Source organism: Novosphingobium bradum, assembly GCF_042646485.1.
Classification (GTDB): domain Bacteria; phylum Pseudomonadota; class Alphaproteobacteria; order Sphingomonadales; family Sphingomonadaceae; genus Novosphingobium; species Novosphingobium bradum.
This window is the reverse complement of record NZ_JBHRTQ010000011.1, coordinates 45,153-98,009: the sequence shown is the minus strand read 5'-3', so window position 1 is coordinate 98,009 and position 52,857 is coordinate 45,153. Positions and strand designations below refer to the sequence as shown.

At 69.6% G+C, this 52,857-nt stretch carries 65 protein-coding genes (1 of these 65 cut by a window edge); 36 read left to right on the top strand and 29 right to left on the bottom strand.

Features of this window, described 5'->3' with window-relative positions:
• From ACFOD9_RS13590 to ACFOD9_RS13580, 3 genes are all read left to right on the top strand, one after another.
• Positions 1–988: the final stretch of a [protein-PII] uridylyltransferase gene (locus ACFOD9_RS13590; protein WP_379510665.1), read on the top strand. The gene continues 1,763 nt to the left of window position 1, outside the view; 988 of the gene's 2,751 nt are visible here — the last part of the coding sequence; the start codon falls outside the window, past its left edge; the stop codon is at positions 986–988.
• Positions 989–1,172: 184 nt separating this feature from the next.
• Positions 1,173–1,691, top strand: coding sequence for a translation initiation factor IF-3 (gene infC, locus ACFOD9_RS13585; RefSeq protein ID WP_379510664.1), 519 nt, complete (start codon positions 1,173–1,175; stop codon positions 1,689–1,691).
• 115 nt (positions 1,692–1,806) lie between these two features.
• Complete coding sequence (locus tag ACFOD9_RS13580) at positions 1,807–2,097, top strand: GIY-YIG nuclease family protein (RefSeq protein WP_379510663.1); 291 nt, start codon at positions 1,807–1,809, stop codon at positions 2,095–2,097.
• 174 nt (positions 2,098–2,271) lie between these two features.
• Here the strand turns inward: ACFOD9_RS13580 and ACFOD9_RS13575 are convergent, their stop codons facing one another.
• The 13 genes from ACFOD9_RS13575 to hisB form a co-directional block, all read right to left on the bottom strand.
• Positions 2,272–2,805 carry a J domain-containing protein gene (locus tag ACFOD9_RS13575; RefSeq protein ID WP_379510662.1) on the bottom strand — a complete coding sequence of 178 codons (534 nt, stop codon included), beginning with the start codon at positions 2,803–2,805 and terminating at the stop codon, positions 2,272–2,274.
• A 79-nt stretch (positions 2,806–2,884) separates the two neighbouring features.
• Positions 2,885–3,433 carry a peptidoglycan-associated lipoprotein Pal gene (gene pal, locus ACFOD9_RS13570; RefSeq protein WP_379510661.1) on the bottom strand — a complete coding sequence of 183 codons (549 nt, stop codon included), beginning with the start codon at positions 3,431–3,433 and terminating at the stop codon, positions 2,885–2,887.
• 57 nt (positions 3,434–3,490) lie between these two features.
• On the bottom strand, positions 3,491–4,861 hold the full coding sequence (tolB, locus tag ACFOD9_RS13565) for a Tol-Pal system beta propeller repeat protein TolB (protein WP_379510660.1): 1,371 nt from the start codon (positions 4,859–4,861) through the stop codon (positions 3,491–3,493).
• A complete protein-coding gene (locus ACFOD9_RS13560; RefSeq protein ID WP_379510659.1) occupies positions 4,858–5,670 on the bottom strand; it encodes a hypothetical protein in 813 nt (270 codons plus the stop codon). The genes tolB and ACFOD9_RS13560 overlap by 4 nt, the downstream gene beginning before the upstream one ends.
• 134 nt (positions 5,671–5,804) lie before the next feature.
• Positions 5,805–6,254: an ExbD/TolR family protein gene (locus ACFOD9_RS13555; protein ID WP_379510658.1), complete on the bottom strand. Its 450-nt coding sequence runs from the start codon at positions 6,252–6,254 to the stop codon at positions 5,805–5,807.
• 178 nt (positions 6,255–6,432) lie between these two features.
• The gene (gene tolQ / locus ACFOD9_RS13550; RefSeq protein WP_379510676.1) at positions 6,433–7,134 is read right to left on the bottom strand and encodes a protein TolQ; all 702 of its coding nucleotides are present in this window, start codon (positions 7,132–7,134) and stop codon (positions 6,433–6,435) included.
• Between the two features lie 2 nt (positions 7,135–7,136).
• Positions 7,137–7,589 (bottom strand): YbgC/FadM family acyl-CoA thioesterase, encoded by a 453-nt coding sequence (locus ACFOD9_RS13545; protein WP_379510657.1) that lies wholly within the window; start codon positions 7,587–7,589, stop codon positions 7,137–7,139.
• A gap of 160 nt (positions 7,590–7,749) precedes the next feature.
• Positions 7,750–8,127 (bottom strand): histidine triad nucleotide-binding protein, encoded by a 378-nt coding sequence (locus tag ACFOD9_RS13540; RefSeq protein WP_379510656.1) that lies wholly within the window; start codon positions 8,125–8,127, stop codon positions 7,750–7,752.
• Positions 8,127–8,447, bottom strand: coding sequence for a phosphoribosyl-ATP diphosphatase (locus ACFOD9_RS13535; protein ID WP_379510655.1), 321 nt, complete (start codon positions 8,445–8,447; stop codon positions 8,127–8,129). Before ACFOD9_RS13535 ends, ACFOD9_RS13540 begins: the two co-directional genes overlap by 1 nt.
• A gap of 36 nt (positions 8,448–8,483) precedes the next feature.
• Entirely contained in the window at positions 8,484–9,245 is a 762-nt protein-coding gene (hisF, locus tag ACFOD9_RS13530) for an imidazole glycerol phosphate synthase subunit HisF (protein ID WP_379510654.1), read from the bottom strand.
• 1 nt (position 9,246) lies between these two features.
• Positions 9,247–9,975: a 1-(5-phosphoribosyl)-5-[(5-phosphoribosylamino)methylideneamino]imidazole-4-carboxamide isomerase gene (hisA, locus tag ACFOD9_RS13525; protein ID WP_379510653.1), complete on the bottom strand. Its 729-nt coding sequence runs from the start codon at positions 9,973–9,975 to the stop codon at positions 9,247–9,249.
• The gene (hisH, locus tag ACFOD9_RS13520) at positions 9,975–10,604 is read right to left on the bottom strand and encodes an imidazole glycerol phosphate synthase subunit HisH (protein WP_379510652.1); all 630 of its coding nucleotides are present in this window, start codon (positions 10,602–10,604) and stop codon (positions 9,975–9,977) included. Before hisH ends, hisA begins: the two co-directional genes overlap by 1 nt.
• A gap of 2 nt (positions 10,605–10,606) precedes the next feature.
• Positions 10,607–11,212 (bottom strand): imidazoleglycerol-phosphate dehydratase HisB, encoded by a 606-nt coding sequence (gene hisB / locus ACFOD9_RS13515; protein WP_379510651.1) that lies wholly within the window; start codon positions 11,210–11,212, stop codon positions 10,607–10,609.
• Positions 11,213–11,342: 130 nt separating this feature from the next.
• Here hisB and ACFOD9_RS13510 point away from each other — a divergent pair, with 130 nt between their 5' ends.
• The 5 genes from ACFOD9_RS13510 (at position 11,343) to ACFOD9_RS13490 (ending at position 14,349) form a co-directional block, all read left to right on the top strand.
• Positions 11,343–11,846: an SspB family protein gene (locus tag ACFOD9_RS13510; RefSeq protein ID WP_379510650.1), complete on the top strand. Its 504-nt coding sequence runs from the start codon at positions 11,343–11,345 to the stop codon at positions 11,844–11,846.
• Between the two features lie 32 nt (positions 11,847–11,878).
• Complete coding sequence (locus ACFOD9_RS13505; protein WP_379510649.1) at positions 11,879–12,310, top strand: hypothetical protein; 432 nt, start codon at positions 11,879–11,881, stop codon at positions 12,308–12,310.
• Positions 12,311–12,380: 70 nt separating this feature from the next.
• Complete coding sequence (gene gmk / locus ACFOD9_RS13500) at positions 12,381–13,016, top strand: guanylate kinase (protein ID WP_379510648.1); 636 nt, start codon at positions 12,381–12,383, stop codon at positions 13,014–13,016.
• Positions 13,017–13,242: 226 nt separating this feature from the next.
• On the top strand, positions 13,243–14,079 hold the full coding sequence (dapD, locus tag ACFOD9_RS13495) for a 2,3,4,5-tetrahydropyridine-2,6-dicarboxylate N-succinyltransferase (RefSeq protein WP_379510647.1): 837 nt from the start codon (positions 13,243–13,245) through the stop codon (positions 14,077–14,079).
• Between the two features lie 66 nt (positions 14,080–14,145).
• Positions 14,146–14,349 carry a hypothetical protein gene (locus tag ACFOD9_RS13490; protein WP_379510646.1) on the top strand — a complete coding sequence of 68 codons (204 nt, stop codon included), beginning with the start codon at positions 14,146–14,148 and terminating at the stop codon, positions 14,347–14,349.
• A 7-nt stretch (positions 14,350–14,356) separates the two neighbouring features.
• Here the strand turns inward: ACFOD9_RS13490 and ACFOD9_RS13485 are convergent, their stop codons facing one another.
• A complete protein-coding gene (locus tag ACFOD9_RS13485) occupies positions 14,357–15,637 on the bottom strand; it encodes a dipeptidase (protein ID WP_379510645.1) in 1,281 nt (426 codons plus the stop codon).
• Between the two features lie 136 nt (positions 15,638–15,773).
• On the opposite strand from ACFOD9_RS13485, the gene ACFOD9_RS13480 reads away from it, so the two are divergent.
• The 9 genes from ACFOD9_RS13480 to ACFOD9_RS13440 all read left to right on the top strand — a co-directional run bounded on the left by ACFOD9_RS13480 (position 15,774) and on the right by ACFOD9_RS13440 (position 28,172).
• Entirely contained in the window at positions 15,774–17,501 is a 1,728-nt protein-coding gene (locus ACFOD9_RS13480) for a histidine kinase (RefSeq protein WP_379510644.1), read from the top strand.
• Positions 17,498–18,130: a response regulator gene (locus ACFOD9_RS13475; RefSeq protein ID WP_379510643.1), complete on the top strand. Its 633-nt coding sequence runs from the start codon at positions 17,498–17,500 to the stop codon at positions 18,128–18,130. The genes ACFOD9_RS13480 and ACFOD9_RS13475 overlap by 4 nt, the downstream gene beginning before the upstream one ends.
• A 220-nt stretch (positions 18,131–18,350) precedes the next feature.
• Positions 18,351–19,790 carry a glucose-6-phosphate dehydrogenase gene (gene zwf, locus ACFOD9_RS13470; protein ID WP_379510642.1) on the top strand — a complete coding sequence of 480 codons (1,440 nt, stop codon included), beginning with the start codon at positions 18,351–18,353 and terminating at the stop codon, positions 19,788–19,790.
• A gap of 20 nt (positions 19,791–19,810) precedes the next feature.
• A complete protein-coding gene (edd, locus tag ACFOD9_RS13465; protein ID WP_379510641.1) occupies positions 19,811–21,640 on the top strand; it encodes a phosphogluconate dehydratase in 1,830 nt (609 codons plus the stop codon).
• A 4-nt stretch (positions 21,641–21,644) separates the two neighbouring features.
• On the top strand, positions 21,645–22,619 hold the full coding sequence (gene glk / locus ACFOD9_RS13460; RefSeq protein ID WP_379510640.1) for a glucokinase: 975 nt from the start codon (positions 21,645–21,647) through the stop codon (positions 22,617–22,619).
• On the top strand, positions 22,616–23,230 hold the full coding sequence (gene eda, locus ACFOD9_RS13455; RefSeq protein WP_379510639.1) for a bifunctional 4-hydroxy-2-oxoglutarate aldolase/2-dehydro-3-deoxy-phosphogluconate aldolase: 615 nt from the start codon (positions 22,616–22,618) through the stop codon (positions 23,228–23,230). The genes glk and eda overlap by 4 nt, the downstream gene beginning before the upstream one ends.
• Positions 23,231–23,241: 11 nt before the next feature.
• Entirely contained in the window at positions 23,242–26,028 is a 2,787-nt protein-coding gene (locus ACFOD9_RS13450; protein ID WP_379510638.1) for a phosphoenolpyruvate carboxylase, read from the top strand.
• 65 nt (positions 26,029–26,093) lie between these two features.
• Positions 26,094–27,365 (top strand): glycosyltransferase, encoded by a 1,272-nt coding sequence (locus ACFOD9_RS13445; RefSeq protein WP_379510637.1) that lies wholly within the window; start codon positions 26,094–26,096, stop codon positions 27,363–27,365.
• Positions 27,366–27,452: 87 nt separating this feature from the next.
• The gene (locus ACFOD9_RS13440) at positions 27,453–28,172 is read left to right on the top strand and encodes a L,D-transpeptidase family protein (RefSeq protein WP_379510636.1); all 720 of its coding nucleotides are present in this window, start codon (positions 27,453–27,455) and stop codon (positions 28,170–28,172) included.
• Here the strand turns inward: ACFOD9_RS13440 and tilS are convergent.
• The 5 genes from tilS to ACFOD9_RS13415 form a co-directional block, all read right to left on the bottom strand.
• Positions 28,164–29,183: a tRNA lysidine(34) synthetase TilS gene (gene tilS / locus ACFOD9_RS13435; protein ID WP_379510635.1), complete on the bottom strand. Its 1,020-nt coding sequence runs from the start codon at positions 29,181–29,183 to the stop codon at positions 28,164–28,166. The two genes, ACFOD9_RS13440 and tilS, sit on opposite strands and share 9 nt — an antisense overlap.
• The gene (locus ACFOD9_RS13430; RefSeq protein ID WP_379510634.1) at positions 29,149–30,207 is read right to left on the bottom strand and encodes a tetratricopeptide repeat protein; all 1,059 of its coding nucleotides are present in this window, start codon (positions 30,205–30,207) and stop codon (positions 29,149–29,151) included. Before ACFOD9_RS13430 ends, tilS begins: the two co-directional genes overlap by 35 nt.
• Before the next feature lie 133 nt (positions 30,208–30,340).
• Complete coding sequence (locus ACFOD9_RS13425) at positions 30,341–31,069, bottom strand: helix-turn-helix domain-containing protein (protein ID WP_379510633.1); 729 nt, start codon at positions 31,067–31,069, stop codon at positions 30,341–30,343.
• A gap of 199 nt (positions 31,070–31,268) precedes the next feature.
• On the bottom strand, positions 31,269–33,542 hold the full coding sequence (ptsP, locus tag ACFOD9_RS13420; RefSeq protein ID WP_379510632.1) for a phosphoenolpyruvate--protein phosphotransferase: 2,274 nt from the start codon (positions 33,540–33,542) through the stop codon (positions 31,269–31,271).
• Between the two features lie 130 nt (positions 33,543–33,672).
• A complete protein-coding gene (locus tag ACFOD9_RS13415; protein WP_379510631.1) occupies positions 33,673–33,828 on the bottom strand; it encodes a YdcH family protein in 156 nt (51 codons plus the stop codon).
• 316 nt (positions 33,829–34,144) lie between these two features.
• Here ACFOD9_RS13415 and ACFOD9_RS13410 point away from each other — a divergent pair, with 316 nt between their 5' ends.
• A complete protein-coding gene (locus ACFOD9_RS13410) occupies positions 34,145–34,309 on the top strand; it encodes a YdcH family protein (protein ID WP_379510675.1) in 165 nt (54 codons plus the stop codon).
• 111 nt (positions 34,310–34,420) lie between these two features.
• Here ACFOD9_RS13410 and ctrA read toward each other — a convergent pair whose 3' ends face one another.
• The 4 genes from ctrA to dksA form a co-directional block, all read right to left on the bottom strand.
• Positions 34,421–35,116 carry a response regulator transcription factor CtrA gene (gene ctrA / locus ACFOD9_RS13405; RefSeq protein ID WP_379510630.1) on the bottom strand — a complete coding sequence of 232 codons (696 nt, stop codon included), beginning with the start codon at positions 35,114–35,116 and terminating at the stop codon, positions 34,421–34,423.
• 144 nt (positions 35,117–35,260) lie between these two features.
• Complete coding sequence (locus ACFOD9_RS13400; protein WP_379510629.1) at positions 35,261–36,733, bottom strand: ABC transporter substrate-binding protein; 1,473 nt, start codon at positions 36,731–36,733, stop codon at positions 35,261–35,263.
• A 74-nt stretch (positions 36,734–36,807) separates the two neighbouring features.
• The gene (locus tag ACFOD9_RS13395) at positions 36,808–37,176 is read right to left on the bottom strand and encodes a PilZ domain-containing protein (RefSeq protein ID WP_379510628.1); all 369 of its coding nucleotides are present in this window, start codon (positions 37,174–37,176) and stop codon (positions 36,808–36,810) included.
• Positions 37,177–37,301: 125 nt separating this feature from the next.
• Positions 37,302–37,760: an RNA polymerase-binding protein DksA gene (gene dksA, locus ACFOD9_RS13390; RefSeq protein ID WP_379510627.1), complete on the bottom strand. Its 459-nt coding sequence runs from the start codon at positions 37,758–37,760 to the stop codon at positions 37,302–37,304.
• Positions 37,761–38,047: 287 nt separating this feature from the next.
• Between dksA and ACFOD9_RS13385 the strand changes: the two genes are divergently transcribed.
• Entirely contained in the window at positions 38,048–38,377 is a 330-nt protein-coding gene (locus ACFOD9_RS13385) for a hypothetical protein (RefSeq protein ID WP_379510626.1), read from the top strand.
• A gap of 16 nt (positions 38,378–38,393) precedes the next feature.
• Here ACFOD9_RS13385 and ACFOD9_RS13380 read toward each other — a convergent pair whose 3' ends face one another.
• The 5 genes from ACFOD9_RS13380 to ACFOD9_RS13360 are packed head-to-tail and all read right to left on the bottom strand — an operon-like array spanning position 38,394 to position 41,706.
• The gene (locus ACFOD9_RS13380) at positions 38,394–39,530 is read right to left on the bottom strand and encodes a GNAT family N-acetyltransferase (protein WP_379510674.1); all 1,137 of its coding nucleotides are present in this window, start codon (positions 39,528–39,530) and stop codon (positions 38,394–38,396) included.
• Positions 39,531–39,532: 2 nt separating this feature from the next.
• Entirely contained in the window at positions 39,533–40,306 is a 774-nt protein-coding gene (locus ACFOD9_RS13375; protein ID WP_379510625.1) for a glycerophosphodiester phosphodiesterase family protein, read from the bottom strand.
• Positions 40,278–40,748 carry a RidA family protein gene (locus tag ACFOD9_RS13370; RefSeq protein WP_379510624.1) on the bottom strand — a complete coding sequence of 157 codons (471 nt, stop codon included), beginning with the start codon at positions 40,746–40,748 and terminating at the stop codon, positions 40,278–40,280. The genes ACFOD9_RS13375 and ACFOD9_RS13370 overlap by 29 nt, the downstream gene beginning before the upstream one ends.
• Positions 40,745–41,374 (bottom strand): HAD family hydrolase, encoded by a 630-nt coding sequence (locus ACFOD9_RS13365; protein WP_379510623.1) that lies wholly within the window; start codon positions 41,372–41,374, stop codon positions 40,745–40,747. Before ACFOD9_RS13365 ends, ACFOD9_RS13370 begins: the two co-directional genes overlap by 4 nt.
• A complete protein-coding gene (locus ACFOD9_RS13360; protein WP_379510622.1) occupies positions 41,371–41,706 on the bottom strand; it encodes a DUF3572 family protein in 336 nt (111 codons plus the stop codon). Before ACFOD9_RS13360 ends, ACFOD9_RS13365 begins: the two co-directional genes overlap by 4 nt.
• On the opposite strand from ACFOD9_RS13360, the gene ACFOD9_RS13355 reads away from it, so the two are divergent.
• From ACFOD9_RS13355 to spt, 3 genes are all read left to right on the top strand, one after another.
• Positions 41,707–42,084, top strand: a complete 378-nt coding sequence (locus tag ACFOD9_RS13355) for a response regulator (protein WP_379510621.1) — start codon at positions 41,707–41,709, stop codon at positions 42,082–42,084.
• A gap of 72 nt (positions 42,085–42,156) precedes the next feature.
• Positions 42,157–42,396, top strand: a complete 240-nt coding sequence (locus ACFOD9_RS13350; RefSeq protein WP_379510620.1) for an acyl carrier protein — start codon at positions 42,157–42,159, stop codon at positions 42,394–42,396.
• Between the two features lie 7 nt (positions 42,397–42,403).
• Positions 42,404–43,603: a serine palmitoyltransferase gene (gene spt / locus ACFOD9_RS13345; RefSeq protein WP_379510619.1), complete on the top strand. Its 1,200-nt coding sequence runs from the start codon at positions 42,404–42,406 to the stop codon at positions 43,601–43,603.
• 22 nt (positions 43,604–43,625) lie between these two features.
• Here the strand turns inward: spt and ACFOD9_RS13340 are convergent, their stop codons facing one another.
• A complete protein-coding gene (locus tag ACFOD9_RS13340; protein ID WP_379510618.1) occupies positions 43,626–44,255 on the bottom strand; it encodes a YqaA family protein in 630 nt (209 codons plus the stop codon).
• Between the two features lie 201 nt (positions 44,256–44,456).
• Here ACFOD9_RS13340 and ACFOD9_RS13335 point away from each other — a divergent pair, with 201 nt between their 5' ends.
• The 14 genes from ACFOD9_RS13335 to ACFOD9_RS13270 all read left to right on the top strand — a co-directional run.
• Positions 44,457–44,924: a hypothetical protein gene (locus ACFOD9_RS13335; protein ID WP_379510617.1), complete on the top strand. Its 468-nt coding sequence runs from the start codon at positions 44,457–44,459 to the stop codon at positions 44,922–44,924.
• Positions 44,917–46,320: a DNA-packaging protein gene (locus ACFOD9_RS13330; RefSeq protein WP_379510616.1), complete on the top strand. Its 1,404-nt coding sequence runs from the start codon at positions 44,917–44,919 to the stop codon at positions 46,318–46,320. Before ACFOD9_RS13335 ends, ACFOD9_RS13330 begins: the two co-directional genes overlap by 8 nt.
• A 12-nt stretch (positions 46,321–46,332) precedes the next feature.
• Positions 46,333–47,514 (top strand): phage portal protein, encoded by a 1,182-nt coding sequence (locus tag ACFOD9_RS13325; RefSeq protein WP_379510615.1) that lies wholly within the window; start codon positions 46,333–46,335, stop codon positions 47,512–47,514.
• The gene (locus tag ACFOD9_RS13320) at positions 47,514–47,822 is read left to right on the top strand and encodes a DUF6127 family protein (protein ID WP_379510614.1); all 309 of its coding nucleotides are present in this window, start codon (positions 47,514–47,516) and stop codon (positions 47,820–47,822) included. Before ACFOD9_RS13325 ends, ACFOD9_RS13320 begins: the two co-directional genes overlap by 1 nt.
• Positions 47,819–48,244: an HK97 family phage prohead protease gene (locus ACFOD9_RS13315; RefSeq protein WP_379510613.1), complete on the top strand. Its 426-nt coding sequence runs from the start codon at positions 47,819–47,821 to the stop codon at positions 48,242–48,244. The genes ACFOD9_RS13320 and ACFOD9_RS13315 overlap by 4 nt, the downstream gene beginning before the upstream one ends.
• A gap of 95 nt (positions 48,245–48,339) precedes the next feature.
• Positions 48,340–49,473 (top strand): phage major capsid protein, encoded by a 1,134-nt coding sequence (locus ACFOD9_RS13310; protein WP_379510612.1) that lies wholly within the window; start codon positions 48,340–48,342, stop codon positions 49,471–49,473.
• Positions 49,474–49,594: 121 nt separating this feature from the next.
• Complete coding sequence (locus ACFOD9_RS13305; RefSeq protein WP_379510611.1) at positions 49,595–50,143, top strand: head-tail connector protein; 549 nt, start codon at positions 49,595–49,597, stop codon at positions 50,141–50,143.
• A complete protein-coding gene (locus tag ACFOD9_RS13300; RefSeq protein WP_379510610.1) occupies positions 50,140–50,316 on the top strand; it encodes a hypothetical protein in 177 nt (58 codons plus the stop codon). The genes ACFOD9_RS13305 and ACFOD9_RS13300 overlap by 4 nt, the downstream gene beginning before the upstream one ends.
• Complete coding sequence (locus tag ACFOD9_RS13295; RefSeq protein ID WP_379510609.1) at positions 50,316–50,705, top strand: DUF3168 domain-containing protein; 390 nt, start codon at positions 50,316–50,318, stop codon at positions 50,703–50,705. Before ACFOD9_RS13300 ends, ACFOD9_RS13295 begins: the two co-directional genes overlap by 1 nt.
• 47 nt (positions 50,706–50,752) lie before the next feature.
• Positions 50,753–51,160, top strand: coding sequence for a phage major tail protein, TP901-1 family (locus ACFOD9_RS13290; protein ID WP_379510608.1), 408 nt, complete (start codon positions 50,753–50,755; stop codon positions 51,158–51,160).
• Positions 51,157–51,471, top strand: a complete 315-nt coding sequence (locus ACFOD9_RS13285; protein WP_379510607.1) for a gene transfer agent family protein — start codon at positions 51,157–51,159, stop codon at positions 51,469–51,471. Before ACFOD9_RS13290 ends, ACFOD9_RS13285 begins: the two co-directional genes overlap by 4 nt.
• Positions 51,468–51,662: a phage tail assembly chaperone gene (locus tag ACFOD9_RS13280; protein WP_379510606.1), complete on the top strand. Its 195-nt coding sequence runs from the start codon at positions 51,468–51,470 to the stop codon at positions 51,660–51,662. Before ACFOD9_RS13285 ends, ACFOD9_RS13280 begins: the two co-directional genes overlap by 4 nt.
• Entirely contained in the window at positions 51,655–52,227 is a 573-nt protein-coding gene (locus tag ACFOD9_RS13275) for a tail tape measure protein (protein WP_379510605.1), read from the top strand. Before ACFOD9_RS13280 ends, ACFOD9_RS13275 begins: the two co-directional genes overlap by 8 nt.
• 13 nt (positions 52,228–52,240) lie before the next feature.
• Positions 52,241–52,857, top strand: a 617-nt coding sequence (locus tag ACFOD9_RS13270) for a non-contractile tail sheath protein (RefSeq protein WP_449290025.1), incomplete at its 3' end; no start/stop codon positions are given.

Here is a 52,857-nt window from a genome sequence, read left to right as displayed (position 1 = left end):
CCTCGCCGACTGGAAGACCATCACCGATTTCGTCGCGGTCGTGCAATCGCTCGATCGGCTGCGCTCGCTCACCCTGCTGACCATCGTCGATATCCGCGCGGTCGGCCCGGGGGTGTGGAATTCGTGGAAGCGCCAGCTCATCGCCGAACTGTTCGACCAGACCGAGGAACGCCTGCGGCTTGGCCATGCCCAGCACGGGCGCGAACAGCGCGTGGCGGCCAAGAAGGCGGCTGTCGCCGCGCGGATGAAGAAGCAGGGCAAGCTGGTGGAAACGGTCGGCAGCCAGCTGGCCGATGCCTACTGGATCGCCGAGCCGGAAGACATCATCGCGCTCAACCTCGTCCAGCTGGATACGGCCAAGGGCGCGCCGCTCGATGTCGCCACCCATTTCTATGCCGCGCGAGGCGCCACGCTGGTCACGGTCATCGCGGCGGACCATCCCGGCCTGTTCTACCGCATCGCCGGGGGCATCCACCTGGCCGGCGGCAACATCATCGATGCCCGCATCCACACCGCGAAAAACGGCACCGCGGTCGACAATTTCCTCGTCCAGGACCCGCTCGGGCGCCCCTTTGGCGAGGAAGTCCAGCTGGCCCGGCTGAAAACCGCGATCGCCGATGCCCTGGCCAACCGGGTCAAGCTGGTTCCCCAGCTTGCCGCGCGCCCGCTTGCCCGCCCGCGCGCCGAGGCCTTCACCGTGCGCCCGCGGGTGGAATTCGACAATGCCGCCTCGAACCGCTTCACCGTGATCGAGGTCAACGCCCGCGATCGCCCGGCCCTGCTCAACCGCCTCGCCCGCGCCCTGTTCGAAAGCCGCCTGATCGTCCACTCGGCCCACATCGCCACCTATGGCGAACGCGCGGCCGATACCTTCTACGTCACCGACCTCCTGGGCGAGAAGGTCGATGGACCGGCCCGGCTCAAGGACGTGGAGCAGCACCTGCTCGAAGCCGCCGGCGAACAGACCGTGGAAGTGGAAGCGGTATAAGGCCCATCGCGGGGGCTCCCCGCCCCCCACTGCGCCATTTGCGCCACGCCGGAACGCCGCGTCTCGCCACCCCGATATTCCCCGCTTCCCGTCGGGCGCGATTCGCTTTAAGGGCGGGGCGCGCAAGCGCAGCTTTTCAACGGTCACAGGAGAACCCACAATAGCCCCCCCACCCCGGCGCTCGATGCAGCCCCCCGTCAAGAGCGGGCCTCGCTTCAACAATCTCATCCAGTCGGACAAGGTCCGCGTCATCGATGAGAACGGAGAGAACCTCGGCGTGATGTACACGCGCGAGGCAATCGAGCAGGCTGCAGAAGTCGGCCTCGATCTGGTCGAAGTCTCGCCCAACGCCGATCCGCCGGTCTGCAAGTTCCTCGACGTGGGCAAGTTCCGCTACGAGGCGCAGAAGAAGGCCAACCTCGCCCGCAAGACCCAGAAGACGCAGGAGATCAAGGAGATCAAGATGCGTCCGAACATCGACGATCATGATTATGATACGAAGATGAAGGCCATGCACAAGTTCATCGGCGAGGGTGACAAGGTGAAGGTGACCCTGCGCTTCCGCGGCCGTGAACTGTCGCACCAGCAGCTCGGCATGAACCTCCTGCGCCGCGTACAGGAAGACATCGCCGAGGTGGCCAAGGTCGAAGCCTATCCGCGCATGGAAGGCCGCCAGATGCTGATGGTCGTCTCGCCCAAGTAAGGCGCGGGCAATCAGCCTGGGCTAACGTGAGAGGCGCTCCCGTGGGGGCGCCTTTTGCGTTTCACCAACATCGTCCCGGGCTTGACCCGGGGCCGCAGCCAGCCAAACTGCCCCCATGCGCCAGGGCGGTTACACCTACATCATGACCAACCGCGCCCACGGCGTACTCTATATTGGCGTAACGGCCGATCTCCACCAGCGCATCGCGCTCCACCGGTCGGGCAAGGGATCGACATTCTGCCGCCGATACGGCCTCGACCGGCTGGTGCTCGTCGAACCCCACGAATCGATCGACCAGGCAATCGCTCGGGAAAAGCAGCTCAAGAACTGGCAGCGCGCCTGGAAGATCGAATTGATCGAGGCGGCCAATCCGGAATGGACAGACCTGGCTGAATTCATCGCCTGATTGCGTCGTCCCGGGCTCGACCCGGGACCGGTGCCTGTCTTCAGGTGGTGGCTAACGTCGGAGCCGGGCTCGTAGCTTCGCAACCGGCAGCGGTCCCGGATCAAGTCCGGGACGACGAATGCCGCGAACATCGCCCCCGGCCTGCCCCGGGGCCGCTGCCCGCGACGCAGGCCGTCAGCCCTTCCACTCCCGCCGTTCCTCGGCCATCCGCAACACCTCGTAGCTGACCTGGAGCTTGCGAAACTCTTCCGCCGCCGCCGCGTCGCCGGGCTTGAGGTCGGGGTGGACTTCCTTGGCCCGCGCCCGCCAGGCCTTCTTCACCGCCTCGAAATCGGCGTCCGGGTCCAGCCCCAGCGTGTCGAGAGCCTTCAGCTCGTCGCGGCTGCGGCTGCCATCGCCCGAGCCGCCCCAGCCATAGTGGGCCGCTTCCTTGTAGCCGGAATTGTCCGACCGCTCGCGCTCCTCGCGCTGGGCCGCTTCCTCGGCGGACAGGCCTTCGAAGTAGTTCCAGCCAGAATTGTATTCGGCCGCATGGGCCTGGCAGAAATACCAGCGCTCCGGACTGTTGGGGCTTTTCGGCGCCGGGCAATCGCCCTTTTCGTGGCAGCCGGCGCGGTCGCACATCCGCACCGGCTCGGCCGCGCTGCCGCTGCCATATCCGCGCCAGCGCGGGAAACCCCAGTCATTGTTGCGGCGGGCCTTGGTCATCGCTGCCAGATATGGACTTCAACCGATTCCGGCAAGCGCGCCGGCCGCCCCCTCCCCGAGGGGGGAGGGGAACGCCCGATCAATCAACCGTGACGGTCACCGCGCGGCGATTCCTGGCCCAGCTCGCCTCGTCCGAACCCAGCGCCACCGGGCGCTCCTTGCCATAGGAAATGGTGGTCAGCCGGCTGGCGTCCACCCCCAGGCTGGCGAGATAGTTCTTGGCGGCATTGGCCCGGCGCTCACCCAGGGCGAGGTTGTATTCGCGGGTGCCGCGCTCGTCGCAGTGGCCCTCGATCGTCGCGCGCTTGCCGGGATAGCGGGCCAGCCACTGGGCCTGGGCGCGCAGGGCGGCGGCATCGGCCTGGTCGATGTCGAACTTGTCGGTATCGAACAGAATCGTGTCCTGGCCCATCAGCTGGGCGGCGAAATCGGCCTGGCTGCCGGGCGCGGGGGTCGACACGGTCGAGGCGGCGGGCGCCTCGCTCACCGTGGTCGGCTGGGGGGCGGGCGGCAGGGCCGGTGGAGCCTTCTGGGTGCAGCCAGCCAAGGCCAGCGACCCGGCGAGGCTGGCGGCAAGCACAAGCGTTCCGGCCTTCAGCCCGGCCTTGAATTCGGTGACTTGCGGCATCTGTCGTCTCCTTCGCGTCGGTTCGTCATCGTGCGGCCGCCCTGTGGGCCGAAATCCTTACTGCTGCACCGGCCCCCAGGCGGGGTCCGAGGCATCGACCGGGGTCGGCAGCTTGCGCTCGTTGCGCCCGGTAAGGTCCACCTGCCAGATCCCGGTCCGCCCGCTGCCCTTCTCGGTGCGGAAGAACTGGATGATCCGGCCATTGGGCGACCAGGTCGGCGCCTCGTCCTGCCAGCTATCGGTCAGGCTTCGCATATTACCACCAGTGGGTGACATTACGGCAATACGAAAATTGCCGGCGATATGGGTGAAGGCGATCTGGTCGCCGCGCGGGCTCCATTCCGGAGTAGCGGCGCGGCCACCGAAAAAGCTGATGCGCTTCTGGTCAGACCCGTCGGCGTTCATCACATAGACCTGCTGCGCGCCCGAACGATCGCTTTCGAACACGATCCGGCTGCCATCGGGCGAGAACGATCCGCCGATGTTGATCCCGGGCGTATTGGTCAGCCGCTGCGGGGTGCCGCCACCGGCCGAGGAGATCCTGTAGATGTCGGTATTGCCGCCCTGGGCCATCGAATAGAGGATCCACTTGCCATCGGGCGACCAGCGCGGGGCGAAGGTGGGGTTCCGGCTCTGGGTGATCAGGCGCTGCTTGTTGGTGGCCAGATCATAGACGTAGATCCGGGGGAAGCCGTTGAAATAGCTCAGATACAGGATCGACTTGTAGTCCGGCGCATAGCGCGGGGTCAGCGCGATCGCCTGGCCGGTGGTGATGTAGCGGTGGTTGGCGCCATCGGAATCCATGATCGCCAGCCGCTTCATCCGGTGATCCTTCGGACCCGTCTCGGCGATATAGGCGATCTTGCTGTCGAAGAACGGGCTTTCCCCCGAAAGCCGCGAATAGACAAGGTCCGCGCACTTGTGCGCCGCCCGCCGCCACTCGCCCGGGCCAACCTGCCAGCCGCCCTTCACCAGTTGCTGGCGCAGCTGCACGTCATAGAGATAGCAGCCCACGGTCAGCGTGCCGTCGGCATTGCCGCGCACATAGCCGTGCACCAGCATTTCCGCGCCCCGGCCCGACCACACCCCGAAATCGGGCGCCATCACCTGGCCGAAGCCGGGCTGGGGCAGCGAATCGGGGCCGGTCGGCTTGAACAGGCCGTTGTTGCGAAGGTCCGCCGTGATCACGCCCGCCACCGCGCGGCCCAGCGCGGCGGTGGAGCCGGCGCTGGCCTCGGTCGGCACGTCGCGGTCGGTCGGGAAGGTCGGGATGGCGATGCCCAGGTCCTGCCAGGGGGTCTCGTCGGAGACCGATCCGGTCAGCCCTTCGGCGGGCGGCGCGGCGGCAGCGGGAACGGGAGGCGCCGGCTGGGCGGCCAGCGCGGCAGCCAGCGGCAGGGCGAGAAGGGCAAGGTAGGGCAGTTTCATTGCGACAACTTCCTGTCGAACCGGAACGAGGCGACGTGCCTCCACGCGGGATAGAGATCGGCGGGCAACTGGAACGGCGCGGCCAGCCGCACCGCCCGGATCGCCTGTTCGGCATGGCGCTGGGCCTGGGCACGGTTGGCGTCGGTGATGCCGGATTGGCCGACCACACGCGGACTGCCGGCCAGGGTGCCATCGGGGTTCATGTCCCAGGCCAGCACGGTCACCAGCTGGTCGATATCAACCCCCTGCGGCGCCACCCAGTTGGGCTTCAATTGCCGGGTGATCGCGCCCGACAGCGCTGCCTTCACGCCTGCCCCCAAGGCTTGCGCCGGCGGCGCCTTGGCGGCGGCACCCGGCGTGGTTCCGCCGGCCACGCCCTTGAGGAAATCGGCGCCGAGCCGGCTGCCGCCGCCGGCGGGCGCGGCCTTGGGCGGCGCGGGCCGGGGCGCGGGCTGAGTGATGGCCCTGGGCGCCGGTTTGGGAAGCGGCTGCGGCGCCACCTTGGCCACCGGCTGGGGAACCGGCGCGGGACTGGCCACCGACGAAGGCACCGGCGCGGGTTCGGGTGCCAGCACCGGAGCCACCGCCGGGGCGGCCTCGGCCTTCGGTTCGGGCGAGGTGGAGCGTTCGGCCACCTCGTCCGAAATAGTCACGGTCATCCGTTCGGGCACCGGCAGCGGCGCGGGTGCCGGCGGATTGAGCATCAGCCAGGCGACCAGCGCGACGTGGGCGGCAATCGCCACCACCAGCCCGGCCTTCTCCTCCGGGCGCAGGCCGTGATCGGGAGCGAGTGCAGCCACGCTACTCACCACAAGTTCCCGTCACCCCGGGCTTGACCCGGGGTTCGGCTTCCTTCCGCCCCGTCGCCAAGGCAGCCCGGCCCCGGATCAAGTCCGGGGCGACGAGGGATGGAAAAGGCGCGGAATGGGCCATCATGCCTGAGCTATGGCGCCTGAACTGAACCGTTGGTGACCAGCGAGATGGAATTGAAGCCCGCATGGTTCAATTCGCCCATCACCGCCATCACCGCGCCATAGGGCAGCGCCCGGTCGGCCCGCAGGGTCACCAGCGGGGGCTTGCCATCGGCGCCCGGCGCGATCCCCGCCAGCCGCTGGCCCAATTCGCCCGGCGCCACCTCGGCCTGATCCACATAGGTCTTGCCATCGCTGGTCATCGAGATGGTCACCTGTTTCGGCTCCTGCGCCAGCGCCTTGGCGCGGCTGTCGGGCAGTTCCACCGGCACGCCGGCGGTCAGCAGCGGCGCGGTCACCATGAAGATGATCAGCAAGACCAGCATCACGTCGACCAGCGGGGTCACGTTGATCTCGGCCATGGCCCCGCGCTTGCCGCGCCGGCCCCGGCGCGAGGCGCCGGAAGACAGGTTCATGGCCATCAGTCGAGTCCTTGCTTTGTGCGCCTTCGACATCCGTCGAAGGCTTGCGGCACCGGCCCACTTCCCCGGCCCGACCACCCGACAGGATACACTGAACGGGTGGTCGGGCCGGGGGAGTGGGCCGGTGCCGCAAAGGAAAAGCCGGATGGCTTTTCCGCACTCGTCAAACGAATCCCCATCATTCCGCCTCCAGCTCGCGGCTCAAGGTGGTGTGGAAGCGATCGGCAAAGCGCTGGAGCCGCGCCTCGAAGCCATTCACCGCACCCGAAAAGCGGTTGTAGGCGATCACCGCCGGGATGGCCGCGAACAGGCCGATGGCCGTGGCGAACAGGGCTTCCGAAATCCCCGGCGCCACCACCGCAAGCGAGGAGTTCTGCTGCTGCCCGATCTGGAAGAACGAATTCATGATGCCCCACACGGTCCCGAACAGGCCGATAAAGGGCGCGGCCGAACCCACCGTGGCGAGGAAATTCAGCCGCTCGCCCAGGGCATCGCTTTCCTGCTCCACCACCGAACCCATCACCGCCGCCAGCCGCTGGCGTGCGCCCTCGCGGTCCAGCCCCTTGGCCGCCAGGCTGCGCCGCCGCTCGGCCAGGCCCGCTGCCGCCACCCGCGCCAGCGGCGCATCGCCGCGCGTGGCCTGGCCGTGATAGGCCTCAATGTCCTGGGCCTGCCAGAACCCCTGCTCATAGGCCGCATCGGCCCGCTTCACCGCGCCCATCCGCACCGAGAACGAAACCACGATGGTCCACACCCACACGCTGGCCAGCAGCAGGCCCAGCATGACCAGCTGCACCACGATATCGGCATCGAGGAACAGCTTCACCGGATTGAGGTGGGCCGGCGCGCCAGCGCTGGCGGCAAGGATGGTCAGGGTCAGGGTCATGGGGTTTCCGTCTGGACTATGCGATGAAAGGCGGCGCGCCAGGCGGCGGGCTGGCGGCGGGGGCGGCCATCAGGGCCGATGAAGCCCACCCGCACCCGCGCCTCGGCCAATAGCGTGTCGCCGCGCCAGGCGCGCTGGACCAGCCGGCACGAGGCCGCGCCGACCTCTGTGGCCAGGGTCTCGATCGCCACCGCGTCGTCCAGCCGCGCCGGGGCAAGATAGCGGATCGCCAGCTCGGAAACGGCGTAGGTGCCTTCCCCGCTTTCCTGCGCCGCGCGCTGGTCGATCCCGAGCAGCCGCACCAGGTCGGACCGCGCCCGCTCGAACCATTTGAGGTAGTTGGCGTGATAGACCGCGCCTGAAAGATCGGTGTCCTCATACCATGCGCGCACCGCGAAGCGATGCACCGGGCCATCGATCAGGCCTTCCGGGGGGGCGGGAAGGGTCATACCGGCCCGTATTAACCGGCGCGCGACTCGCAGGGCAAGGCACCTGACCGGAAATATGATCCGCTCGTCCCGGCAGCGAGTCGGTTGGTCGGGTGCGGAAAGGCCATACGGCCTTTCCCGCGCGGCCAATAAACAGTGATCTGCGAGCCCCGCTCGCGGATTACTGGCTCACCATCGCGTAGAACTGGCGCCCGCCGAACAGGTGGACATGAAGATGCGGCACTTCCTGGTGGCCGTGCTGGCCCACGTTGGCCAGCATCCGGTAGCCCGGTTCGACCAGCCCTTCGGCCCGCGCCACGGCGCCCACCGCGCGCACGAACCCGGCAATCTCGTCATCCTCGGCCCGGGCCGAAAAATCGTCCCAGCTCACCCAGCGGCCCTTGGGAATCACCAGCACGTGGACCGGCGCCTGCGGATTGATGTCGTGGAAGGCCAGCGCGAACTCGTCCTCGTAGACCTTGCGGCAGGGAATCTCCCCCCGCAGGATCTTCGCGAAAATGTTGCTATCGTCGTAGGGGGCTTTGGGATCGATCGGCATCAGTCGGTCTTTCTCGCGGCTTTCTCGGCAATGCCCGAAGTGCCCTCGCGCCGATCCAGCTCGGCCAGCACCTCAGCGAGGGCGACATCCTTCGCGCCCAGCAGGACCAGCAGGTGGAACAGGAGGTCGGCCGCCTCGCCGACCAGTTCCTGGCGGTCACCCGTCAGGGCGGCGATCACCGTCTCGGTCGCCTCCTCGCCCACCTTCTGGGCGATCTTGGCCACGCCCCTGGCGTTCAATTTGGCGACATAGGAGGTGGACGGATCGGCGCTGCGCCGCTCCGCGATTACAGCTTCCAGCCGGGACAGTGCGTCACTCATGCAGATGCGATGCAGCGGCGTTGCAGATCGGTCAAGTCAGCCGCGCGCCGGAAGGCCCGCCGCGCGCAGCGCCGCATGGGCCTCGGCAATCGAATAGGTGCCGAAATGGAAGATCGAGGCCGCCAGCACGGCGCTGGCATGGCCCCTGGTCACGCCTTCCACCAGGTGCTCCAGCGTGCCGACCCCGCCCGAGGCGACCACCGGCACCGACACCGCATCGGCGATTGTCCGCGTCAATTCAAGATCATAGCCGGCCTTGGTGCCATCGCCGTCCATCGAGGTGACCAGCAGTTCGCCCGCGCCCAGCCGGGCCAGCTTCACCGCGTGGTCCACCGCGTCGATCCCGGTCGCCTTGCGCCCGCCGTGGGTGAAGATCTCCCACTTGCCAGGAGCCGTGCGCCGCGCGTCCACCGAGGCGACGATGCACTGCGAACCCATCTTCTCGGCGATGTCGGACACAACCTCGGGCCTTGAAACCGCGGCGGAATTCACCGCCACCTTGTCGGCACCCGCCAGCAGCAGCGCCCGCGCATCCTCCACGGTCCGCACCCCGCCGCCCACGGTCAGCGGCATGAAGCACACCTCCGCCGTGCGCCGCACGATATCGAGCAGCGTCCCGCGCGCCTCGTGACTGGCTGTAATATCAAGGAAACACAGCTCGTCCGCGCCCGCCGCATCATAGGCGCGGGCCTGCTCCACCGGGTCGCCGGCGTCCTTGAGGTCAACGAAGTTCACGCCCTTGACCACCCGGCCATTGGCCACATCAAGGCAGGGAATGACGCGGACCCGGACGGTCATCTCAGCCGCGCTCCGCCATGGCGATGGCCGCCTTGAGGTCGAGCCGGCCCTCATAGAGCGCCCGCCCGGTGATCACCCCCTCGATCCCCTCGTGGGCGTGGAGCGCAAGAATATGGATATCGTCCAGGCCTTTGACCCCGCCCGAGGCGATCACCGGAATGTCCACCCGGCGCGCCAGATCGACCGTGGCCTCGATGTTCACGCCCTTCAGGAGCCCGTCGCGGCCGATGTCGGTGAACAGCAGGCTGGCAACGCCGGCATCCTCGAACCGGCGGGCCAGATCGACCACGGCCACGTCGGACACATCGGCCCAGCCCTCGGTCGCGACCATGCCGTCCTTCGCGTCGACCGCGACAACGATCCCGCCGGGGAACGCCCGCGCCATGTCCTTGACGAATTCGGGGTCCTTCAGCGCCGCCGAGCCCATGACCACGCGCGAAACGCCCAGGTCGAACCAGCCTTCCACCGCCTCGCGGGTGCGGATGCCGCCGCCGAGCTGCACATGACCCTCGAACGCGCCAAGGATGGCTTCCACCGCCTCGCGGTTTTCCGCCCGCCCGGCGAAAGAGCCATCCAGATCAACCACATGGAGATATTGCGAGCCGGCCTCGGCGAACAGCCGGGCCTGGGCCGCCGGATTGTCGCCATAAACCGTGGCGCGGGCCATGTCGCCCTCGGCGAGGCGCACGACCTGGCCGCCCTTGAGGTCGATGGCGGGAAAAACGATCATCACGGCTTCCAGTCAAGAAAACGGGCCAGCAGCGCGAGGCCATAGGCCTGGCTCTTCTCAGGGTGGAACTGCACGCCCACCACGTTGCCTTGCGCCACGGCCGCCACGATCCCGCCGCCATGATCGGTCATCGCGGCGACGGCGTGGCCTTCATCGGGGAGGAACTGGTAGGAGTGGAGAAAATAGGCCTCGCCCGGCTCGATCAGGCCGGCGCCTTCCGAATGGGGGGTGAGGCCCACGTCGTTCCAGCCCATGTGGGGAATCTTGATCGCCGGGTCCGACGGCTCGATCAGTCGCACCTCGCCCGCGATCCAGCCGAGCCCTTCGGTCACGCCATGCTCAACCCCGCGCGTGGCGAGCAGCTGCATCCCCACGCAGATGCCGAGGAACGGCGCCCCGCCCACCTGCACCCGCTCTTCCATGGCGGCGAGCAGGCCCGGGATCGCGCGCAGCCCTTGGGCACAGGCCTTGAAGCTGCCGACGCCGGGCAGGACGATGCGATCGGCCGCGCGGACCACGTCGGGATCGGCGGTCACCGCCACGCCGGCCGCGCCCGCGGCCTTCAGCGCGTTTTCCACCGAGTGGAGGTTGCCCGCGCCGTAATCGATCAGGGCCAGGGTTTCGGCCATGGTCAGACCAGGCTGCCTTCCCCGAGCACCCCCTTGGTGCTCGGCACGGCGCCGCCCTTGCGGGCATCCAGCTCCACCGCCTGGCGCATCGCCCGGGCAAAGCCCTTGAAGATGCCCTCGATCACGTGGTGGTTGTTGGTGCCGTAAAGCTGTTCGACATGGAGCGTGATCCCCACCGCCTGGGCGATCGAGTGGAACCAGTGCTCGAACAGTTCGGTATCCATCTCGCCCAGCCGTTCCTGGGTGAACTTCGCGTTCCACACCAGCCAGGGCCGGCCGGAGATATCCAGCACGACCCGGCTCAACGCCTCGTCCATGGCGGAATGCGCCTCGCCATAGCGGCCGATCCCGGCCTTGTCGCCCAGCGCCTGAACGATGCACTGGCCGATGGCGATGGCCGAATCCTCGGTCGTGTGGTGCTGGTCCACGTGGAGATCACCCTTGATCCGGCAGGTGATGTCGATCAGCGAGTGGCGGCTGAACTGCTCGATCATGTGATCGAGAAAACCGATGCCGGTCGACACGGCATAGGCGCCGGTGCCATCGAGGTTCACTTCCACCTCGATCTCGGTTTCGTGGGTCTTGCGGGCAATCCGGGCGGTGCGCATCGGCGTCGGTTTCCTTGCGAGACGCCCCTATAGACCCGCCGGCCCAAGGTGCAAGCGCGGCCAGACTTTCCACGACGATCACCCCATTGGGCGCTTGACCATCGGGGCCACCGTCGCCACTTGATTGGGCATGAACGAACCGCTCGATAGCCTGATCCCCTATGACGAAATCGTGCAGGAGGCTCTGCGCGCCGTCGTTGGCCGGGTGCTGGGCCAGATCGAGGCCACCGGCGGCAACCTGCCGGGCCACCATCATTTCTACATCACCTTCAAGACTGGCGCGCCCGGGGTGGACATCCCCCAGGTGCTGCGCGAACGCTTCCCCGACGAGATGACCATCGTCCTCCAGAACAAGTTCTGGGACCTTTCGGTGGGCGAGGACTATTTCACCGTCGGCCTTTCGTTCAACCAGGTTCCGGCCAAGCTGGTGATCCCGTTCTCGGCGATCACCGCCTTCGTTGATCCGGCGGTCGATTTCGGCCTGCAATTCCAGGCGACCGTGGGCGATCTGGCCCCCGAACCGCACGACGATGCCGAAAACGATGCGCCCGAGGGCGAGGAACGCGGGGCCGCGCCCGGCGTCGCCGATGACGGATCGAACGTCGTCACCGTCGATTTCGGCCGGAAGAAATAGCCGCGCCACCGCAAAGGGCCAGGGGCAGACGAATGGCATTCCTTCGCAAGCGATCCACGCCCCCCGCCAGTGCCGCGCCCGCCATCGATCAGGCCGCACCGGCTGCCGATCAGGTTGCCGCCGAAGCCTCCACCCCCGACCCCACGCCCGCCGCCACCCTGCTACTGGCCGATATCGCCCTGCGCGGCGGCGCGGCCCTGCTCAGCCGCGCGGTCGAAACCGGCCTGCTCGGCGCCACGGCCAACGGCAAGCGCAAGGCCGCCGACATCATCAAGGGCCGTTCGCTCGCCCAGGGGCTGGTCGGCACGGCCATTGCCCGCCTTGCCACCCGCTCGGTCCCGGGCGCGCTGATCGTCGGCGGCGGCCTGCTCGCCAAGACCCTCCACGATCGCAAGCGCGCCCGCGCGGCCCGGGCCGAAGGCAAGGCTGAGACCGATGGAAAGTCCAGCAAGGGCCGGAACTGAACCACCGCGCGCGGCGGAGAACTGCGCGTGCCCCCTTGATCTGCCCGCGCGGTTTGCGCCAAGGGCAAGCATGGCTACCGACACGCTCCATCGCCGCGGGCTGATGTTCATCCTGTCCTCGCCGTCCGGCGCGGGCAAGACCACGATTGCGCGCCGCCTGCTGGCCGAGGATGGGGAGATCGCCATGTCGGTCTCGGCCACGACCCGGCCGATGCGCCCCGGCGAGGTGGACGGCAAGGACTACCACTTCGTCAGTCAGACCGAGTTCGACCGCATGGTGGAAGACAACGGCTTCTACGAATGGGCGCACGTGTTCGGCCATTCGTACGGCACGCCCAAGGCCCAGATCCGCGCCGGCCTGAAGGACGGACAGGACTATCTGTTCGATATCGACTGGCAGGGCACCCAGCAGCTTCACCAGAAGGCCCAGGCCGACGTGGTGCGGGTGTTCATCCTGCCGCCCAGCCTGGAAGAGCTGCACCGCCGCCTGATCGGCCGGGGGACCGACAGCGCCGAGGTCATCGCCGCCCGCATGGCCCGCGCCCAGGCCGAGATCAGCCACTGGGACGGCTATGACTATGTCGTGGTCAACGACGATGTCGAAACCTGTTTCGGCAAGGTCCGCGAGATCCTCGACGCCGAACGGATGCGCCGCACCCGCCAGACCGGCCTGATCGATTTCGTGCGCGAGCTGACGAGGGGTTGATCGGTGCGCCTTCGACATCCGTCGAAGGCTTGCGGCACCGGCCCACTCCCCCGCCCGGCCACCCACGCAAGTATCCTGAATGGGTGGCCGGGCGGGGGAGTGGGCCGGTGCCGCCACGGAAAGGCCGGATGGCCTTTCCGACCCCGACAAACGACTCCGCTTGCCCCCCGCGCGCGCAGGCTCTAGGCGCGCCGGCTGATACTGTCCTTCCGAGGAAACCCCGACCATGTCCGACCTTGCCGCCCAGATCGAAGCCGCGTTCGAAGCGCGCGACACCGTCACCCCCGCCAGCGCCGATGTCCGCGCAATCGTCGATGCGGCGCTCGACCTGCTCGATTCGGGCGCGGCCCGCGTGGCGGAACCCGATGGCCAGGGCGGCTGGAAGGTCAACCAGTGGCTCAAGAAGGCGGTGCTCCTCTCGTTCCGCCTCAACGACAACGACGTGATGGACTTCGGCTCGGCCGGCGCCCCCGCGTTCGACAAGGTTCCGCTCAAGTTCACCGGCTGGGATGCGGCCCGCTTCCGCGAGGCCGGCATCCGCGTGGTCCCCGGCGCCGTGGTGCGCCGCAGCGCCTTCATCGCGAAGAACGTGGTGCTGATGCCCAGCTTCGTGAACCTGGGCGCGCACGTGGGCGAAGGCACCATGGTCGACACCTGGGCCACGGTCGGCTCCTGCGCGCAGATCGGCCGGAACTGCCACCTGTCGGGCGGCGCCGGGATCGGCGGCGTGCTCGAACCGCTCCAGGCGGGGCCGGTGGTGATCGAGGACAACTGCTTCATCGGCGCTCGCGCCGAAGTGGCCGAAGGCGTCCACGTGGGCGAAGGCTCGGTGCTGTCGATGGGCGTCTACCTTGGCTCCTCGACCAAGATCGTCGATCGCGCCACCGGCCAGATCCACATCGGCCGCGTTCCGCCCTATTCGGTGGTGGTCCCCGGCGCCCTGCCGGGCAAGCCCCTGCCCGACGGCACCATCGGCCCGTCGCTCTACTGCGCGGTGATCGTGAAGACCGTGGACGCGCAGACCCGCTCGAAGACCGGGATCAACGAGCTGCTGCGCGACTGACGCGGAACAAGGGGGAAGCTGCGGCGTATGGTTGGTTGAGACCAGCCGAACACCGGAGCATCCCCCATGGAACGCCGCGGCGACGAGATTCACATCGAAACCGATGAAGCCCGCTCGGGCGAGACGCCGCACATCGTCCGCCACGTGCTGCTGATCGCCCTCGTGCTGGCCGTTCTCGCGCTTTCGGCGATCTGGATCACCGGGGCGGTCACCAGCCCGCAGGGCCAGCGCACCGGCGCGGTGACCAACCAGGCCACCCCGCGCCCCTGAGCGGCCACTAGAACGCAGTCGCGCTCTCGATCGGCGGGTCGGCGCGGTGGGCCAGGGCATAGGCGTCGGCCGCCTTCAGCACCCGCATCATGTTGCCGCTGGCGATCTTCTGGAGATCCGCCTGGCCATAGCCGCGCCGGGCCAGTTCGACGAACAGGTCGGGATAGCCTGATACGTCGGCCATCCCTTCGGTGGTGGTGTCCATCCCGTCGAAATCGCCGCCCAGGCCCACGTGATCGATCCCCGCCACCTTGACGATGTGATCGATATGGTCGGCCAGTTCGGCAAGGGTCGCGCGCGGGCGCGGGTGGGCCTGCTCCCAGGCCGCCAGGGCGGTCTTGGCCGTGTCTGGCTCATCGACGTGGAGCGCCGCGAGCCGCGCCTTCTGTGCCGTGCGATCCAGTTCCCAGGTCCGCACCGCATTGCTGACATAGGCCGGCAGGGTCACCACCATGACGATCCCGCCATTCGCCCTGAGCCGCGCCAGCACCGCATCGGGCACGTTGCGGGGATGATCGGCAATGGCCCGCGCGCCGGAATGGCTGAAGATCACCGGCGCCCGGGCCACGTCGAGCGCGGCGTTCATGGTCTGGGCCGAAACGTGGCTGAGATCGACCAGCATCCCGATCCGCTGCATCTCGCGCACCACCTGCCGACCGAAATCGGTCAGCCCGCCGTGCTGGGGGGCATCGGTAGCGCTATCGGCCCAGGCGGTGGTCCGGTAATGGGTCAGGGTCATGTAGCGCACGCCCAGTTCGCGGAACTGGCGCAGCACGCCGAGCGAATTGCCGATGGCATAGCCGCCTTCCATGCCCAGCAGCGAGGCGATCCGCCCCGCCTTCCACGCTGCCGCCACGCCGGCGGCATCGGTCGCCAGTTGCAGGTCCTGAGGGTAGGCCGCGATCAGCCGCCTGGTGACGTCGATCTGCTCCATCACCGCCTGGACCGCCTGCTGGTCCGACAGCGAGGCCGGCACGAACACCGACCAGAACTGCGCGCCGACATGGCCCCGGCGCAGGCGGGCCAGATCGGTGTGCATCGCCACCCGGCCCTGTGCCGGATCGGCGGTGGCCGTGGTGTCGCGGAAATTGAAGCCGGCCAGCAGGTCCTTGCGCCGGTCGCGCAATTGCTCGGGCACGTCGTTGTGCCCGTCCCACACGGGCGCGGCCTTCAGCGCTGCGGCGGCGACGTCCTGGGGATAGCCGGCGCGCGGGGCCGCCAGAAGCGGAACGGGCGCCAGACCGGCCAACAGGCCGGCGGCAAGGGCGAACGAGGCGGCAGGCTTCATCGAGGATTCTCGCGCGAGGGCAGGTTGGCCCATCCTCGCAGCGCGCACGGCTGGCGGCAAGTGCGCCCCATTCCGCCCCGCTTGACCGGCCCCGCGCCCCGGTTCATGCACGGCGCCGGGGAGCCAACGGCAGCCAATGCACCTGCGCGCGATATTCGAGAACCGGTCTGGCCGCGTGATCGCCGTGCTGCGGGTCACGCTCGCTTTCGTGTTCCTGATCGCCCTGGCTTTCGAGCCGGTGACCGCGGGCGAATCCATTCGCGGTGGGCTGGTCCTCACCGGCGGCTACCTGCTGCTCGCCCTGGCCATGGTCGCCATCGCCTGGCGGTCGTGGTGGCTCGACCATCGCCTCGCCCTGCCGATGCTGGTGGTCGATGTCGCGGTGTTCCTCACCGCGGTCTTCGTCAGCGAAGGCTATGATGCCGATTTCACCAGCCCGTTCCTTGCCCTGTTCGCGCTCGCCGTGCTGTCCAGCACCCTGCGCTGGGACTGGGCGATGGCCGCGCGCACCGGGGCCATCGTCTCGCTATTGTTCATCCTGCTGGGCTTCGTGCTGCTGAAGGCGGGATTCCCGATCGACCTCTACCGCTTCAGCCGCCGGGCCTTCTACATGGTGGCCCTGCTGCTGGTGCTGATCTGGTTCGGGATCGACCGGCGCGGCGCCCAGATCCCGGCGCTCGCCCCGGACGGATTCGACGCCAATCCCGACGACCAGGGCGAGGCCTTCCTCGCCTATGCCATGCGGATCGCCGGGGCCGGGCACGGCATCATCGCCTGGGCCGACAGCGAGGAACCCTGGACCGACATCCGCGAGATCCGCCCCGATGGCACGCGCGCGGCCTGGCGCGCCGGTCCCGACGAGGCGGGCGCCTGGGACGCGCTGGGCCACCAGCCGCGCCTGTTCGATCTTGCCCGCGGCCATGCGCTGATGCCGGATGCGCGCGGGCGGGCGCGGGCCTGGCGCGGCGCGGCGCCGATCCCCCTGGCCAGCCTGGCCGGCATCGCCGAAGGCCTGGCCCTGCCGCTGTCATGCGCCAGCCGCGACGGCCTGGTGGTGCTGGGCGGGATCGACGGGCCGGGGCCGGATTTCCTGGCGCTGGGCCAGGCCATCGCCCACGAGATCGAGACCACCACCGACCGGGTGACCGCCGCCCGGCTCGAACGCGAGAGCGCGGTAATCCGCGCGCGCAGCGCCATCGCCCGCGACCTGCACGACAGCGTCGCCCAGTCGCTCGCCGGTGCCTGCTTCCGGCTTGAGGCGCTGCGCCGCACCCTGGCCGATGCCCCCGCTTTGCTGCCCGGCCCTGCCGCCTCCGCCGCCGCTGCCGCCGAAGTGGCCGCCGTGCGCGATGCCCTGCGCGGCGAACAGGCCCAGGTGCGCGGCCTAATCGATACCCTGCGCGATCGCCCTGCGATCATGGCCGGCCCGCCGCTGGCCGCCACCCTCGAGCGCGCCCTGGCCGATGCGGCGGCCCACTGGAACCTGCGCTCCAGCTTCCGCGCCGATGATCCGCAAGCCCCTGGTGGCGGTCCGGTGCCCCTGCCCGGTCATGAGTTGGGCCATGAGTTGGGCCACGAGTTGGGCCACGAATTGCGCCAGCTCCTGCGCGAAGCGGTCGCCAATGCCGCCCGCCATGGCCGCGCCAGCGCGGTCGAGGCCTTACTCAGCCGCAGCCCCGGCGCGCTGACCCTGGTGATCGCCGACAACGGCAGCGGCTTTGCCGATCCGTCCGGCACCACGCCCCCCTGGTCGATCGCCGAACGGGTCGCCGCGCTGGGCGGCCGGCTGGAGGTCGCCACCGGGACCGAAGGCACCCGCCTCGCCATTTCCCTGCCGCTGCCCACCCGCCCGGAGCCGACATGACCACTGTCCTCATCGCCGACGATCATCCCTTCATCCGCACCGGCGTCCAGGCCGTGCTGGCGCCCACCGCCTTCCGCATCGTCGCCGCGGTGGGGTCGGGCGCCGAAGCGCTCGAAGCGGTCAAGGCGCACGATCCCGACATCTGCATCTTCGACGTGACAATGCCCGCGCCCGACGGGGTGGAAACGCTGAAAGCCATGCGCGAGGCGGGCGACCAGCGGCCCGTGGTGCTGCTCACCGCCCATATCGACGACCGGCGCCTGGCCGAGGCCATCGCCGCCGGGGTCAACGGCGTGGTCGGCAAGGACGGCGCCGAGGACGTGCTGGTCGAAAGCCTGGAGCGGGTGCTGGCCGGCGAACAGGTGATCGCCCCCGAACTGGTCGCCCGGGCGCGCGCGCAGGCGGAACGGCACCATGCCCCCTCGCCCTTCGCCGCGCTCACCCCGCGCGAGCGAACCATCGTCGCCCTGGCCATGCGCGGCACGCGCAACCGCGACATCGCCGCCCGGCTCGGCATCACCGAGGGCACGGTCAAGGTCTACCTCCACGCGCTCTACCAGAAGCTGGGGGTCGACAACCGCACCGAACTGGCGGTCCTGGCGCTCCGTCATCCCGAGGAATTCGCCTGAGGGCGCGCGGTTCTCCCGCGCAAACGAATGCACCGGGCCAGCGCAGACGTATTCCTGACGACGCCGCCCGGCCGGCGGCTATGGAGGCCATCGGAGACGCAACCGGGGCCGCATTCGGCGCGACCAAGGACTTGCGCCGGCGCGGCAAAGGGCCAGACTGCGGCGGGGCGAGGCGGGAACGCTGCCGCCTGCCAACCGTAACCGACGGGGATTTGCGACGATGACCTTCACCGCTGATTGCCTGCTCCTGTTCGGCGCCACCGGCGACCTGGCCCAGCGGATGCTGCTGCCCTCGCTCTGCGCGCTCGATGCGGACCAGCTGGTCGCGCCGGATCTCAGGATCGTCGGCACGGCCCGCCAGAAGCTGGACGATGAAGGCTACCGCGACTTCGCCCGCGCCGCTCTGGAAAAGTTCCTGCCGGAAGAGCGCAAGCCCGCCATCGAGCCGTTTCTCCAGCGCCTCCATTACCAGCCGCTCGATGCCACCCAGACCGATCATTTCGCGGCGCTGGCCGCCAAGGTCGGCCCGGTGGAGGGCGGCCTTGCCATTTTCCTGTCCACCGCACCCAGCCTGTTCGAGCCGACCATCGCCGGCCTGGTGGGCAGCGGCCTTGCCGGGGAAACCACCCGGATCGGTCTCGAAAAGCCACTCGGCACCGATCTGGCCACCAGCCGCCAGATCAACGACGCGGTCGCCGCCGCCTTCCCGGAAGACCGGATCTTCCGGATCGATCACTATCTCGGCAAGGAAACGGTCCAGAACCTGCTGGCCCTGCGCTTCGCCAACCTGCTGTTCGAGCCGCTGTGGAATGCGGCCCATATCGATCACGTCCAGATCACGGTCGCCGAAACGGTGGGCCTGGAAGGCCGGGTGGGCTTCTACGACGGGGCCGGCGCCCTGCGCGACATGGTCCAGAACCATATGCTCCAGTTGCTCGCACTGGTGGCCATGGAGCCGCCGGCCAGCTTCGATGCGACGGCCGTGCGCGATGAGAAGGTCAAGGTGCTGCGCTCGCTGCGCCGGATCGAATGCGACCAGACCGTGACCGGCCAGTACCGCGCCGGGGCCATCGGCGGGTCCGCCGTTCCCGGCTACGACCAGGAATTGGGCCAGCCCAGCGGCACCGAGACCTTCGTCGCGCTGAAGGCCCATATCGACAACTGGCGGTGGAAGGGCGTGCCCTTCTACCTGCGGACCGGCAAGCGCCTGCCCGAACGCGTGACCGAGATCGTGGTGCGCTTCCGCGATGTGCCCCACTCGATCTTCGCCGCGCGCGGCGCGCGCACCTCGCCCAACCGCCTGATCATCGGCATCCAGCCGGAAGAGAACATCACCCTCTCGCTGATGGCCAAGGTTCCGGGGCTTGATCGCGGCGGCATCCGCCTGCGCGAAGTCCCGCTCGACATCGCCATGGACGATGCCTTCGCCGGCCCGAAGAAGCGCATCGCCTACGAGCGCCTCCTGCTCGATCTCGTCGAAGGCGACCAGACCCTGTTTGTCCGCCGTGACGAGGTGGAAGCCCAATGGGACTGGATCGATGCGATCCGTGCCTGCTGGGCCGACAACGCGATCGAACCGCGCCCCTATACCGCCGGCTCCTGGGGGCCGTCCGCCGCCATCGCGCTGGCCGAGCGCGACGGCGTCACCTGGCACGAGTAACCGAACATGAGTATCCCGGCATGACCGCCCTGCACCCCGCCGTCGACCGCGTCACCGACCGGATCATCGCCAGGTCGCGCCAATCGCGCGCCGCCTATCTTGCCCTGATGGACGAGGAAGGCGGCCGTCACGGCAGCCGCGAATTCCTCTCCTGCTCCAACCTCGCCCACGGCTTCGCCGCCGCGCTCGAGGACAAGCCGGCCATCGCCGGCCATCGCGGCCCCAACATCGGCATCGTCACCGCCTTCAACGATATGCTCTCGGCCCACCAGCCCTATGGCCGCTATCCCGAGGCGATGAAGCTGTTCGCCCGCGAGGTTGGCGCCACGGCGCAGGTGGCGGGCGGCGTACCGGCCATGTGCGACGGCGTCACCCAGGGGCAGGACGGGATGGAACTGTCGCTGTTCAGCCGCGACACCATTGCGCTGTCCACCGCGGTCAGCCTGTCGCACGCCATGTTCGATGGCATCGCGGCGCTGGGCATCTGCGACAAGATCGTGCCGGGCCTCGTCATCGGCGCGCTGCGCTTCGGCTTCCTGCCGGCCATTTTCGTGCCCAGCGGGCCGATGCCCACCGGCCTTGGCAACAAGGAAAAGCAGAAGGTCCGCCAGCTCTACGCCGAGGGCAAGGCCAGCCGCTCCGACCTGCTCGAAAGCGAGAGCAAGTCCTATCACGCGCCGGGCACCTGCACCTTCTATGGCACGGCCAATTCCAACCAGATGCTGATGGAGCTGATGGGCCTGCACCTGCCGGGCGCGGCCTTCGTGCCCCCGAATACCCCGCTTCGCACCGCGCTGACCCGCGCCGCCGTCCACCGCCTGGCGGAAATCGGCCGCAATGGCCACGATCCGCGCCCGATGTGCCGGGTCGTCGATGAAAAGGCGCTGGTCAACGCCGCGGTCGGCCTGCTCGCCACCGGCGGATCGACCAACCATGCCATCCACCTGCCCGCCATGGCCCGCGCCGCCGGCGTCCTGATCGACTGGCAGGACATTGACGAACTGTCCGCCGCGGTCCCCCTGATCGCGCGGGTCTATCCCAACGGCTCGGGCGACGTGAACCATTTCCACGCCGCCGGCGGCATCGGCTATGTCGTGCGCGAACTGCTCGCCGCCGGGCTGATCCACGGCGACACCCTCACCGTCGCGCCCCACGGCATGGCCGCCTATGCCCAGGAGCCGTTCCTCGAGGCCGAGACGCTCGCCTGGCGCCCCGCCCCCCACGAAAGCGCCGATCCGGCCATGCTGCGCCCGGTGCCCGCGCCGTTCCAGGCGGACGGGGGGATGCGCCTCGTCACCGGCAACCTGGGCCGCGCCACCTTCAAGACCAGCGCGGTCGAGGAAGACCGCTGGACCATCGAAGCCCCCGCCCGGGTGTTCGACAGCCAGGAAGCGGTCAACGCCGCCTTCAAGGCCGGCGAGCTTGACCAAGACGTGATCGTGGTCGTCCGCTTCCAGGGGCCGCGCGCCAACGGGATGCCCGAACTGCACAAGCTTACCCCGCCGCTCGGCGTCCTCCAGGATCGCGGCCATCGCGTCGCCCTGGTCACCGACGGGCGGATGTCGGGCGCCTCGGGCAAGGTGCCCGCCGCGATCCACGTGACCCCCGAAGCCCTGGCCGACCGCGCGGGCCATTGCGGCCCCCTCGCCTTCGTGCAGGACGGCGACATGATCCGCCTCTGCGGCCACACCGGCAGCCTCGAAGTCCTTGCCGACCTTGCCGGCCGCCAGCCCGCCAGCCCGCCGCCCGCCGGGCAGGGCACGGGCCGCGAATTGTTCGCCATGTTCCGCCACGGGGCCGATGGCGCCGAACAGGGCGCCTCGGCCATGCTCGCGGCGGCGGGGCTCTGAGCGCATGACCGAGCTTGTCACCGTCGATATCGGCGGCACCCACGCCCGCTTCGCCCTCGCCACGATCGCCCCCGACGGCGCCATCGCGCTGGGCGAGCCGGTCACCCTCCACACCCGTGACCACGCCTCGTTCCAGACCGCGTGGGAGGCCTTCGCCAGCCATCTCGGCCGCGCCCTGCCGCAAGCGGCGGCGCTGGCCATCGCCGGCCCGGTCGATGGCGAGGTGATCCGCTTCACCAACAACCCGTGGACCCTGCGCCCGGCCCAGCTCCCCCGCGAGATCGGCGCCAGCCACCTGACCCTGGTCAACGATTTTGCCGCCGTGGCCCATGCCGTGGCCTGCGCCGCGCCGGGCGATTTCGTCCACCTGTGCGGCGCCGAAGGCCCGCTGCCCGCCGCCGGCACGCTGTCGGTCGTCGGGCCGGGCACCGGGCTTGGCGTCGCCCACCTGTGGCGCGACGGGCGCGGCGCCTACCACGTCCAGGCGACCGAGGGCGGCCATGTCGCCTTCGCCCCGCTCGATGCGATCGACGATGCGATTCTCGCCCGCCTGCGCCGGCGCTATCCCCGCGTATCGGCCGAACGGGTCGTCGCCGGCCCGGCGATCGTGGAGCTTTATGCCGCCCTTGCCGCGCTAGAAGGCCGCGCCATCGAACCGCACGACGACAAGACCCTGTGGCAACTCGGCATGACCGGGGCCGACAGTCTCGCCGCCGCCGCGGTCGAACGGTTCTGCCTCTCGCTTGGCGCGGTCGCCGGCGACATTGCCCTGGCCCAGGGCGCCGGCGGCGTGGTCGTGGCCGGCGGCCTCGGGCTGCGCCTGCGCGAAACGCTCCAGCGCTCGGGCTTTGCCGCCCGCTTCATCGCCAAGGGCCGCTTCGAAGGCCTGATGGCGCGCCTGCCGGTCAAGCTGATCACCCATCCCCAGCCCGGCCTGTTCGGCGCCGCAGCCGCCTTCGCCAAGGAACACCTGTCATGAGCCCGATCGAAGCCATCATGCGCCAGGCGCCGGTCATCCCGGTGCTGGTGGTCGACGATGTGGCCCATGCCCTGCCCATCGCCGAAGCGCTGGTGGCCGGCGGCCTGCCGGTGCTCGAAGTCACACTGCGGACCCCGGCAGCGCTCGACGTGATCCGCGCCATGCGCGAAGTTCCGGGCGCGATCGTCGGCGCAGGCACCGTGCTCGATCCGGCCCAGCTCGATCAGGCGCTCGCCGCCGGCGCCGAATTCATCGTCTCACCCGGCCTCACCCCGTCGCTCGGCCGGGCCGCCGTGGCCAGCGGCGTGCCGTTCCTCCCCGGCACGGCCAATGCGGCCGATATCATGACCGGGCTGGAACTGGGCCTCACCCGCTTCAAGTTCTTCCCGGCCATGGCCGCCGGCGGCCTGCCCGCGCTGAAGGCGCTCGCCGCGCCCTTCGGCATGGCCCGGTTCTGCCCGACTGGCGGAATCACCGCGGCCACCGCGCCCGAATGGCTGGCCGATCCCGCCGTCCTGTGCGTCGGCGGCTCGTGGCTGGTGCCGAAGGGGCCGCCGAATCCTGCCGCCATCACCGCCGCGGCCCGCGCCGCCGCCGCTCTCTCCCGATAGGAGCAAGTCCCATGCTCGGCCCGGATGACCTCACCATTTCCGCGCTCGAGCAGCGCCTCCAGGAGCTGCACCGGCTCACCGTCCCGACCCCGCTGTTCAACCCGGTGTTCCAGCTTGGCCACGAGCTGTCGCGCCGCCTCGAAGATGGCAGCCTCACGCTCGCCGCGCTCGATGGGCTGGTGGCCGAACTGGAATGCGAAAGCCTTCAGGCGCGCAGCCGCCGGCTGGTGCGGATGCTCGGCCCGGTGGCCCCGGCAGCCAACCGGCAGGCCTTGGCCGGCCTGGCCCAGACCAGCGATTTCGCCGAATTCGCCGCCCGCTGGCAGCGCCCCTTCGTCCACGTGGTGTTCACCGCCCACCCCACCTTCCTGCTCTCGCGCGCACAGGGCCAGGCCGTGGTCGCCGCCGCCTCGGCCGATGCGGTGGATGCCGCCACGGTCTGCGTCGCCCCGGCCGCGCGCGATGCAATCACGCTCGACTACGAACACGAGGAGGTGCTCAAAGCCCTCGCTCACGCCCAGGCCGCGCGCGATGCGATCACCGGCCAGGTGCTGGACGAGGCCCGCACCCGCTGGCCCCGGCGCTGGCGCGAACTGCGCCCCGCGCCCTTCCGCTTCGCCACCTGGGTCGGCTATGACATGGACGGGCGGACCGATATCGGCTGGTCCACCTCGATCCGCTATCGCCTTGCCGAAAAGGCCCAGCGCCTTGCGTCCTATGCCGCCGCGCTGGCCGAGGCCACGCCCGACATCTCCGCCCGCCTCGCCCGAGCCTCGGCCCGCGCCGGCGAAATGGCCAGCCTGTTCGCCGCCGATCTCACCGCCCCCGCCGCGCTCTCGGCCGCCGCCAACAGCCTCACCGCCGATCATCCCGACAAGCTGGTCAGCCTCGCCCCCGTCATCACCGAACTGGAAAGCGAAGCGCGCCACGCCGATGACGATGCGGCCCGCGCCATGCTGGTTGCCGCCGCCGCCATGCGCGCCGATGGCCTGGGGATGGGCTGGATCCACTTCCGGGTAAACGCCTCGCAGCTCCAGAACGCGATCCGCCGCCGGATCGATCCCGATGGCCGGCTCGATCTCGCCAGCCAGGCCGCCCTGGTCAGGATGCGCGAACTGCTGGCCGAGGCCCGCCCCCTGCGGAGCAATTTCGCCGCCCTGGCGATCGAAAACAGCACCGCGATCCGCCAGTTCCTCGCCATGGCGCAGATCCTCGCCCACGTGGATGCCGACAGCCCGATCCGGATGCTGGTGGCCGAATGCGAACAGCCCACCACCGTGCTCGCCGCGCTCTATTTCGCCCGGCTGCTGGGGGTGGATGACAAGGTCGATGTCTCGCCCCTGTTCGAAACCGAAAGCGCGCTGGAACATGGCGGTCGCTTCCTCGATGCCCTGTTCGCCGAGGAATCCTACCGCGACTATGCCCGCAAGCGCGGCCGCGTGGCGGTGCAGACCGGGTTTTCCGATGCCGGACGCTTCGTCGGCCAGATTCCCGCCGCCCTTGCCATCGAACGGCTCCAGGGCCGAATGGCCGAAGCCATGGCGGCCAACGGGCTGACCGACGTTGCCGCGCTCGTCTTCAACACCGGCGGCGAATCGATGGGGCGCGGGTGCCACCCCTCGTCCTTCGCCGACCGGGTGGACTGGCAGCTCAGCCCCTGGGCGCGCCGCCGCTTCGTGCGCGCCGGGATCCGGCTCGAACCGGAAGTCTCGTTTCAGGGCGGCGATGGCTATCTCGCCTTCGGCTCGCCCGAACTGGCCCTGGCCACCCTGACGCGCTTCGCACAAGCCGCCCCGGCCACGGCCGATCCCGCCGCCCCGGCCGATCCGTTCTACCGCCGCACCGACCTTTCCCTCGATTTCTACCGCGCGATCCGCCGCTTCCAACATGAACTGCTGGTCAGCGATACCTATGCCCGCGCGGTTACCGCCTTTGGCCTGGGCCTGCTCAACGATACCGGCAGCCGAAAGTCGCGCCGCCAGTCCGACCTTGCCGCCGACCGGGCGATGAACCTGCGCCAGATCCGCGCGATCCCGCACAATGCCGTGCTCCAGCAACTGGGCTATCCGGTCAACGTCATCGCCGGCTTCGGCACGGCCGCCGATGGCAATGCCGAGGAGATCGCCGAGCTGCTCACCGGCAGCGAACGCGGCGGCCAGGCCGTGCGCCTGGTGCGCGCCGCCAATACCCTGGCCTCGATCAAGACCGTCGCGGCCTTTGGCGAACTGTTCAACTCGGCCTACTGGGCCAGCCGCCCCTATCGCGGCGACGAGCGCCAGATCGAGCCGGCCTGCCTCGCGCTTGCCGAATACCTCACCGGCGATGATCGCGCCGGGGTGTTCCGCCGCCTCGCCTCGCGCCTGCGCGTCGACGCGCTCAAGCTCCACCGCCTCCTCGCGCTCATCCCCGACCAGGCGCCCGCGGCCGACCGCGAACAGGGCCGGCGGATGATGGGCGTACTCCAGGCGATCCGCCTCGCCCTGTTCCAGCATATGTTCCTGCGCGCCGTCTCGATCCCCGCCTTCAGCCGCGCCAACGACATCTCCCGCGAGGACGTGCTGGAAATGGTCTTCACCCTGCGGGTCGACGAAGCGCTGGCGCAGCTCCGCCGCGCGTTCCCCACCAGCGCGCCGGAACTGGCCGATTTCTCCGTGGCCGAACCGAGCGACTATCCGGACGACAAGGCCACCGGCTATGCCGCGATCCAGCAGGCCTTCGTCGATCCGATCGAACGCGCCCATGGCCTGGCCCTCAGGATCGGCACGGCCATCGCCAACGAATTCGGCGCCCACGGCTGACCGGCGACCGCAAGGGCATTCACCGCGTGGCGGAACCGGTTCGCCCCTCCCGGAATTGATGCGATATGCACCATGCCCGGATCATCGACCAGCGCACGGCCTCGCCGCTGCGGTTGCTGTTGATGCTGGGCAACTGGACCGGCGGCGGGGCCGAACGGGTCGCTGTCCACCTGATGAACGGGCTTGGCGCGCGGGGACCGGCGCCGATCGACGTCCACCTCGGCCTGCTCCACGATGGCCAGGCCTGGCGCGACCAGCTTGATCCCGCCCGGGTCCATGTTGCCCCCGATGCCGCCCGGTTCGGGTTCGAACGGCCCAACCGCGAACTGTTCGGCCCCGGTGCGCTCGCCGCCGCCGCGCTCCACGGCCCGCGCGCGGTGCGCCGGATCATCGCCCAGGTCCGCCCCGACGTGGTGATGAGCTTCCTCAAGGGCACCGCGATCCTCACCTGGCTGGCCCTTGCCGGACTGCCCCGGGGCGGGCAGCAGCCGCGCCCGCGCTGGATCGTGCGCGAAGGCAACAATGTGCTCGCCACGGCCGATCAGGAAACGCCGGCCCGGATCCTGCGAGCCGCCTCGCTTGGTCTCACCCGCATGGCCTACCGGCGGGCCGACGCGATCATTGCCAATGCCTCGGGCTTGGCCCGCGACCTGCCCGGCCAGCTCGGGCTCGATCCAGCCCGGCTCCACATGATCAACAACCCGGTCGATGTCGCCGCCATCGCCGAGGCAGCCCGCCTCCCCGCGCCCGACCTGCCCCGCCGCCCCTACCTGCTCGCGGTCGGCCGGCTCGAATGGCAGAAGGGCCACGACCTCCTGATCCAGGCCTTCGCCCACAGCCTGGCCTGGCGCACGCATGAACTGGTCATCCTGGGCGAAGGCAGCCGGCGCGATGCCCTGCACCGCCAGGCCGAAGGCCTGGGCGTCGCCCGCCGGGTCCGCTTCGCCGGGTTCACCGCCAATCCCCACGCCTGGATGGCCGGGGCCGACCTGTTCGTCCTGCCCTCGCGGTGGGAAGGCTTTCCCAATGCCGCTGCGGAGGCGATGGCCGCCGGTGCACCGCTGTTGCTGGCCGATTGCAACTATGGTGCAGCCGACCTGGTCACCGCCGGGGTGAATGGCACCCTGGTGTCGCCGGGCGATGCCGAGGCGCTGGGCGCGGCCATCGCCCGCCTGCTCGCCAATCCGGCCGAACGCGCCGCCCACGCCGCCGCCGGGCAGCAGCAGGTCCGCCGTTTTGCCCGTGAGCGGATCCTTGCCAGCTATGCCCGGCTCGTCACCCGCGTGGCCGAGGCCAACGCGGCCCGGACGGCGCCGTTAAGGTTTGCCCCCGCCTGAGTCCCGGCGCGGGACGCGGCCCGCACCTTGCTGGCGACTCGCCGCGATCTGGGCAAGAACGGCCAAGGCCAACGGGGTGGATGGACGATGCAGGTACGCAAGCAGGGCTGGACGGGATTGGCAGTGGCGGGCCTTGGCCTCGCGCTGGTGGGCGGCGGCCTGGTCTTCGGCCATGGCGATCGCCCCGCCGCGGCCGATGCGCCATCCTCCTCCGCGCCGGCCTCCGCGAGCGGAGCGCTGGAAATCGATCCGGCGAAGCTGGGCGCCGCGCCGGCCGCCGCGGCTCCAACAGGCGCGGCTCCAGCAGCCGCGGCCCCCGCGCCGCAAGCCTTGGCCCCCGCCGGCCCGGCGCTGGTGATCAAGCGCGTCCTGCCGATCGACGGCCCGATCCGCTATGGCGATTGGCACTGGGACGAGGCCGGGGTTCCCGCTGGCCCGCTGGTCATCACTGTCGATCTCGAAGCCCGCGTGCTCTCGGTGTTTCGCGGCGGCTACGAGATCGCGGCGACCGCCGTGCTGCTGGGCACCAGCGACAAGCCCACGCCCACCGGCCTGTTCCCGATCACCCAGAAGGATGCCGACCACAAGTCCAACATCTACGACGGCGCGCCCATGCCCTACATGATGCGCCTGACCAACGATGGGGTCTCGATCCACGGCACCAGGGTCGAGAACGGCTATGCCAGCCACGGCTGCGTCGGCGTGCCCACGCCTTTTGCGAAAAAGCTGTTCGGCATCGCCCGGGTCGGCACCCCGGTCTATGTCACCAAGGGCAAGATGGTCGGCCTGGGGGACTCGCTAACCTAGGGTTCGCCGTGCGGGCGCCTTCATGAAGCTCCACCCGTCCGGGCCGGGCCGCGCCACCAGCGCGCCGATCGAGGCCGGTTGGCCGGCCACCAGGCTATCGAACAGGCGGGCCACGGCGCTGCCGCGCGGCGCCTCGCCATCCAGCCGCGCCACCAGTTGCGCGATCACCCGCAGTGCGATCGCGCGGGGCGCCTGGGGTCGGTAGACAAAGCTGCCCAGCGCCCCCGGCGTCACCCCTTCGCGCCACTCACGCGCGGTCGCCCAGTCGAGCGCGGCATCGGCTTCGGCCAGGTGCCGCGCGCTTTCGGCAATCGCGCCGACGTCGAGCCAGTCCGCCCCGGCGAGGGCCGCGCGCAGCCGCGCACGGTCGAACCGGAGATCGCGGTTGCTCGGATCGTCGACCGCTTCGATCCCAGCCGCCGCGACCACTTCGGCCAGCTCCGCGCGCCGCCAGCCGAGCAGGGGGCGCAGCAGGGGCAGTTCGCTCCCGGGCACGCGCCCGGCGGCGCGCACGCCAGCGAGGCCCGCCACCCCGCTCGCGCGGTTGAGCCGGGCCAGCAGGGTTTCGGCCTGATCATCGGCATGATGGGCCGAGGCCAGCGCCCCCAGCCCGGCGCCCCGCGCCCATTCATCGAGCGCGGCATAGCGGGCCTTGCGGGCCTCGCCCTGGACATTGCCTTCGGCCACGGTCACGCCAAGCGTTGCGTGGGGGACGCCGAGATCGGCGCAGATGCCTGATACGAAGCGCGCTTCGTCGGCACTTTGCGCCCTCAGGCCATGATCCACGGTCGCCGCCCGGACCCGTCCCGGCAGGGCGGCGCTGGCCAGCAGGAGCAGGGCCAGGCTGTCCGGCCCGCCCGATACGGCAAGGCCGAGGCCGGCCCCCATGGCCTGCCCCGCCGCGCCCGCCCGCCGCGCGACCGCAGCGGGCCAGAGCCGCGTCAGATCCTCGGCAAACCGCGCGATCCGCGCCGGATCACTGGCACTTGAGAGCGCTGCGGGTCGCTTCATACTGCCCCTTCAGGCGCCCGCCCGCCTCGGCAGCATAGGTGTCGGAGAATTCGGCGAGGGCGATACAGGCGCGGCTGGTATCGTTGAGCTGGCGCATGGACTCGGCCAGCATCAGCAGGCTGTCGGGCGCGCGGGCGCCGCGCTTGTCGGCCTGGTAGTTCTGGAGGAACCACGGCGCGGCCTCGCGTGGCTTGCCGTCATCAAGAAAGGCCCGGCCCAGCAGGTTGCGGCCATAGCTGATCTTGGCGTCCTTGGGATACTTGTCGACATAGAGGCGCAGTTGCTGCTGGGCCTCGGGATAGAACCTGGCTTCCCACAGGCGGAAACCGTAGCTGTATTCGTCATCGGCCGCATTGGCGGTGGCCGGCTTCTCGATCTTCTGCACAGCCGCCACGCGCTGGGGCGAAGGCTTGGTGGCCACGGGCTTGGCCGGCGCGGGCTTGGCCAAGGCGACCGGGGCCGGGGTCGGGGCAACCACCGGGCGGGCAGCGGCCGGAGCCGCGGCCATGGCGGCGGGAGCCGCCGCGACGGCCGCCGAAGCGGCCGCAGCCGTGGGGCTGGCCGATGCTGGCGCCGGAACCTGCGCGGGAGCAGCCGGATCGGCGACGGCCGCAGGGGGCGGCGCTGCGACAGCGGCGGCCGCGGCCAGCTTCGCCTCGATCTGGGCGACGCGGTTGGCCGTTTCCTCGCTTTGCGCGGTGAGCCGGGTGATCGAGGCCTCGACCGAATCCATGCGCGTCAACAGGTCGCTCAGCGGGGTGCTGGCGGGGGTGCCGGGCACGGTGACAGGCTCGGTCGGCGCGGTCACCTGGGGCGCGAAATACTTGCCGTCGCCGCCCGGAAAGACCTGGCGCTGGAGCGCGCGCACTTCAGCTTCCAGCTTGCGGAGCCGCGCCTCGCCATCGGCGCTGGCGCCGGCGGGCGCCGACTGGGCCAGCGCCGGGGCGCCAGTGCCCAGGAGGAAGGCGGCCAGCATGACGCCGCTCGCCGCGCGCATCCGGCCCTTGCGAATTCGGCCCCGCATGGTGTTCACTCCAAGCCCGTTCATGGTGGATCTGCTGCTCCCGTCGGTGATCGGCCCGCGCGACCCCGCACACCGGCCTGAGCGCCCCGCCGCCCAGCCTTAGCGGGCGCGCCCCCATCCTGTCGAGACGGAGCTAGAACTGAGCCGTGGATGCCGGGGCCGGCGGGGCCACCGCGGCCGGAACCGCCGGGAGGATGGCGGCCGGGGTGGCCGAGGGCCGGGCGACTGGCGCCGGGGCAATGGCGTGCTGGCGCTGGCCCGGAGCCGCCACCGGGCCAGCAGCAGCAACCGGCGCAACCGATGCGGGAGAGACGGGCGAGGCCGCCGGCGCGGCCGGAACCGCCGCCAGCGGCGCGGGGGCGGGGGCGGGCAGGGGCACGGTCACGCTGGCCGGAACCGAGGCTTCGGGCAGGGGCGGCAGGGTGACCGCCGGGGCATAGTAGCTGCGCCAAAGGAGCAGGCCCACGGCCAGCACGGCCAGGGCGGCGATCGCGCCCAGCCAGGCAAACCGCGCGGTTGGCACGCGGGCCGGATCGCCGGGTTCGAAGGCGGGGGCCAGGCGGGCATCGGCCGGTTCGACGTGGCCGAGTTCGCGCCGCACCTCGGCGACGATCTCCTTGTCGTCCAGGCCCAGCGCCTTGGCGCAGGTCCGGGTGAAACCGGTGGCATAGGCCTTGGCCGGAAGCGCGGCCCAATCGCCGGCCTCCACCAGGGTGAGCATCCGCACCGGAATCTTGGTGACGCCCGCCATCTCGGCAAGCGATAGCCCGGCGGCCTCGCGCGCGGCGCGCAACCGCCCGCCCGCCGAAAGGCGCGCATGGGGAAATTCGATCACGATATCACGTTGTTGTTCTTCGGCCATTCCGGTCCCGTCGGATATGGTTGGCGCCCCCGTCAGGCAGCAACCAAGGCCTCGGCCCGGACAATGTCAAGCAAGTCCTGCCATGGCCCCTGGCCAAAGCGACGGGGCGGCGCTGCTGGCCGATCAGTTGAGCGGCCCGGCGCGGCGCGCTGGCGCCCGCCGGACCAACCCCGCGCGGCCTCGCTTCAGCGGCCCAGGTTCAATCGCACTCGATCCCGCGCGCGGCGGCCCATTCGGCCAGGGCCACCCGCATATTGGCTGGCGGACGAGCCAGCCAGCCGGCCATGGCTTCCGACAGCTCGGGCAGGTTGACCTGGCGCACCAGTTCCTTGAGCGGGCCGACCGACACCGGGGTGATCGACAGCCGGCGGATGCCCAGCCCCAACAGGGCCAGGGCTTCCAGCCGCCGCCCACCCATTTCGCCGCAGACGGTCACATCGATCGGATGGCCCTCCACCCCGGTGACGACCCGGCGCAGGAACCGCAGGATCGAAGGGCTGACCCAGTCATAGCGCTCGGCCAGCTTGGGATTGGCGCGATCGGCGGCGAACAGGAACTGGGTGAGATCGTTGGTCCCGATCGACAGGAACGACAGCTTGGGCGCAAGGATATCAAGCACTTCAGCGAGCGCCGGCACTTCCAGCATCGCCCCGTAGCGGATCGCCTCGGGCAGCATCCGCTTCTGCTTGCGGAGGAATTCGAGCTGGTGATCGAACACCGCCTTGGCGGCATCGAATTCCCACGGCTCGGAAACCATCGGGAACATGACGTTGAGCGTGCGGCCCGCCGCCGCCTCCAGGAGGGCGCGGGCCTGGGCCTTCAGCAGCCCCTCGCGTTCCAGCGCCACGCGCAGCGCGCGCCAGCCCATCGCGGGGTTTTCCTCGCCATCGCCATCATCGTGAGTGAGATAGGGCAGCGCCTTGTCGCCGCCGATATCGACCGTGCGGAACACCACCGGGCGGTTGCCCGCCGCCTCCAGCACTTCACGGTAGAGCCGGGTCTGGCGTTCGCGCGCGGGCAGGGTGGCCGAGACGAGGAACTGGAACTCGGTGCGGTAAAGCCCGATCCCGTCGGCTCCGGTGAGGTTGAGCATGGCAACATCGTCGCGCAGGCCCGCGTTCATCATCACCATGATCCGCGTGCCATCCAGCGTGCGCGGCTCGACCTCGCGCATGGCGGCATAGGTGGCCTGGCGTTCGCGGTTGCGGGCGAAGCGCTGGTCGAAGGCCTCGCCGATCACCGTGGTGGGCCGCACGGTCGCCGTGCCGGCATCGGCATCGAGCAGCAGCTGGTCGCCCTCGCGCACCATGCCGCGCAAGCCCCGCACCCGGCCCAGCACCGGCACGCCCATGGCCCGCGCCACGATCACCACGTGCGAGGTGAGCGAGCCTTCCTCGAGGATCACGCCCTTCAGCCGCCGCCGGTCATATTCGAGCAGTTCGGCCGGGCCGAGGTTGCGCGCGATGAGGATCGAATCCTGGCGCAGCCCCTTGCTGGCCGCCGTGCCGAGCTGGCCCGAGACGGTCCGCAGCAGGCGGTTGGAGAGATCCTCCAGATCGTGCATCCGATCGGCCAGCAGCGGATCGTCGATCTGGCGCATCCGCATCCGGGTGCGCTGCTGGACTCGTTCGATCGCGGCTTCGGCGGTGAGGCCGGAATCGATCGCCTCGTTGATCCGGCGGCTCCAGCCTTCGTCGTAGGCGAACATCTTGTAGGTTTCGAGCACCTCCTCATGTTCGCCCCCCACGCCGAATTCGGCCTGGGCGGCCATGCGCTCGATCTGTTCGCGCATCTTGTCGAAGGCGAGATAGACCCGCTGGCGCTCGGCCTCGGTATCCTCGGCCACGGTATGCTCGATCGTGACCCGCGGCTGGTGGAACACGGCCGCGCCGCAGGCCAGCCCCTTGACCAGGGCAAGGCCGCGCAGCAGCTCCATACCGGTGTGGGCCGGGTTGAGGCCCACCCCCTCATCCTCGTCGACAAGGTCGGCATTGGCGATCAGTTCGGACAGGACCATGGCCACGGTCTGCAGCGCCTCGATCTCCACTTCCTCGTAGCGGCGCGGATCAACGTGCTGGACGCACAGGACCCCCACCGACCGCTCGCGCCGGACGATCGGCACGCCGGCAAAGGAATGGAACTTTTCCTCGCCGGTTTCCGGGCGATAGGAAAAGTCGGGGTGGGCGGTCGCCTCGGCGAGGTTGAGCGTTTCCACGTTGCCGGCGATCGTGCCGACCAGCCCCTCGCCGATCGCCATGCGGGTGACGTGGACCGCTTCCTGGGCAAGGCCGCGCGTGGCGAACAGTTCGAGCATCCCCTCGCGCAGGAGATAGACCGAGCAGACCTCGCTATCGAGCGCGCCGCCGATCACCTCAACCACGGTGTTGAGCTTGGCCTGCGCGTTCATGCGCGAAGCCATCACCTCGTGGAGGCGGGTCAGGATCGTGCGGGCGGCGGCAACGGCTGATGGCATGAATGCCGGTTAGCCGAAACCGCGCCTCTTGGGAACGGGAAGCTGGGCAGAACCCCGGCCCATCCGTCGCGACAAATGCCCATTCCGGTGAGAATAGGCACCTGTCCGGCCAATGGGCCGGCGCCGTGCGTCAGATGTGGGTAAGTTCTTCCTTGATCCTGAGCTTGCGCTTCTTGAGGACCTGGATCATCGATTGGTCTGGCGCTGGGCGGTTCAGCTCTTCGGCGAGCTGCCGTTCGATTCCCGCGTGCTTCATCTGCAAGGCGCTGACGTGCGACGATTCCATGAGCATACCTCCTGAGTTGCTCGTGCTCCGGCCGTTTCCCGACCCTTGCGCGGCTGGCCCATCCGGTGCCGTGACCAACACGGTTCTTCATGCCGACTCAGGCACGAAACGGGCCATGCAGCGCGATTGTCAGGAAAGCACATTACGCCTAGGTAGCGAAGCGAATACGCGCCGAAAGCGGTGGAATCGGCCTTGCTTGCGGCCATCCGCAGATCGGCGCGATCGACCGCTCCGGCGCCGCCGGGGCGACCAGCGGGCAAGTGGATCAGGTCAGGTGAACGGCGTCAGCGAAGAAGAACTACGCAAGCGTCTGGAAATGCTCCGGACCGAGCATCGCGACCTTGACGCCGCGATCGACGCGCTGAGCCTGGCCGCCCCCGCCGACCAGCTCCAGATCGCCCGCCTCAAGAAGCGCAAGCTCAAGCTCAAGGACCAGATCGCCCTGATCGAGGACTACCTGATCCCCGACATCATCGCCTGAGCGGACGAAGGGCACCCTGACGGTCGATGGCGAACCGGGTCGAACGCAAACGGCCCGCCAGCCGATGGGGCAAGCGGGCCGGGGAATGCGTTCGGGGGGCCTGGGCCGGCGTCAGGCCGCCTCTGCCTGGTCGTTGGGATCGCGCAGCACGTAGCCGCGGCCCCAGACCGTCTCGATGTAGTTGTCGCCGCCGCAGGCGTGAGCCAGCTTTTTCCGCAGCTTGCAGATGAACACGTCGATGATCTTGAGTTCCGGCTCGTCCATCCCGCCGTAGAGATGGTTGAGGAACATTTCCTTGGTCAGCGTGGTGCCCTTCCGCAGCGAAAGCAGTTCGAGCATCGCATATTCCTTGCCGGTCAGGTGCACCCGGGCAGAATCGACCTCGACCGTCTTGGCGTCGAGGTTGACCGCCAGCTTGCCGGTGCGGATGATCGACTGCGAGTGGCCCTTGGACCGGCGGACCACCGCGTGGATGCGGGCGATCAGTTCCTCGCGGTGGAACGGCTTGGTCACATAGTCATCGGCGCCGAAACCGAACGAGCGGACCTTGGAATCCATCTCGGAAATGCCCGAAAGGATCAGCACCGGGGTCTGCACCTTGGCGACGCGCAGCTTCTTGAGCACATCGTACCCGTGCATATCGGGCAGGTTGAGATCAAGCAGGATGATATCGTAATCATACAGCTTGCCCAGATCGAGGCCTTCCTCGCCCAGATCCGTTGAATAGACGTTGAAGCCTTCAGCCGTGAGCATCAGCTCGATGGCACGCGCCGTAGTCGGCTCGTCCTCGATCAACAGCACTCGCATGGGTGGTCCCCCTTATGCCCCGAAACTTGAACACTCCCTCCTGTTTCGAGAGCGCTCCAGCAATTAACCATAGGACCTATGAAAGAGAAAGGTTAATTTAGATTTAAGCCGGTGAGCCATTCGTGCCGGTCCGGAGCGGTTCGATCACAGGCGGCGCCGGGCCATCTCGGGCAGGGGATGGAAGGCCGCTGCATTGGGCATGAACCCGTCCACCCGGTCCCGCGCGAGCGACCAGCGGATCGGGGTGCCCAGGGGAATGTAGACATTGGCCGCGGTGAGCGCGGCAGTCGCCTCGGCCAGTGACTGGGCGGCCCGCGCCGGATCGCTCGCGGCCCCGGCCTCGGCCAGCCGGGCATCGGCCGCCGTGCTGCACTGACCGCGCTGCGTGGCGCAGCCCAGCTGGTGCAGATACCACTCAGGCCGGGCATAGCGGGCCACCGCATCGACCAGCCTGAGATCGCCCGCCGCGCGCGGCGGCACGCGGGCAAGGCTCACCCCGACCGCGGCCAGATCCTGGGCCAGCCGGGCGTGGAGCGCATCGGCGCCGGGGCCGTCGGGCAAGGCCAGGCGCAATGGCCCGGGATCGCCGCTGCCCGACTTGCACCGGGCCATGCGCGTCGCCGCCTCGGCCCGGCGCTGGGCCAGGGTCCGATCGGCCCAGCGCTCCCCCGGGGGGCTGCCGGGCGGCGGCGGGACGACCAGGGTCGTGCCGGTCCAGGCGGAGAGGCCGAGCGCGGCGCCCAGCCCATCGCGGTCGATCGCCATGGCCATGGCCTCACGGCATTCGGGCAGGGCCAGCCAGCCACGCGCCGTGACCACGGCCAGGCCGAACAGCCCCGGCGCGGGATCGAGGCGAAGCGGCCGGCGGGCGATCCCGGCAACAGCCTGGCCCAGCGGCAGGTTCTCGAACCGGCCGCCGAGCACGATATCGACCTTGCCTTCGGCAAAGCGCGCGGTGGCGAGATGGGCGGGCAGCGCCTGGAGCCTCAGGCTGCGCTGGCCCGCGCTCCAGTCCTCGCTCTGGGGCAAGCCCAGCCGGTCGGGCGGGATCGGCGCGAGGAGAGCCACCGCACCCTCGCGGCGCAGCGCCATCGGTCCGCCGCCGGCCCCTTCATGCAGCAAGCCCAGTTCGGGCTGGGCGAGCAGTTGCAGGAGATCGGGGGCGGGCCGGCTCAGGCGCAGTTCAACCACCCGCCCGGCCATGGCGCGCACCTCCGCGATCGGCACGAGATCGAGGGCGAGACCGGTCCCGGCCAGGCCTGCCAGCGCGGTCCGCAGCGCCACGCGCGCGGATTCGCCGGTGATCGCGGTGCCATCGGGCCAGGTCCCGTCGCGCAGGCGGAAGATGTAGCTGAGCCCGTCGTCGGTGACGATCCAGCGGTCGGCCAGGGCGGGGATCACCTGGCCCTGGGCATCCAGCCCGACCAGCCCTTCGGCGGTGGCCGCGCGGACGAGCTGCCCGGCCACCGAGAGCCGCACCCCGCCTTCGAACGGATCGGCGGGCGTGCCGATCACGTCGATATCGACGGACGGCCCGGAATTGTCAGCGCAAGCGGCCAGAATGGCGCAGAGGCCGGCCGCCAGACAGGCCCGGAAAGCGACGCGCAAGGTCCGCATGGGCAAGGCCTAAGCCGAGGCCCGGCAAGGCGCAAGGTGGATCGCCCGGACGCGCCAGCCGGCGCGGCGCGGGATCAGATAATCTTGCGGGCGGGGCCGAGCGTGGCCTGGGCCGAATAGGGCCGCTTGAGAATGCGGGCTGGCGGAACCTCGGGTCCGGCAACGGGCGCGCGGATCACGACCGGATCGACATCTTCGGCGAAGGCGACGCCGAAGCGGTTGTCCTGGACCCAGGCGACCGAGCCATCGACCCAGCCGACATGGCGCAGGTTGACCGCGATGCGTTCGCCGCGCGCCACCTTGACCGGGCCTTCGCCCATCATGCCGCCGGCGGACAGGTTGCGGACCTTCACACGATGCTCCTCGTCCCGGCCGTCGAGGCGAACCTCGGCCAGGATGAACAGGCTGTTGCGCGTGATGTTCCGGTTGTCGCTGTCGCTCATCGTTCGCACGGGGTCCACAAGGCGAGACGCGTGGCCAAAACCCGGTTGCGACGCCTCACCCGCAAGCCTTACCCGGCGAAAGCAAACAAGCCGTAAACGGTTCATCCGTTACGGACCAGCCCGCCTCAATCGTCGCGCGAGACCTTTTCGCGGCGTTCGTGGGCTTCCTGGGCTTCCACGGTCATCGTGGCGATGGGGCGGGCGATCAGGCGGCCGAGGCCGATCGGCTCGCCGGTCACCTCGCAGTAGCCGTATTCGCCTTCCTCGATCCGGCGCAGGGCCGAATCGATCTTGGCGATCAGCTTGCGCTGGCGATCCCGGGTCCGCAGCTCGATCCCCCAGTCCGTTTCGCTGGAGGCGCGATCGTTGAGATCGGGCTCGCGAATCGGGCCGTCCTGCAAGTGCTGGAGGGTATCGGCGGAGGAATCGTGAATGGCCTTCTTCCACGCCTGGAGCAGGCGGCGGAAGTAATTGAGCTGGGCCTCGCCCATGTAGGGCTCATCCTCGCCGGGGAGATAATCCCCCGCGATGGAACGCTTGGCCTTCACCAGAATGTCGATATCATCAGCCAGCGAAACGGGCATGCAATTCTCTTGCGCCTCCGAGGCATCATCAGCCGGGGGCAGGAGCGGCGCCTATGCCGCGACAGCCCCCCGCCGGGTTGAGCGGGCCTATACTTGCGGGCAATCCCGCAGACAAGCGCAATGATGCAGGGCGCCTTGCCGCCAAGTGAACATCGCTCCCGGGCCGCTTGATTTGGACCAATTTGCGGAAACCGGCAGCGTTAACCATTTGTTGACCACGTTTCGTCCAGCTTCGCCTCGTCCGGGCCGGCAAACAGGGCTGGCCCGCTAACGGGGGTGTCAGGATCATGGACGCAAGCTGGATCAAGCCGGTCTCGTGCCAGCCGGTCGGGGAAAATGCCGCGGACCTTCTGGTCGCAAGCTGCCTGGCCGCGGCCGCAGCAGGCGACCTCAGCGCCTACTTCGATCTCGGGGTGGCCTATTCGACCGGCAGCCACGGCGCGCCGATCGATCTGATTGAGGCGCACAAGTGGTTCAACCTGGCCGCGGTGAGCGGCTACGAGGACGCCGCGCAGTGCCGCGCCGACGTGGCCGACGAGATGACCGCGCGCGAAATCGCCGAAGCCCAGCGCCGCGCGCGCGAGTGGCTCCGCACCGGGATCCGCAAGGCCGCGTAAACAGCTCCGGCACCGCTCAGGTGCCCGGTTCCTTGCGGAAGGGCGTGTGCTCGCCGAGGTAGAGCTGTTCGGCAGCGACGCCGGCGCGTTCGCGCTCGAGAAAATCGGCCACGGCCGCGCGCAGCCCCTTGTGAACGATGAAATGGGCCGAATGCGTCCGCACCGGCTCGTAGCCGCGGGCCAGCTTGTGCGAGCCTTGCGCCCCGGCCTCCACCCGCCCCAGCCCCAGCGCGATGGCGGCATCGATTGCCTGATAATAGCACAGCTCGAAGTGCAGGAACGGCTTGTCGACCAGCGCCCCCCAGTAGCGCCCGTAGAGCGCATCAGGGCCGATGAAGTTGAGCGCGCCGGCCACCGGCCGCCCATCGGCATAGGCCAGGAACAGCAGGATCGAATCGCCCATCCGTTCGCCCAGCAGGGTGAAGGCGGCGCGGGTCAGGTAGGGGCGGCCCCACTTGCGGGCGCCGGTATCCTGGTAGAACCGCCAGAAGGCGTCCCAGTGTTCATCCCCGATCTCGGCCCCGCGAAGACTGCGGATTTCCACGCCGGATTGCGCCGCCGCGCGCTCCTTTCGCAGGGTCTTGCGCCTGGCCGATGACAGCGAGGCGAGAAAGGCATCGAAGCTGGCGTAGCCCCGGTTTTCCCAGTGGAACTGGATATCGTCGCGCACCAGCCAGCCGGCGGCCTCGAACAGGGGAAGCTGATCGGGCGCGATGAAGGTGGCATGGGCCGATGACAGGCCGTTCTGGCGGCAGAGCGCTTCGGCGCCCGCCAGCAGCATGGGCGCGAGGGCGGGGTCGCGCAGGAGCAGGCGCGGGCCGGTGGCAGGGGTGAACGGGACGGCAATCTGGAGCTTGGGATAATAGCGCCCGCCCGCCCGGTGCCAGGCATCGGCCCAGGCATGATCGAACACATATTCGCCCTGGCTGTGGGACTTGAGATAGGCGGGGATGGCACCGGCCAGCACGCCATCGGCCCCGGCCACGACGATCGGGGCCGGATCCCAGCCGCTGGCACCGCCGACGCTGCCCGAATCTTCCAGCGCCGTGAGGAAGGCATGGCTGACGAAGGGATTGCCACCGGCCAGCGCATCCCACCGGGCGGCGGGAAACTGGCCGACGCTGCGCCCGACCTGGACCGTCAGGGCGCCCATGGTCACGGGACGCCGGCTCCCTCCACCGTGGGCACGTCGGCATATTCGCGGGCGCGGGCGAGGAGTTCGGGGGTTCGGATGGTCCAGGTGACCAGCGGCAGCCCGCGCCGGCGCTGGGCGGCGGGGAAGCGGCCCGGCAGGTCGCGGATATCGTAGGCAAGAAAATCGGGACGGGCGTGCCACAGGGCGAAATGGCGGCGCAGGCGGCCGGGCAAGGCCTTGTCGTCTTCCTCGGTGACCACCAGCCCCCGTACGGTCTGCGGGGAGTTGACCGCGAACCAGTGGGCGATGCGCGGATCGAAGCTCATGATCGCGTGGGGGCCGCGATAGCCTTCGAGCACCCGGCGCACGGCCAGGCACAGGGCGCCGAAGTGGCTGTCCTTGCGGCTTTTCAGCTCGATGACGAGCGGCACCCGGCCCGCCACGAGATCGAGCAGTTGCCGCAAGGTGGGGATCGTATCGGTGCTGCCGGCAAGCGGGATGGCGCCCAGCTGGGCCGCGCTGCGCGCCGCCACGGCCCCGTGTTCGGCGGTCAGCCGATCAAGCTCCCAATCGTGGAAGACCATGGCCAGGCCATCACTGGAGCGCTGCACGTCGCATTCGATGCCAAGGCCGCGGGCCATGGCGGCCGAAGCCGCGCCCAGCGAATTTTCCGGGACGCCGAGGCCGTGCAAGCCGCGATGGGCGAGGCAGGCAGCGCGCAGCCACGCCACCCGGTGGGTCGGCGGCGCCGGCGCGAGCCAGCGATCAAGCGGCGCCAACAGCGACAATCGCATCCACCTCCACCGCGGCGCCCAGCGGCAGGACCGGAACCCCGACCGCGCTGCGCGCGTGCCGGCCGGCATCGCCGAACACGGCGGCCATCAGTTCCGATGCGCCGTTGGCGACCTTGGGCTGATCGGTGAAATCGCCAGTGGCGCTGACGAAGGCGCCAAGCTTGACCACCCGCTCAACCCGGGCGAGCGAGCCGAGCGCGGCCTTGAGCTGGGCAAGGATCATCAGGCCGCAGGCCCGGGCCGCGGCGGCGCCTTCCTCCAGCGAAACCGATTCGCCCAGCCGCCCGGTCACCAGCCGGCCATCGATGAACGGCAATTGCCCCGAGACATGGGCAAGCCCCCCGGCGACGACCACCGGGACATAGGCGGCGACCGGGGCAGCCGGTTCGGGCAGGACCAGCCCCAGATCGGCAAGGCGCGCCTCGATTTCAGCCTCGGTCATTCGCTTTCTCCCTCCAGCCGGGCGAGCAGCCACGGCAGCGCGCTGGCCCAATCATCGATCCGGGCGTGTGCATGGCCGGCGGCGTGGGCACAAGTGATCATCGGGGCCAGTTCGGGTTCGCCGCAGAAATGCAGGCGGATGACCTCGGGTGCCACTTCGGCCACCGAATTGTGGTGATGTGCAATATCATCGATGAAAGCCGCACGGGTAGGCCGGTATTCCTCGACAATGCGCTGGAGCGCCGGGCCTTTGGGGCCGAGGTTGGTATAGACCTTCACGTTGAGCCCATGGCCGGCAAGCTGCGCGGTGCGGCGGGCCTGGTGGCTATCGCCGACATTGGTGAGGATCACCACATCAGCCACCCGCGAGAGCGCCTGCATGGCTTCCACCGCGCCGGCGATGGGGTATTGGCGGTGCATCTCGGTTTCGAAGAACTGGTTGAGCAGGCGCCAGATCTCGGTCGGTTCGACCGGCTCGCCGGTATCGACCCAGCGCATGGCATCGACGAAATTGTGCGTATCCATGCGGAAGGTGATGCCCTGGGTCTCGCCCAGCCAGGCGCCATAGGGCGCGATCATGTGCAGCAGCACTTCGTCGCAATCGGAGATGACGAGGGGGCGGCTCATGCCTGCAATTCTCCAGCGGCGCGGACCAGGGCTTCGGGAGCCACGCCGAGCGCCTCGGCGGCGCCGACGAGATCCGGTTCGTGGGCAGCAAGGAAATCGAGCACCGCGCACAGCACGGCGCGGTCCCCGATGCCCGCGCGCAGGGCTTCGGGGGTGAGGCCGGTGAGCGACAGCAGGCGTTCGGCCCGGCTCTCGCTCTGCAGCAGCCAGCCGAGCGCGCCCAGCGCCAGGGCCTGCGGATCAATCGGGGATGACGGTTCGCGAAGAATTGTCAGGGTCTTTCCGAGGGCATAGAGATCGGCCATCCAACCCAGGCGGGCGGCAGACAGCAAGTGGCAAAGAGAATCCTCGTTGTCGAGGACAACGATCTCAACCGGAAGCTCTTCTGCGATGTGCTGAAGAGCCAGGGCTTCGCCGTGGAGCCGGTGGCCGACGGCAAGGTGGCGCTGGAGCGCGCGCGCGACTTCGTACCCAACCTGATCATCATGGACATCCAGCTCGCCGACATTTCCGGGCTGGAACTGATCGAGCAGGCCAAGGCCGATCCGCTGCTGCGCGCGATCCCGGTGCTGGCGGTGACCGCCTATGCCGGGCGCGGCGACGAGGAGCGGATTCGCGATGCCGGGGCCGAGGGTTATCTCGCCAAGCCGGTCTCGATCGGGCCGTTCCTGGCGGGCGTTCGCGCCCTCATCGAAAAGGCGATCGCTTGACTTCCCCGCGCCGCGCCGCTTTGGCGCGCCCTTACCCGGCCACGTGCCGGACCAGATCGAACGGAGCCTGACATGGACCGCGCCGCCACTGCCGACCGGATCGCCGCGCTGATTGCGCCCTTCAACAAGAAGGGCGTGGCGATCAGCGATGCCACCACCTTTGCCGGTGACCTGGAATTCGACAGCCTGACCGTGATGGATTTCGTCGCGGCGATCGAGGACGAATTCGACATCATCATCAGCATGAACCAGCAGGCCGAGATCGAAAACTGGGGCCAGCTTGTCGATGCCGTGGTCAAGCTCAAGGGTTGAAGTGGCAATGCAGGACCTGTTCAGCAAGTTCGACCCCCTGATCCAGCAGCGCGAGGACCTGCTCGCCACCGGCCTGACCGATCCGTTCGGCCTCGTCATGGAGAAGGTGCTCTCGCCCACGGTCGCCCTGTGCAACGGGCGCGAGACGATCCTGCTGGGCACCTACAACTACATGGGCATGACCTTCGACCCCGACGTGATCGCGGCGGGCAAGCGGGCGCTCGACGAATTCGGTGCCGGCACGACCGGCAGCCGCGTGCTCAACGGCACCTATGCCGGGCACCGGGAAGTGGAAGACGCGCTGAAGGACTTCTATGGCATGGACCATGCCATGGTGTTCTCCACCGGCTACCAGGCGAACCTGGGGATCATCTCCACGATGGCCGGCAAGGGCGACTACATCGTGCTCGACATCGACAGCCATGCCTCGATCTGGGATGGCTGCAAGATGGGCGATGCCGAAGTGGTGCCGTTCCGCCACAACGACATCGAGGCGATGGAAAAGCGCCTGAAGCGCATTCCCGAAGGCGCCGGCAAGCTGGTGGTGCTGGAAGGCGTCTATTCGATGATGGGCGATATTGCCCCGCTCAGGGAGATGATCGCGGTCGCCAAGGCGAACGGGGCCATGGTCCTGGTCGACGAGGCCCATTCGATGGGCTTCATCGGCCCCAATGGCCGCGGCGTGGCCGAGGACCAGGGCGTACTCGACCAGGTGGACTTCGTGATCGGCACCTTTTCCAAGTCGGTCGGCACGGTGGGCGGCTTCTGCGTTTCCAACCACCCCAAGTTCGAGGTGCTGCGGCTGGTCTGCCGGCCCTATGTGTTCACCGCCAGCCTGCCGCCCAGCGTGGTGGCGACCGCGGCGACATCGATCCGCAAGCTGATGCACGGCGCCGACAAGCGCGCGCACCTGTGGGAAAACAGCCGGACGCTGCACAAGGGTCTGAAGGATCTTGGCTTCCAGCTTGGGACCGACGCGCCGCAGAGCGCGATCATTTCGGTGATCATGCCTGATCTGGAGCGCGGCGCTGGGATGTGGGAGGCGCTGCTGAAGGAAGGCCTCTACGTGAACCTGGCGCGGCCCCCGGCGACGCCCGCAGGCATGACCCTGCTGCGCTGCTCGCTGTGCGCCGAGCATTCGGCCGACCAGGTGCAGACCATCATCGAGCGCTTCGCGCGGGCCGGAAAGGTCGCCGGGATCATCTGAGCTCCGGCCAGCCTTGCGGCTCTCAGGGCAAGGTGGCCGCTTCGCACTTCGAGGCCGCCGCCTTGTCGCCCCCCTCGATCAGGGTGACGGCGGCGAAGCCGGCGACGACGAGAATGATGAAGGCCGCCACGACCGTGCCGAGGTACTTGTCGATGAAGGCCTTGATCGGGGCGCCGAACAGGCGGAACAGCACGCCCACGATCATGAAGCTGATCGCCCGGCTGACAAGGCTGGCGATCAGGAACGTGGCGACCGGCATGGCGATGAAGCCGGCGGTGATCGTCAGGAGCTTGAACGGGATCGGCGTGGCGCCCTTGGCCACGAACAGCCAGAAGCCGACTTCGCGCAAGTAACAGGCCGCGACCGGGAAGGACTTCTCCAGGCCGAGCGCGTGGAGCAGTTGCGCGCCGATGGTATCGTAGAGGAAATGGCCGATCCCATAGCCGAGCATCCCGCCCGCCACCGAGGCCAGCGTGGCCACGGCGGCAAACCGCACGGCCTTCCTGGGTTCCGCCAGGCACATCAGGCCGAGCAGCGGATGGGGCGGGATCGGGAAGAAACTGGCCTCCACGAAGGCGAACAGCGCCAGCCACCATTCGGCATGGCGGTGGGCGGCCTTGGCCATGGTCCAATCATAGAGGCGGCGGATCATGGCGGTCCCTTCCCGTGGTCGCGCGCTTCTTAGGGGCGGCGCCGAGCGACGGCAAGCAGGCCATGCGAACCATAACGGTTAAATGTGCTTGACATCGTCACGCTATTTCGGTACATACAGGGAACATCGCGATAGACCGAGTCGCCCGGCACCCTCCATCGCCGGGGCGGCGGTGCGCCACTTTTTCGGAAGACACAGCACATGACCCATGAACCTGGCGGCGCGCCCGAGCGCCGGCGGCGCTTTGGTGCGCCCAAGAACTGGCGCGAGAAATTCCTGGCCTGCCTGGCCGAGACCTCGAACGTGACCGCGGCGGCGCAGTGCGCCGAAATCAGCCTGTCGTGCGTCTATCGGACCAAGCGGCAGGACCGCGCCTTCGCCGAGGCCTGGCTGGTGGCGCTGTGCGAGGGCTATGACCACCTTGAACTGGAACTGCTGTTCCGCCTCCGCAAGGGCGAGGCTCGCGACGTGCCGGCGGTGAAATACGACAATGCGACCGCGCTGCGGCTGCTGCTGGCGCACAAGGATACCCGCGCAAAATACCAGGCGGTGCAGGACAACGTGACCGCCGAGGAAATCCGCGCCTCGCTGGACGCCAAGCTGGCACGGCTGCGCGAGGACGTGATCGCCAACCGGGCCGCCCAGCTTGCCGGGCCGGAGCATGGCTGAGGCGCGGCCCCCGGGCCGGACCAGCCGCGCCGCGCCGAGCGATCCCGCGCCGGCACCCCGGACCGATGCCGGGCTGCTGGGCCTGCTCAAGGCGGCCCGCCCCGAGCAGATCGACGAATTCGTCCGGCACATGACCAGGGCCGAGCGCAAGGCCTGGCGCTGGCACTGGCCGATCTGGGCGCGGCCCGAACAATTGCCGCCGCCGGGCGACTGGCGGACCTGGCTGATCCTGGCCGGGCGGGGCTTTGGCAAGACCCGCGCCGGGGCGGAATGGGTGCGCGCCATCGCCGAGCGCGATGGCGAGGCCCGGATCGCCCTGGTGGCCGCGAGCCTGGCCGAGGCGCGGGCGATCATGGTCGAGGGCGAGAGCGGCCTGCGCCATATCGGCGCGCCGGGCCAACGCCCGATCTTCGAGGCTTCGCTGCGGCGGCTGACCTGGCCTTCGGGCGCCCAGGCCCTGCTCTATTCGGCCGCCGAGCCGGAATCGCTGCGCGGCCCGCAGCACAGCCATGCCTGGTGCGACGAGATTGCCAAGTGGGACCATTCTTCCGGCCGCGCGACTTCGGCCTGGGACAACCTGCTGATGGGCCTGCGGCTGGGCGAGGACCCGCGCGCGGTGGCGACGACCACCCCGCGCGATGCGGCCGTGCTGCGGCGCATCCTCGCAGAGAACGACGACGGTGCCCTGGCGGTGACCCGGGGCAGCACCTTTGACAACGAAGCCAACCTGCCGGCCCGTTTCGTGAACGCGATGCGTAGCACCTTCGGGCAAAGCCTGCTGGGCCGGCAGGAGCTGGACGGGGAGCTGCTGCTCGACCGGGACGGCGCGCTGTGGACCCGCGCCCTCCTGGAAGAGTGCCGCGCCCCGTCCCCCCCCTCGCCGCCAGTGCGGACCGTGATCGGGGTGGACCCGCCCGCTTCGGCGCATGGCGATGCCTGCGGGATCGTGGTCTGCGCGCTGGGCGAGGATGGCCTTGCCCGCGTGCTGGCCGATGCCTCGGTGGAAAAGGCCCGGCCCGAACGCTGGGCCAGGGCCGTGGCCGAGGCGGCCGCGGCCTGGAACGCCGACCGCGTGGTGGCCGAGGCCAACCAGGGCGGGGCCATGGTGGAAAGCGTGCTGCGCGCCGCCGACCTGGCCCTGCCGCTCAAGCTGGTTCACGCCAGCCGGGGCAAGAGCGCCCGGGCCGAGCCGGTGGCCGCGCTCTACGAGACCGGGCGGGTGCGCCATGCCGGGCTGTTCGCCCGGCTGGAGGACGAATTGTGCGGGCTGATGCCGGGCGGCGGCTACGAAGGCCCCGGCCGTTCGCCCGACCGCGCCGATGCGCTGGTCTGGGCGCTGACCGAGCTGTGCCTTGGCCGCGCCGCCGCACCGCGGGTGTGGCTTTACGGAAATTGAAAAGGAACCGAGATGTCGATCTTCCAGAGCCTGGCGGCCGCCTTCAAGAGCGGTGCGCCGCGCGTGCCGCTGGCGCGCACCTATACTTCGCCCTGGATCTTCGCCGAGTGCGGCGGGTCGCGGGCGCCGTTCGAATACCAGGGCGCGGTGCGCCGGGCCTATCTCGACAATCCCGTGGCCCAGCGCGCCGTGCGCCTGGTGGCCGAGGGGATCGGCGGGGTGCCGCTGCTGCCGACCGATCCGGTGCTGGAGAGGCTGGTGCGCGCGACCAGCGCCGGCCAGCCGCTGCTGGAAACCCTGACGAGCCAGTTGCTGTTGCACGGCAATGCCTATGTGCAGGTGCTCAAGGACGGCGCCGGGCGACCGGTGGAGCTGTTTGCCCTGCGCCCCGAGCGGGTGAGCGCGGTGATCGGCGCCGATGGCTGGCCCGAGGCCTTTGCCTACCGGGTGGGCGAGCAGGTGCTGACCATTCCGCTGCTGGACGGCGATGCCTCGCCCAATCTCGTTCACATCCGCTCGTTCCATCCGGCCGACGATCACTATGGCGCGGGCTGCCTGGCCGCCGCCGACCAGGCCGTGGCGATCCACAATGCCGCGGCGAACTGGAACCGGGCGCTGCTGGAGAACGCGGCACGGCCTTCGGGCGCGCTGGTCTATGACAGCGGCGATGCGGGCGGGCTGACCTCTGAACAGTTCGACCGGCTCAAGCTGGAACTGACCCAGGCCTTTTCGGGCGAAGGCAATGCCGGGCGGCCGATGCTGCTGGAGGGCGGGCTGAAGTGGCAATCGCTGAGCCTTTCACCGGCGGACATGGACTTTGCCACGCTGAAATCGGCCGCCGCGCGCGACATCGCGCTGGCCTTCGGGGTGCCGCCGATGCTGCTCGGCCTGCCGGGCGATTCGACCCATGCGAACTACCGCGAGGCCAACCGGGCGCTGTGGCGGCTGACCCTGCTGCCGCTGGCCGGCAAGATCCTGGCCGCGCTGGGCGAAGGGCTGGTGACCTGGTTCGACGCCGCGCCGCCGCTGGCGGTGGACCTCGACCGGGTGCCGGCGCTCGCCGAGGACCGGCAGATGCTGTGGAGCCAAGTGAGCGCGGCCGACTTCCTGACCGCCGACGAGAAACGGACCATGCTTGGCCTCCAGCCGATGAGCGATGGGGTGCCGGCGCGGAATGGTGCGGAGAACAAATAATGAACAGACAGGATATGCTGGCTGGCCTGATGGCCCAGGCGGCGGGGGCAGGCGGCGATCTCGTCACCCTGCGCGCGATCATCGAGGAGGCCAGTGAGCTGGGCGCGGAGCGGGTGCTCCAGCGCATGGGGCTTGATGACGAGCACGCCCACGAGGATCTCTCGCAACTGCGCGAGTTGCTGGCCGCCTGGCGCGACGCCAAGCGCGGCGCCTGGCGCACCTTGGTGGGCTGGGTGGTGAGCGGGGCGAGCGCCCTGCTCCTGATCGGCCTCGCCGTGCGGCTGGGCCAGGCCGGGCTGCTGCGGTGAGCGGCGCGCCCGTTTCCGACCAGTCCACCCCGCTGCGGTTTGCCGGCTATGCCGCCCTGTTCGACAGGCGCGACAGCGGCCGCGACGTGATCCGTGCCGGCGCCTTTGCCCGCACCCTTGCCCAGCGCAAGGAGCGCCTGCCGCTCTACTGGCAGCACCGGCCCGACCAGCGGATCGGCTGGGTGGAAGCCGCCGCCGAGGACCAGCGCGGGCTGCGCGTGATCGCCGCGATCGACAACCCGGCCGGCGGGGCCGCAGGCGCGCTGAAGCGCGGCGCGGTGACCGGCCTTTCGTTTGGCTACACCGCGCGCGGGTTTCGCCGCGACGGCGCGGGCCGCGAGCTGACCGACATCGATCTCTTCGAGGTCAGCCTGGTGACGCACCCGATGCAGGACGCGGCGCGGGTTCACCTGGTCGAGTGACCAGCGAATTTCTTCGAATTTTCCCGATTTTTCGAATTCCCGATTCCCGACAGGCCGCCCCGGGGGTGGCCGCAGCAACAAAGGTGAAATGCCCCATGGAATATGAAACGCCTGTCGAACAGCTCGACGCCTCGTTCGACCTGCTCGCCCGCCAGGAAGCGGCTGAGACGGCGCTTGGCGCGCTGCGCTCCGATGTGGAAGAAGTGAAGTCGCGGCTGGACCGCGTGGCCCGCACCGGCCGTCCGGCGCTGGGCGGCGAGGGCGCCGGCGGGGTCGAGGTCAAGAGCTTCGTCGACGGCTACCTGCGCCAGGGCCGCGAGGCCGAGCTGAAATCGCTTTCGGGTGCGGTCCTGGCCGATGGCGGCTATGCCGTGCCGCGCGCCATCGACGAGAAGATCGCCGGCGTGCTCAAGAAGCTGAGTCCGCTGCGCCAGGTGGCCCAGGTGGTGCAGGTTGGCACCGCCGGCTATCGCAAGCTGGTGATGACCTCGGGCGCGGCTTCGGGCTGGGTCAGCGAAACGGCGGCCCGTCCGGAGACGACCAGCCCCAAGTTCGCCGAGATCGCCCCGCCGTTCGGCGAGCTTTACGCCAATCCCTCGGCCACCCAGGCCATGCTCGATGACGCGGCCTTCAACGTGGAAGCCTGGCTGGCCAGCGAGATCGGCGGCGAGTTCGCCCGCGCCGAGGGCGCGGCCTTCGTCAACGGCTCCGGCACCAACCAGCCCAAGGGCTTCCTGCAGGCCGCGACCAGCAATGCCACCGACGCGACCCGTTCGTTCGGCACACTCCAGTTTCTCGCCACCGGCAATGCCACCGGCTTCGACACGGCGCCCGAGCTGAAGCTGATCGACCTGGTTCACTCGCTCAAATCGGGCCACCGCCAGGGCGCGGTGTTCATCATGAACACGGCCACCCTGGCCATGGTCCGCAAGTTCAAGGCGGCTGACGGCAGCTTCCTGTGGCAGCCGGGCCTGATGGAAGGCGCGCCGGCCCGCCTGCTGGGCTACCCGGTGATCGAGGCCGACGATATGCCGGACGTTGCGGCCGGCGCCTTCCCGATCGCCTTCGGCAACTTCCGCAACGGCTATCTCATCGCCGAGCGGAGCGCGACCCAGATCCTGCGCGATCCCTACACCAACAAGCCCTACGTCAACTTCTACGCGACCAAGCGCGTGGGCGGCCAGGTGCTCGACAGCGAGGCGATCAAGCTGCTCAAGGTTTCGACCTGAGCTGACTGACCGGCGGCGGGCTTGCCCCTCTCGGCCCGCCGCCACCCCCGCGTCCGCGCCGCCCGCTTCCCCCGGCGGCGCGGACGCACCTTCCTTTCCCGACCACAACCAGGAGACCGCCATGAAGCGGGCAATCGTCGCGGCAGCGACCCTCGCGCCTGTGGCGCTGGCCGAGCTGAAGGACTGGCTCGGCATCACGACCTCAAGCGAGGACGCTTCGCTCACCGCGCTGTTGCGCGGCGCGCTGGAAACCTGCGAGGCCTTTACCGGCACGATGCCGCTGACCGCGGACTGCGAGGAAGTGCTCTGCGTCTGTGCCGACTGGCAGGCGATCCAGGCGCGGCCGGTGATCGCCATCACCGGCGTGGCCGGCATCGACCATGCCGGCGCCCGGACCACCCTGGCGCCTTCTGCCTATGCCATCGAGTTCCGCGCCGACGGCAGCGGCTGGGTACGCGTGCTTGACCCGGGCCTGGCCGAGCGCGTGGCAGTGGCCTTCACCGCCGGGCTTGCTCCCGCCTGGGGCGCCCTTCCCGACGGGCTGCGCCACGGGATCGTGCGGCTGGCCGCCCACCACTACCGCCAGCGCGAGGCCGGCGAGGCTGGATCGGTTCCGCCGGCCGCGGTGGCCGCCCTGTGGCGCCCGTGGCGCGGGCTGCGCCTGCTGTGAGCGGGCTGTCCGCCTCGGCCGACCTTGCGGCGCTGATCGTGCGGCTGGTCCGCCAGGCCGGGCGGCTGGGTGCCGCCCGCGCCCGGACCCGATCGCTCGACCGCCGCCAGCCGGGCCTCGCCTGGCGCCGCGCCGACCTGTTGTGGCCGCTGTTCACCAAGGGAGCCAAGTGATGGAAATCGCCCTGCGCGCGGCGCTGATCGAATGGCTGGCCGGCGATGCCGGACTGGCCGGCGCCTTGAACGCGATCACCGAGGAAGCCCCGGCGAAGGCCGCGCTTCCGTGGCTCGCCTTGGCCACCAGCGCCAGCATCGACTGGAGCGCCAAGGACCGGGCGGGCCGCGAGGTGCGGATCGCCCTTGAGCTGCATTGCCGGGGCGACCGGCCCGACAGCGCCGCCACGCTGGTGGCCGCGCTCGAGAGCCGGATCGAAGCCCTGCCGGCGCAGCAGGACGGCTACCGGATCGTGGTGGCGCGGTTCCTGCGCGCGCGAAGCCGCCAGAGCCCCGGCAACGTCCGCTCGATCATGACCGAATACAACTTCCGCCTGCTGGCGGACTGATCGCGCGCAGACCCGCGCCTCCCCTTTTCACATCACGGAGAACCGCCATGGCCGCCCAGAAAGGTGCCGCTTTCCTGCTCAAGATTTCCGATGGCGCCGCCACGCCGACCTACCGCACCGTGGCCGGCCTGCGGACCACGCAGATGTCGATCACCGGCGATACGGTGGTCGTGACCAGCAAGGACAGCGGGGGCTGGCGCGACCTGCTTTCGGGCGCCGGCGTGCGTCACGTTTCGGTCAGCGCCGCCGGGATCTTCCTGGGCAGCGCGGCGGAGAACCAGATCCGCGACTGCGCCCTGGCCGGCTCCCTGGCCGACTATGAGCTGAGCTTCGAGGACGGGGCGAAGATGCGGGGCAAGTTCCTCATCACGCGCCTGGATTATGCCGGCGATTTCAACGGCGAGCGCAATTACACCCTGGCGCTGGAAAGCTCGGGCCAGGTGGTGACCGCGTGAGCCCTGCGGCCAATCCGATCCGGGGCGAGGCCACGCTGGACATCGGCGGGGTTCCCCGGCTGCTGCGCCCGACCTTCTCGGCCCTGGTGGGCGCGGAGGAGGAACTGGGGCCGCTGTTCGCCCTGGTCGAGCGGGCCGGGGCGGGCGAACTGCGCCTGTCCGAAATGGCCGCGCTGTTCTGGCACTGCCTGGCCGACCGCGACCAGATCGGCCGCGAGGCCGTGGGCGACGCGATCGCCGCGCTGGGCCTTGCCGCCTGCACCCGCCCGCTGCGCTGCCTGCTGGAGCAGATTCTCAAGGGGGCCGCGTGAGCGAGACCTTCGCGGCGACAGCGGGCCAGTTGGCCGGGCTTGCCGGCCGCTTCCTGGGCTGGCGTCCGGATGAATTCTGGAATGCCACGCCCGCCGAACTCGCCGCGATCCTGCTGCCGGTTTCCGGCCCCGGCGCGGCGCCGCTGGGGCGCAGCGACCTTGCGCGCATGATGGAGCACGACAATGACTGATGCGGTCGACACCCTGATGGTCGATGTTCGCGCCAATACCCAGGGGTTCGCCCAGGACCTTGCGGCGATGCGCGGCACCTTCGACGGCACCCTGACCGATGGCTTCGCCAAGGCCGGCGACGTGCTGGAACGCGGTCTGCTGGGCGCGATCCGGCGCGGCAGCCTGGGATTCGAGGACCTGCGCCGCACGGCCCTGGGCGTGCTGGATGCGATCGCCATGCAGGCACTGAAGGGCGGGCTTGGCGCGTCCTCGGGTTCGGGCGCGGGCCTGGGCGGGCTGCTGGGCACCGGCGGACTGCTGGGCGCCGTGCTGGGCCTGCCCGGCCGCGCGACCGGCGGGCCGGTTTCGCCCGGGCGCGGCTATATCGTGGGCGAGAACGGGCCGGAAATGTTCGTGCCCACCTCGGCCGGGCGGGTCGAGCCGGGCGTGACCGGAAATGCACCGCGCGACGTGCGCGTATCGATCAACGTGACCGCGCCGGCGGGCACCGGCGGCGCCCAGGCGCTCGAACGATCCAGCCGGCAAGTCGCCAGCGCCGTCCGCCGCGCCCTGCGCGACGCCTGAGAGGAAAATCGTCATGGCATTCTGGCTGGCATCCGCCCGCAAGGGGCAGGACCGTGACTGGATCCAGCGGTTCGACCCGCGGTTCTGGACGGTCAACTTCCCGCGCCCGATGATGGCTTCGGCCACGACCACCGCCCCCGACGGCCTGCGCGTGGACGCGCGGTTCCTGACCCGGGGCGACCTGGCCGGGCTGATCTGGGAAAGCGAGGACCGCTTCGACCACCCGCTGCTCGCCTATCGCACCGACCGCGACTATTCGCGCACCACGCTGACCTTCCGGTGGCAATCGGGCGGGATCATCGCGCTCGACGCGGTGAACGGGCCGACGCTGACCATCGAGGGGCGCGATGCGGGCGGGGCACCGCGAACCTGGTATGTGCGGCTGTGGAACTACGCCCGTTCGGGCACGCCGACCGATGCGCGCATCGAACTGCCGTTTTCCCAGCTTGCGGGCGGCTTTCTGCTGCCGGCGGAGGCCGATCCGGTCCATCCGGCCGCAATTGACCGGATGTTCATCTCACTGGTGCCCCCCAGCTTTGCACCCGGCAGCACCGAAGCGCTGGCAACGGCCGCCGAGGGCTGGGCGGAACTGACCGAAATCCGCTGTGACGGCGAGCGCGCGACGATCGA

What these genes read in the sequence shown, in the direction of transcription:
- glk (WP_379510640.1), top strand. Translation starts at nt 21,645, where the DNA reads ATGACCGAGCTTGTCACCGTCGATATCGGCGGCACCCACGCCCGCTTC.
- infC (WP_379510664.1), top strand. Translation starts at nt 1,173, where the DNA reads ATGCAGCCCCCCGTCAAGAGCGGGCCTCGCTTCAACAATCTCATCCAG.
- ACFOD9_RS13275 (WP_379510605.1), top strand. Translation starts at nt 51,655, where the DNA reads ATGACTGATGCGGTCGACACCCTGATGGTCGATGTTCGCGCCAATACC.
- dksA (WP_379510627.1), bottom strand. Translation starts at nt 37,760, where the DNA reads ATGCCCGTTTCGCTGGCTGATGATATCGACATTCTGGTGAAGGCCAAG.
- ACFOD9_RS13475 (WP_379510643.1), top strand. Translation starts at nt 17,498, where the DNA reads ATGACCACTGTCCTCATCGCCGACGATCATCCCTTCATCCGCACCGGC.
- ACFOD9_RS13365 (WP_379510623.1), bottom strand. Translation starts at nt 41,374, where the DNA reads ATGAGCCGCCCCCTCGTCATCTCCGATTGCGACGAAGTGCTGCTGCAC.
- ACFOD9_RS13485 (WP_379510645.1), bottom strand. Translation starts at nt 15,637, where the DNA reads ATGAAGCCTGCCGCCTCGTTCGCCCTTGCCGCCGGCCTGTTGGCCGGT.
- ACFOD9_RS13555 (WP_379510658.1), bottom strand. Translation starts at nt 6,254, where the DNA reads ATGGCCATGAACCTGTCTTCCGGCGCCTCGCGCCGGGGCCGGCGCGGC.
- edd (WP_379510641.1), top strand. Translation starts at nt 19,811, where the DNA reads ATGACCGCCCTGCACCCCGCCGTCGACCGCGTCACCGACCGGATCATC.
- hisA (WP_379510653.1), bottom strand. Translation starts at nt 9,975, where the DNA reads ATGATCGTTTTTCCCGCCATCGACCTCAAGGGCGGCCAGGTCGTGCGC.
- gmk (WP_379510648.1), top strand. Translation starts at nt 12,381, where the DNA reads ATGGCTACCGACACGCTCCATCGCCGCGGGCTGATGTTCATCCTGTCC.
- ACFOD9_RS13535 (WP_379510655.1), bottom strand. Translation starts at nt 8,447, where the DNA reads ATGAGTGACGCACTGTCCCGGCTGGAAGCTGTAATCGCGGAGCGGCGC.
- ACFOD9_RS13540 (WP_379510656.1), bottom strand. Translation starts at nt 8,127, where the DNA reads ATGCCGATCGATCCCAAAGCCCCCTACGACGATAGCAACATTTTCGCG.
- hisH (WP_379510652.1), bottom strand. Translation starts at nt 10,604, where the DNA reads ATGGCCGAAACCCTGGCCCTGATCGATTACGGCGCGGGCAACCTCCAC.
- ACFOD9_RS13580 (WP_379510663.1), top strand. Translation starts at nt 1,807, where the DNA reads ATGCGCCAGGGCGGTTACACCTACATCATGACCAACCGCGCCCACGGC.
- ACFOD9_RS13490 (WP_379510646.1), top strand. Translation starts at nt 14,146, where the DNA reads ATGGAACGCCGCGGCGACGAGATTCACATCGAAACCGATGAAGCCCGC.
- ACFOD9_RS13325 (WP_379510615.1), top strand. Translation starts at nt 46,333, where the DNA reads ATGTCGATCTTCCAGAGCCTGGCGGCCGCCTTCAAGAGCGGTGCGCCG.
- ACFOD9_RS13505 (WP_379510649.1), top strand. Translation starts at nt 11,879, where the DNA reads ATGGCATTCCTTCGCAAGCGATCCACGCCCCCCGCCAGTGCCGCGCCC.
- ACFOD9_RS13575 (WP_379510662.1), bottom strand. Translation starts at nt 2,805, where the DNA reads ATGACCAAGGCCCGCCGCAACAATGACTGGGGTTTCCCGCGCTGGCGC.
- hisF (WP_379510654.1), bottom strand. Translation starts at nt 9,245, where the DNA reads ATGACCGTCCGGGTCCGCGTCATTCCCTGCCTTGATGTGGCCAATGGC.
- ptsP (WP_379510632.1), bottom strand. Translation starts at nt 33,542, where the DNA reads ATGCCATCAGCCGTTGCCGCCGCCCGCACGATCCTGACCCGCCTCCAC.
- zwf (WP_379510642.1), top strand. Translation starts at nt 18,351, where the DNA reads ATGACCTTCACCGCTGATTGCCTGCTCCTGTTCGGCGCCACCGGCGAC.
- pal (WP_379510661.1), bottom strand. Translation starts at nt 3,433, where the DNA reads ATGCCGCAAGTCACCGAATTCAAGGCCGGGCTGAAGGCCGGAACGCTT.
- ACFOD9_RS13335 (WP_379510617.1), top strand. Translation starts at nt 44,457, where the DNA reads ATGACCCATGAACCTGGCGGCGCGCCCGAGCGCCGGCGGCGCTTTGGT.
- ACFOD9_RS13330 (WP_379510616.1), top strand. Translation starts at nt 44,917, where the DNA reads ATGGCTGAGGCGCGGCCCCCGGGCCGGACCAGCCGCGCCGCGCCGAGC.
- ACFOD9_RS13400 (WP_379510629.1), bottom strand. Translation starts at nt 36,733, where the DNA reads ATGCGGACCTTGCGCGTCGCTTTCCGGGCCTGTCTGGCGGCCGGCCTC.
- ACFOD9_RS13340 (WP_379510618.1), bottom strand. Translation starts at nt 44,255, where the DNA reads ATGATCCGCCGCCTCTATGATTGGACCATGGCCAAGGCCGCCCACCGC.
- tilS (WP_379510635.1), bottom strand. Translation starts at nt 29,183, where the DNA reads ATGAAGCGACCCGCAGCGCTCTCAAGTGCCAGTGATCCGGCGCGGATC.
- ACFOD9_RS13445 (WP_379510637.1), top strand. Translation starts at nt 26,094, where the DNA reads ATGCACCATGCCCGGATCATCGACCAGCGCACGGCCTCGCCGCTGCGG.
- ACFOD9_RS13480 (WP_379510644.1), top strand. Translation starts at nt 15,774, where the DNA reads ATGCACCTGCGCGCGATATTCGAGAACCGGTCTGGCCGCGTGATCGCC.
- ACFOD9_RS13545 (WP_379510657.1), bottom strand. Translation starts at nt 7,589, where the DNA reads ATGACCCTTCCCGCCCCCCCGGAAGGCCTGATCGATGGCCCGGTGCAT.
- ACFOD9_RS13350 (WP_379510620.1), top strand. Translation starts at nt 42,157, where the DNA reads ATGGACCGCGCCGCCACTGCCGACCGGATCGCCGCGCTGATTGCGCCC.
- ACFOD9_RS13395 (WP_379510628.1), bottom strand. Translation starts at nt 37,176, where the DNA reads ATGAGCGACAGCGACAACCGGAACATCACGCGCAACAGCCTGTTCATC.
- ACFOD9_RS13430 (WP_379510634.1), bottom strand. Translation starts at nt 30,207, where the DNA reads ATGCGGGGCCGAATTCGCAAGGGCCGGATGCGCGCGGCGAGCGGCGTC.
- ACFOD9_RS13450 (WP_379510638.1), top strand. Translation starts at nt 23,242, where the DNA reads ATGCTCGGCCCGGATGACCTCACCATTTCCGCGCTCGAGCAGCGCCTC.
- spt (WP_379510619.1), top strand. Translation starts at nt 42,404, where the DNA reads ATGCAGGACCTGTTCAGCAAGTTCGACCCCCTGATCCAGCAGCGCGAG.
- ACFOD9_RS13415 (WP_379510631.1), bottom strand. Translation starts at nt 33,828, where the DNA reads ATGGAATCGTCGCACGTCAGCGCCTTGCAGATGAAGCACGCGGGAATC.
- ACFOD9_RS13375 (WP_379510625.1), bottom strand. Translation starts at nt 40,306, where the DNA reads ATGCGATTGTCGCTGTTGGCGCCGCTTGATCGCTGGCTCGCGCCGGCG.
- ACFOD9_RS13380 (WP_379510674.1), bottom strand. Translation starts at nt 39,530, where the DNA reads ATGGGCGCCCTGACGGTCCAGGTCGGGCGCAGCGTCGGCCAGTTTCCC.
- ACFOD9_RS13410 (WP_379510675.1), top strand. Translation starts at nt 34,145, where the DNA reads ATGCTCCGGACCGAGCATCGCGACCTTGACGCCGCGATCGACGCGCTG.
- hisB (WP_379510651.1), bottom strand. Translation starts at nt 11,212, where the DNA reads ATGCGCACCGCCCGGATTGCCCGCAAGACCCACGAAACCGAGATCGAG.
- ACFOD9_RS13385 (WP_379510626.1), top strand. Translation starts at nt 38,048, where the DNA reads ATGGACGCAAGCTGGATCAAGCCGGTCTCGTGCCAGCCGGTCGGGGAA.
- ACFOD9_RS13290 (WP_379510608.1), top strand. Translation starts at nt 50,753, where the DNA reads ATGGCCGCCCAGAAAGGTGCCGCTTTCCTGCTCAAGATTTCCGATGGC.
- eda (WP_379510639.1), top strand. Translation starts at nt 22,616, where the DNA reads ATGAGCCCGATCGAAGCCATCATGCGCCAGGCGCCGGTCATCCCGGTG.
- ACFOD9_RS13305 (WP_379510611.1), top strand. Translation starts at nt 49,595, where the DNA reads ATGAAGCGGGCAATCGTCGCGGCAGCGACCCTCGCGCCTGTGGCGCTG.
- ACFOD9_RS13310 (WP_379510612.1), top strand. Translation starts at nt 48,340, where the DNA reads ATGGAATATGAAACGCCTGTCGAACAGCTCGACGCCTCGTTCGACCTG.
- ctrA (WP_379510630.1), bottom strand. Translation starts at nt 35,116, where the DNA reads ATGCGAGTGCTGTTGATCGAGGACGAGCCGACTACGGCGCGTGCCATC.
- dapD (WP_379510647.1), top strand. Translation starts at nt 13,243, where the DNA reads ATGTCCGACCTTGCCGCCCAGATCGAAGCCGCGTTCGAAGCGCGCGAC.
- ACFOD9_RS13440 (WP_379510636.1), top strand. Translation starts at nt 27,453, where the DNA reads ATGCAGGTACGCAAGCAGGGCTGGACGGGATTGGCAGTGGCGGGCCTT.
- ACFOD9_RS13295 (WP_379510609.1), top strand. Translation starts at nt 50,316, where the DNA reads ATGGAAATCGCCCTGCGCGCGGCGCTGATCGAATGGCTGGCCGGCGAT.
- ACFOD9_RS13370 (WP_379510624.1), bottom strand. Translation starts at nt 40,748, where the DNA reads ATGACCGAGGCTGAAATCGAGGCGCGCCTTGCCGATCTGGGGCTGGTC.
- ACFOD9_RS13425 (WP_379510633.1), bottom strand. Translation starts at nt 31,069, where the DNA reads ATGGCCGAAGAACAACAACGTGATATCGTGATCGAATTTCCCCATGCG.
- ACFOD9_RS13510 (WP_379510650.1), top strand. Translation starts at nt 11,343, where the DNA reads ATGAACGAACCGCTCGATAGCCTGATCCCCTATGACGAAATCGTGCAG.
- tolB (WP_379510660.1), bottom strand. Translation starts at nt 4,861, where the DNA reads ATGAAACTGCCCTACCTTGCCCTTCTCGCCCTGCCGCTGGCTGCCGCG.
- ACFOD9_RS13320 (WP_379510614.1), top strand. Translation starts at nt 47,514, where the DNA reads ATGAACAGACAGGATATGCTGGCTGGCCTGATGGCCCAGGCGGCGGGG.